Origin of the sequence: Azospirillum sp. A23 (assembly GCF_042938965.1) — a bacterium.
Taxonomy (GTDB): Bacteria; Pseudomonadota; Alphaproteobacteria; order Azospirillales; family Azospirillaceae; genus Azospirillum; species Azospirillum melinis.
This window is the reverse complement of the sequence record NZ_CP170667.1, coordinates 2,671,726-2,726,521: the sequence shown is the minus strand read 5'-3', so window position 1 is coordinate 2,726,521 and position 54,796 is coordinate 2,671,726. Positions and strand designations below refer to the sequence as shown.

The window sequence follows — 54,796 nt, the reverse complement described above, 5'->3', positions numbered from 1 at the left end:
CGACACCGTGTCCTCGAACAGGATGAACAGGCCTGTGATGATGTCCTTGACCAGTGTCTGCGATCCGAAACCGATGGCCAGACCGACGACACCGGCACCGGCCAGCAGCGGCGCGATGTTGACGCCCAGCTCCGACAGGGTGATCAGCGACACCATCGTCACCAGCAGGATCAGGAAGGCGTTGCGCAGCAGCGGCAGCAGCGTGCGCATGCGGGCGCTGCGTTCGATGCGGGTGCCGTTGCGGTCGGTGGCGCGCAGGAAATGCTCGATCAGCGCGCTGACCACCTCCCAGGCGACGATGGCGCCGGCCAGCAGCAGGCCGATGGAGATGGCGCTGCCGACGATGCGGCGGCCGGCGGCCGTTTCGACCATCCCCAGCGTGTCGATGCCCCAGCCGTTCAACGCGGCGCCCAGGGCCACCAGCCAGATGATGGCCTTGCCGATGCGCTGGACGATGGGGAGATAGTGGAAGGCACGCATATGGAGCTGCGGCAGGTTGCCGGCCAGCTCGCGGTTCATGGTCAGGCCGCGGCGCAGCGTCCGGTTCAGCCCGGTCACCAGAAGCCGGGCCACCACCACCGCCACCATGGTCACCGCGGTGCCGCGGGCCAGGAATTCGAAGCCGCCATAGACGTTCAGCACCCAGACGCCCAGCGTCACCACGACATAGAGGATCGCCAGCACATGCCAGATCTCGGCGAAGCGGCGGCGCGCGGTGCGCAGGACGGCTCCCTGCCCTTCCGCCTCGCGCCGGGCGGTCGCCAGCGGGTCGCCGTCGCCCGACAGCGGATTGCCGCGCATCCAGTCGGCGACGCCGACCCGGTTCTGCAGGATCAGCGCGATCAGCATGGCGGCGATCACCACGCCCAGCAGCTTCAGCAGCGCGCCGTAGGCGCCCAGCGGCAGGCCCAGCACATAGGCCCCCTCCGCCAGGAAATAGCCGTAGACGGCGACCGCGATCAGCCGGCGCGACCAGATGTAGCAGCGCTTCGCCCCGGCCTCGCTGGTGTGGACCATGCGCAGGTTGGGGGCGTCGGGCGCGAACAGCATCCGCACCAGGATCAGCAGTGCCTGGGTGATGACGGTGGCGTTCACCACCGCCAGCGCCACCAGCCGGACGCGCGGCGCCGGTTCGGTCACCGACAGGATGGTGTAGGCGACGACGATGAAGCCGAGGATCGGCGCCAGTTCCAGCACCGCCCGGCCGAGCAGCATCGGGATGCGCAGCAGGGTGGAGCCGACATGGCGGGCGGCCATGGCATGGCGCGGCCGGCTGAGCAGCCAGCCGATGCCGCGCGCGGCCACCGCGCCGATGCCGAGGATCATCGCCAGCTGGATGGAGATCTGGACCCAGCGGTCGCGGGCGGTGTCGTCCTGCGCCTGCCGCTGCACCCAGGACAGCGCCCCCGGCAGGTCGGAGAAGACGTTGGCGACCTGCACCAGCTGGCGGCTGACCACGTCCATCCGCGCCGCCAGGAAGGCCAGCGCGCGGGCGCCGAGGGTCTGCGGCAGCGCCGACTCGCCTTCCGCCTCCTTGGCCTGGGCAAGGCCGCGCTGGGCGGTGATCAGGTTGCGCAGCTGGGTGACCAGCTGGGTGCGCGCGTCCTGGTTCTCCAGCGTGCCGACCAGTGCCTCCAGCTGCTGCACGGTCGCCTCGTCCACCACCACCGGGGCGGCGGCGGGAGCGGCGGCCCCGGCGGCCGGAGCCGGAACGGCGCCGGTGGGCGCTGCCGAGGCGGCGAGCACCGGAGCCCCCGCCCCGGCAAGCAGACCCACGAGAAGCAGGACGGCCAGGCCGCCGGACAGGAGCCGACGCCAAACGCTTGGCAGAGGGTTTGCGGCGGGCGTTGCGGACCGGATCATCGACAATTCACTCGGGTGGTCTCGGGACAGGGCGGCGATACGGGTGGGCGGCAAAAAACAGCCGGCCGGCACCCTGGCGTGGAACTGTGGCTCCAATATGCCGGGTTTCGGGAAGTTAGTTCTCCCGCTTGCGCTTGCCAACCCGACTGTCTGTTCCTTTTTTAAGCGGGACCCCTGCCGGCGGAGATGCCGGCGGAGCCGGAAGCGCTGAGTAAGGATGAGCCATGAGCGACACACCTCCCAAGCCGGATCCCAAGCCGGACGGGCGTACCGGACTGGAACCGGACAGGACGATCGGACAGGACGGCACCGTCCGCGACAAGCTGGTCGCCACCAAGGAGCAGTGGGCGCGCGATGGCCGTGCGCTCACCGGCCATGCCGCCGACCCGGCGCGCGACCGGCTGCCGCCCGGCCAGCGTCTGGTGACCGACTGGCCGGTGCTGGATCTCGGCATCACGCCGAAGGTGACGACGGCCAACTGGACGCTCGCGGTGGACGGGTTGGTGGAGACCCCGCTGTCGTGGAACTGGGGGGATTTCCAGGCGCAGCCGCAGGAGAGCTTCGTCTCCGACATCCACTGCGTCACCACCTGGTCGCGCTACGACAACCGCTGGGAGGGCGTCAGCGCCCGCCGCCTGCTGGAGCTGGCCCGGCCGAAGCCGGAGGCGCGCTTCGTCGTCTTCCATTCCTTCGACGGCTACACCACCAACGTCGCCCTGTCGGATTTCGACGACGACGGCGTGCTGCTCGCCACGACCTGGGAGGGCCAGCCGATCAGCCGCGAGCATGGCGGTCCGGTGCGGATCATCCTGCCCAAGCTGTATCTGTGGAAGAGCGCCAAGTGGGTGAAGCGGATCGAGCTGCTGGCCGGCGACCGCAAGGGCTATTGGGAGGTCCGCGGCTACAACAACCACGCCGATCCGTGGCTGGAGGAGCGCTATTCGGACTGACAAGACGGCGCCGCACTTTCACCAAAAGCCACTTTCCCCTTCCCGGCGAAACCGTTAAGGTGCGGCGCAAGTGGCCCCGTAGCTCATCAGGATAGAGCGCGAGTTTCCTAAACTTGAGGCAGCAGGTTCGAGTCCTGCCGGGGTCACCACCACCGTAAAATCATGACTCAGTGCGCGACTATGGCGCAGACCGCCGCCTTCGTCGCCTTCGCCAGATCGGCGGGCGCCAGCACGATCTGCAAGCCGCGCCGGCCGCCATTCACCACCATTTCCGGCAGCGCCTCGGCGCTCGCGTCGATGAAGGTCGGCAGCGCCTTCTTCTGGCCGAGCGGGCTGATGCCGCCAACCAGAAAACCCGTGGTCTTTTCCGCCAGCGCCGGGTCGGCCAGATCGGCCTTCTTCGCCTTGGCCGCCGCGGCGATGGCCTTCAAATCCAGCTTGGCCGCGACCGGGATGACGGCGCAGGCCAGCGCCTTGGGCTCCAGCTGGACGATCAGGGTCTTGTAGACGATGGCCGGGTCGAGGCCGAGCGATTCGGCCGCATGCAGGCCGATGGCGTCGGCCGACGGGTCGTACTCGTATTCCATCAGCCGGAAGGCGACGCCCGCCGCCTTCGCCGCATTGACCGCCGGGGTCACCTTCGCCGCCATGCTCCACACCGCTCACTGGGAAATAGCGGCGGGAGCTTGGCAGGCGGCGTTATGGGTGTAAAGCCCTGCTGACCTTACTCCAGGGCTCCGAAGTCAGGTTAACGGTACGCGACGTAAGGCCCTCTCTCCCCCGCTCACGCGCAAACGGAGTTTGCGCTGACGCGACAGGCGGACCTTCGGTCCGCCGAAAGCGGGGAGAGGGAGCGGACCCACGCCAGAGGCGTGGGGAGGGTGAGGGGGCCGGCGCGCAAAGCCCGCCGCCAAGGGGCATACTGCCCCTTGGCAATCCCCTGGCACGGGCGTTCCGCCCGCGCTGCCCCCTCACCCAACCCTCTCCCCAGGGGGGAGAGGGCTTATAGGCGCCCTTCCCGACTTCGGAGCCCTGCGGACCTCACTCCATCCCGCGCGACGACGGGTTGCCGATCATCGTCAGGAATTCGCGGCGGGTCGACGGGTCGGTGCGGAAAGCGCCCAGCATGCGGCTGGTCACCATGGTCACCCCGGTCTTGTGGATGCCGCGGGTCGTCATGCACTGGTGCTGCGCCTCGACCACCACGGCGACGCCCTCGGGCTGGAGGACCTCGTCGATGGTGTTGGCGATCTGCGCCGTCATCTTCTCCTGGATTTGCAGGCGCTTGCCATAGGCCTCGACCAGCCGCGCCAGCTTGGAGATGCCGACGACGCGGCGGCGCGGCAGGTAGGCGACATGGGCCTTGCCGATGATCGGCACCATGTGGTGCTCGCAGTAGGACTCGACCCGGATGTCGCGCAGCACGACCATCTCGTCGTAGCCGTCGGTCTCCTCGAAGGTGCGCGACAGGATCTCGACCGGATCGATGCCGTAGCCGGCGAAGAATTCCTCATAGGAGCGGACGACGCGGTCCGGCGTGCCGACCAGCCCTTCGCGCGCCGGGTCGTCGCCGGCCCAGCGGATCAGAGTGCGCACGGCCTCCTCCGCCTCGGCGCGGGACGGGCGGGCAAGGGCGTCCGGCCGGGACAGGCCGGGGCCGCGGAGCACGTTGTCGGCCGCCGGAGGCTTGGCGTGCGGGGTCTTGGTAGCCGTCACGGGAACATCCTTTCCATAACTGATAACACGCCTTGCGTGGACCATCGGCCGTGAGCCGACAGCTGTCGCGCAACACGCCCACCCTGTCTGGCGTCACTCGGGTTTGCCGTCGGTACGGAGCCGATGCCTCGGCGGATCAACGGAACGGCCCGCAAGACGAAAAGGAGATATCTAGAACGGAGTGGCGGCGCCTGCCTTCCCGTTTCCGCCCGGTTTCTGTCGCCGGACGCCATTCGGAAGACCCTAGATAGGGTCCGGCCTATGACCGTCAAGCGATGGACAAAGTACGGGCAGCCATGCGGCTTGTCAAAGCCGCGTGTTAAATTCTTCCAATAACCACACACATTCTATTGTATTATTTGCCCGCGTCCGTTTTTTGAGCCCGCTTTTTGCAGCCGGCTCGCCGGTCAGTTCAGCTGCATCGGCTGGTGCGGGCTGTCCAGCGAGAAGGCCGGGATCGTCACGTCGAAGGCGCGGCCGTCCTTGCCCTCCATGCCGTAGGTTCCGGCCATGATGCCGGACGGCGTGCCGAGCGGGGTGCCGCTGGTGTATTCGAAATGGTCGCCCGGCTCCAGCACCGGCTGTTCGCCGACGACGCCGGGCCCCCGCACCTCCTGCACGCGGCCCATGGCGTCGGTGATGCGCCAGTGGCGGGTGCGCAGTTGCACCGTCTCCTCGCCCTCATTCTCGATGCGGACATGATAGGCCCAGACGAAGCGTCCCTCCGCCGGGGAGGACTGGTCCTCGAGGAACACGGGCTGAACGGTGACGCGGATGTCGTGGGTGACGGCGGTGTACATGGTCGAGGATCCTGGCAGGCAATCCGGGCGGGCAATCCGAACAGACAGCCCGGTAAACGGCGCCGGCCGGAAAACGTCCCGGCGGCCGGGGAATCCGGATGGCCGGGCGGCTGTCGGCCACAGGATAAAGTCCCCCCTCCACACTGTCCAGACGCGCTCCGGACAATCGTGGGACACGCCCGCATTCAGGTGGATACAGTCATGCACAGCATTGGGGTCTCCACGGTCTTGCGACGGGGGGGCGACGATGATATATGCGCAAGTCCCAGCAACGGCCGAAGAGCCTTGTCCATGTCTCGTTCGCACGCCCTTCGCATCCGACGACGGAGCCTCGCACCGCGCATTGCGGTTGCGGCCGTCCTTGGGTCGCGTGCGAACGCCAAAGGCACATCGGGGACCTGACACCCCCGGCCTTCCGGCGGCGGCGCGATCCGCCCTTCAGAAGCCTTCTGAGAAGACCTTCTTCCCGCCGGGAGCCCCACCTGATGATCATCACCGTCGAAGAGCCGAAGCACGCCGCCGCCATCGAAGCCCTGCTGGACGCCTCCTTCGGTCCGGACCGCTTCAACAAGACCGCCTACCGGCTGCGCGACGGCGTCGACTCCATCCCCGCCCTGAATCTCGTCGCCATCGAGCATGACGAGCATGGGCGCGAGGTTGTGGTGGGTACCATCCGCTACTGGCCGATCCTGGTCGGCGGCGCCACCCCGTCCATCCTGCTCGGCCCCATCGCGGTCGCCGCCCACCTCCAGGGCAGCGGGCTGGGCAGCAAGATGATCCGGATGAGCCTGAACAAGGCGGTGGCGCTGGGCCACAAGTCGGTGATCCTGGTCGGCGACGCCCCCTATTACGAGCGGTTCGGCTTCTCCCGCGCCCTGACGTTGGGCATGGAGATGCCGGGTCCGGTCGACATGAGCCGGCTGCTGGGGCTGGAACTGGTCGAAGGCTCGCTGGCCGGCGCCGCCGGCATGATCGGCAAGCCCGAGCAGGCCGACGCGCAGGATGTCGCCATCGGCGAAACCTCGGTTCTCGGCCCGGTCCTCGGCCCGGTGCTGGCCACCTCCATCGATATCCCGGCGGGAGACACCCCCGTCCCTTTCAGCGCCCTGTTCAGCCGGACGGCAGCGGAGCGACTTTGGACTGACCGGGTGCGCCGGACCGACTGGTTCTGGCGCGACGGCCTCCAGGCCGGGGCGGCGTGACGGTTCCGGATCGCGGAAAGCAAAGGCTTGCAAACAGTGGGTGGGGCGAAGCGGGATTGACTCGATTCGCCCCGCACGCGATATCATCTCATCAGGAGCGACGCCGGACCGACGGCGTGCCGCGCGCCACGCAGAACCGTGAGCGCGCTATTCGTTTTTGTTCCAAGCGGAAGGGTGCGGGTTGACCAAGAAGCTGTTCATCAAGACCTGGGGCTGCCAGATGAACGTGTACGACTCCGCCCGGATGGCGGATGTCCTGGCACCGCTGGGCTACCGGCCGGTCGATGAGCCGGACGGCGCCGACATGGTGATCCTGAACACCTGCCACATCCGCGAGAAGGCCGCCGAGAAGGTCTTCTCCGAGCTGGGCCGGCTGCGACAGATGAAGGACCGCAAGGCGGAGGCCGAGGACGGCCGGATGATCCTGGCGGTCGCCGGCTGCGTCGCCCAGGCCGAGGGCGAGGAGATCGTCGCCCGCGCCCCCTTCGTCGACATGGTCTTCGGCCCGCAGACCTACCACACCCTGCCGGAGATGGTGGCGAAGGCCAGCCGTGCCGTTGGCAGCGTGCTGAACACCGATTTCCCGGCCGAATCCAAGTTCGACCTGCTGCCGGAGGAATCCGGATCCCAGGGCGTCGCCGCCTTCCTGGCGGTGCAGGAGGGCTGCGACAAGTTCTGCACCTTCTGCGTCGTGCCCTACACCCGCGGTGCGGAGTTCTCCCGCCCCGCCGGCCAGATCCTGGCCGAGGCGAAGCGGCTGGTCGCCGGCGGCACGCGCGAGATCACCCTGCTGGGCCAGAACGTCAACGCCTGGCACGGCGACGGGCCGGACGGCGCGACCTGGGGCCTCGGCCGGCTGATCCGCGAGCTGGCGGAGATCGACGGGCTGGCGCGCATCCGCTACACCACCTCGCACCCGCGCGACATGGCCGACGACCTGATCCGCGCCCATGCCGAGGTGCCGCAGCTGATGCCCTACCTGCATCTGCCGGTGCAGGCCGGGTCGGACCGCGTCCTGGCGGCGATGAACCGCAAGCACAGCGCCGACGACTACCGCCGTCTGGTCGACCGGCTGCGCGACGCCAAGCCCGATCTGGCGATGTCCGGCGACTTCATCGTCGGCTTCCCCGGCGAGACGGACGCCGATTTCGCCCAGACGCTGAAGCTGGTCACCGAGATCGGCTATGCCCAGGCCTATTCCTTCAAATACAGCTCGCGCCCCGGCACCCCGGCCGCGGTCGAGGGCGCCCAGCTGCCGGAAGAGGTGAAGGAGGCGCGGCTGGAGGCGCTGCGCCAGCTGCTGGACGCCCAGCAGATCGCCTTCAACCATGGCTTCGTCGGCCGCAGCGTGCCCGTCCTGTTCGACCGCGTCGGCCGCCGCGACGGCCAGCTGCTGGGCCGCAGCCCGTGGATGCAGTCGGTCCATGCCGAGGCGGACGAACGGCTGCTCGGCCGCATCGTCGAGGTGCGGGTCGACGCCGCGCGGGCCAACAGCCTCGCCGGCACCGTGGTGACCGGCGAATATGTCACCGCCTCTCCCTTCCAGCCTGCCGTAACCTTGGAGGCCAGCGCTTGAACGGTCTGCCCGAACGGCGCATCGACGTTCAATTCGATGACAACCGTCTTCTGCCGATGCTGTACGGGGAGCATGACCGCCACCTCGCCCGCATCGAATCGCTTCTCGGCGTGTCGCTGATCTCCCGCGGCAACACCCTGACCATCTCCGGCCCGTCCGAAGCCGCCGAAACGGCGCGGACGGCGCTGAACGGCCTGTATGGCCGGCTGACCCGCGGCCAGACCATCGACGGCGGCGAGGTCGACGGCGCCGTCCGCATGGCGACCGCCGAGGCCGGCTTCGCCGGAGTCGCTGCCGCCAGCGAGGAGCCGCGCGCGCCCGGCCCGCAGGCCACCATCACCCGCGCCGAGATCGCGCTGCGCACCCGCCGCCGTGGTCCGATCACGCCCCGCACCCCGACCCAGGCCGCCTATCTCCAGGCCCTGGCGGAGAGCGAGCTGGTCTTCGGCCTCGGCCCGGCCGGCACCGGCAAGACCTATCTGGCGGTGGCGCAGGCGGTAGCGCTGCTGACCACCGGTCAGGTCGACCGCATCGTGTTGTCGCGCCCGGCGGTCGAGGCCGGCGAGCGGCTGGGCTTCCTGCCCGGCGACCTGAAGGAAAAGGTCGATCCTTACCTGCGCCCGCTCTACGACGCGCTGCACGACATGCTGCCGGCCGAGCAGGTCAAGAAGCGGCTGGAGTCCGGCGAGATCGAGATCGCGCCGCTGGCCTTCATGCGCGGCCGGACGCTGGGCAACGCCTTCGTCATCCTGGACGAGGCGCAGAACACCACGCCGATGCAGATGAAGATGTTCCTCACCCGGCTGGGCGAGGGCGGGCGGATGGTGGTGACCGGCGACATCTCGCAGATCGATTTGCCGACCGGCACCCGGTCGGGCCTGCGCGACGCGCTGGACATCCTGGGCGGGGTGGAGGGCGTGCGCTTCGTCCGCTTCACCGACGCCGACGTGGTCCGCCACCCGATGGTGGCCCGCATCATCCGCGCCTACGATCAGGCCGATGCCCGCGAGGCGGAGCGCAGGCAGGCCCGCCGCGCCAACGCCGCGCCGGCCGGTTCCGCAGCCGAAACGACCGGCAGAGATGCAGGGATCGTTGGAGAACCGCAATGACCACCGCGGTCGATATCGCTGTTTCACGTGAAGCCGGCGACTGGGCCGAGGATGCCGAGTGGCTGGCCGAGCGCGCCGCGCTCGCCGCCCTGGGCGCCGCCTATGACGACGAGGAAGGCCCGGCCGAGCTGTCGGTCGTGCTGGCCGACGACAAACTGGTCCACCGGCTGAACCGCGAGTATCGCGGCAAGGACAAGCCGACCAACGTCCTGTCCTTCGCCCTGACCGAGGCGGAGGAACCGGAGGCGCAGGAGGGCGTGCCGGTGATGCTGGGCGACGTCATCCTCGCCTATGAAACGGTTGCACGCGAAGCCGCCGAACAGCGGAAAAGCTTGCAGGACCACATGACTCACCTTGTGATGCATGGTGTTCTGCATCTGCTGGGGTATGATCACGAGACGGACGACGAGGCCGAGGAGATGGAGGCGCTGGAAACCCGGTTGCTCGCCACGCTCGGAATCGCCGATCCTTACGCCGCCAACCACCAACCGCCGGACCGATGAGCGATATATCCGACAGTCGCACGCCCCGTGATGACAACGGGGCCGAAGACCATTCCCTGGGCCACCTGTTCAAGGGGTGGCTCCGCACCGTCTGGGGCGGCCGCGAGGACACATCCCTGCGCGGCACCATCGAAGAGCTGATCTCCGGCCTGGACGATGCGGCCAGCGAGGACGGCGAGGATTCGCTGGGCACCGGCGAGCGGGCGCTGCTGACCAACATCCTGAAGCTGCGCGACCGCACCGTCGCCGACGTCATGGTGCCGCGCGCCGACATCATCGCCGTCGACATCGACACCCCCTTCCCAGCATTGGTCCAGCGCGTCGCCGAGGAAGGCCATTCCCGCCTGCCGGTGTTCCGCGAGACGCTCGACGACGTGGTCGGCATCATCCACATCAAGGATGTGATGACCCTGATGGCCAGACAGGCCGTCTCCGCCGAGGGCCTGCGCCAGAAACCCGACCTGAGCGGCATCATCCGCGAGGCGAAGATCGTCGCCCCCTCCATGCATGTGCTCGACCTGCTGGTGCAGATGCGCCAGACCCGCCAGCACATGGCCCTGGTGGTGGACGAGTTCGGCGGCATCGACGGCCTCGTCACCATCGAGGATCTGGTCGAGGAGATCGTCGGCGAGATCGAGGACGAGCATGACGAGGCCGCGGCCCCGCGGCTGGTAGAACGTCCCGACGGCAGCCTGATCGCCGACGCCCGCCTGCCCATCGAGGATTTCGAGGTCCGGGTCGGCCCGGTGCTGACCGAGGAGGAGCGCGAGGACATCGACACGCTCGGCGGTCTGGTCGTCTCCATCGCCGGCCGCGTGCCGGGGCTGGGCGAACGGCTGGTCCACCCGTCGGGCCTGGAGTTCGAGATCGTCGACGCCGATTCCCGCCGCCTGAAGCGCCTGCGCGTCCACAATGTCCCGGCGAACAGCGTGGAGCTGGCGGAGACGGCCTGACGACTGGGTGGGGCCGGCCTCCCCACCCCCACAACACAGCCCCGCCCACAAGAACCTTGGCACCCCTGCACGGCGGCATTACCTATGGCGCCGCCCGCACCTATGGCGCCGCCCTCTGTCGCTGCCGGAGTTTTGCCTTGACCGCCACCGACACCCTGCCCGTCCCGGCCAAGCTGGGCCGCGTTTCCACGCGGCTGGCCGCCCTGACCGGCTGGCGCCGGCTGGCCGCCGCGATGCTGCTGGGTGGACTGGCGACGCTGGCGCTGCCGCCGGCCAACCTGATGCCGGTCGTGCTGGTGGCCTTTCCCGGCCTGATCTGGCTGCTGGACGGGGCGGAGACCAAAAAGGCCGCCTTCGCCGTCGGCTGGTTCTTCGGCTTCGGCCACCACCTGCTTGGGCTCTACTGGATCAGCGCCGCGTTGTTCACCGACATCGAACGCTTCTGGTGGGCGCTGCCGCTGTCGGCGGTCGGCCTGCCGGTCGTGCTGGCGATGTTCAGCGGCGGCGCCACCCTGACCTTCCAGCTGCTGCGCCGGCGCGGCTTCGGCGCCGGGCTCGGGCGCCCGCTGCTGTTCGCCGCCTGCTGGTGCCTGTGGGAATGGCTGCGCGGCCACGTCTTCACCGGCTTTCCCTGGAACCTGATCGGCTATGGCTGGGTCGGGGTGCTGCCGGTTCTGCAGACCGCCTCGCTGATCGGCATCTATGGCCTGACGCTGGTGACGGTGCTGGTGGCGTCGCTGCCGGCCGCCCTGCCCGACCGCGACACCACGCCCGGCCGGGCCCGCGCCGCCGTCGCCGCCGGTCTGGCGCTGCTGGCGGTCCTCGGCGGCTGGGGGGCATGGCGGCTCGCCGGTGCGGCCGACGAGCCGGTGCCGGGTATCCGGCTGCGGCTGGTCCAGGCGGCGATCGACCAGCGGCTGAAATGGGCGCCCGGCGAACGGGTGCAGAATTTCCAGAGCCATCTCGCTTTGTCCGCCGCCGCCCCGGCCGATCCCTCCACCCCGCCGCCCAACGTCATCATCTGGCCGGAAACCGCCGTGCCGTTCTTCATCGAGGATGATGCGCGGGTGCGGCAGGCCCTGGCCTCGGTCACGCCGTCCGGCGGGCTGCTGATCACCGGAGCCCCGCGCACGACGGTGGATGCCGACGGCGAGCGCCGCTATTTCAACGGCATGGTGGCGGTGGACGGCAGCGGTGCCGCGGTCGCCGACTACGACAAGTTCCATCTCGTCCCCTTCGGCGAATATATGCCGCTGCGGCAATGGCTGCCGGTCGGCGCCATCGCCGGCAACGGGGCGGAGTTCTCCGCCGGTCCCGGCCCGCGCACCCTGCATCTGGGCGACCGCGTGGCGGGCCTGCCGCCTTTCAGCCCGCTGATCTGCTACGAGAGCATCTTCCCCGGCGCGGTGGTTGATACCGCCGACCGGCCGCAATGGCTGCTGAACCTGACCAACGACGCCTGGTACGGCCGCACCGCCGGTCCGCACCAGCATTTCGCCATCAATCAGGTGCGTGCCGTCGAGGAAGGACTGCCGCTCGTACGGGTGGCGAATACGGGTATATCCGGGGTGGTGGATTCCTACGGTCGTGTGCGACAATTGCTCGGTCTGGGTGAGCGTGGCTTCATCGATACCACGTTACCGAAAGCGCCGGTTGGCGTCACAGCCTATGCCCGCATGGGCGACTGGATTTTCGGCATAGTGCTTCTAGGCTGTTTCATGGCGGCCTTGGCCTCGCGATATCACCGGTGACGCTGCAATACGGGCATTCTGCCCACCACAGGCAGAACAAATTCGTGTAACCGGCATGACCGGAGCGGGCTTGACTGCATACGTGGATATGTCGTAACTAGGTTGCACAACCGTTACAGGGATAAACGAGATGCAGACTGAAACTGGAGCGCCGCGCGGGCGCCGTGCGGGTGCGGGCCGTCCGAAGACCGGAAAGCCGAATCCCATCGATGTCCATGTCGGATCCCGCGTCCGTCTCCGCCGCACCCTTCTCGGCATGAGCCAGGAAAAGTTGGGCGAGGCCATCGGTCTGACCTTCCAGCAGGTGCAGAAGTACGAGCGCGGCGCCAACCGCATCGGCGCATCGCGTCTGTTCGATCTCAGCCGCGTGCTGGACGTGCCGGTTTCCTTCTTCTTCGACGACATGCCGGCCGACGCGGCCTCGGCCCGCGTCGATGACGACGACGAGGCGGGTGGCTCGGAAGAGCGGTCGGCCAGCACCTACGAGCCCGATCCGATGGCCAAGCGCGAGACGCTGGAACTGGTCCGCGCCTATTACAAGATCAGCGATCCGTCGGTGCGCAAGCGCCTGTTCGAGCTGACCAAGGCAGTTGCCAGCGCCGCCGTGGCCGAAGCCGCGGAATAACTTGCGGCGGTGATTTGCGGCGGCAATCGGGGGCGTTGAGCTCCCGGCAGCAACTCCTGCCGGTTGTCTGCGGCCTGAGATACCCACCGAACGGGGAAGATGCGGCGCGACCGTATCCACCCCCTTCGTGTGGTGCCTGCGATGATAGGACCAAGGCCTTACCGCTGGTAGGCTTCTTGACCCCGGCCTGAAACCTTGTCAAAACCGGATTTGGATCGGTGTCTGCGGCCGCTGTACCGGTCTGCCGTTTCGGCTCATGAAATAGCGTGCCGCCGAATGCCGAGGTTTCCCGTGGCAAAGTTGAACTACGTCTTCACCAGCGAGTCCGTGTCGGAGGGTCATCCCGACAAGGTCTGCGACCGCATTTCCGACGCCATCGTCGATCTCTACCTCTCGCACGACCCGCAGGCCCGCGTGGCCGTGGAGACGCTGGCGACCACCAACCAGGTGGTGCTGGCCGGCGAGGTTCGCGGCCCCGCCAGCATCGAGGCCGACCAGCTGGTCGCAGCCGCCCGTGCCGCGGTGAAGGACATCGGCTACGAGCAGGACGGCTTCCACTGGGAGAAGATGGACGTCAAGTGCTTCGTCCATTCCCAGTCCGCCGACATCGCGGTCGGCGTCGACGCCGCGGGCAACAAGGACGAGGGTGCCGGCGACCAGGGCATCATGTTCGGCTATGCCTGCCGCGAGACCCCGGCCCTGATGCCGGCGCCGATCTACTACAGCCACGCCATCCTGAAGTCGCTGGCCGAGGCGCGCCATTCCGGCGCCGCCCCGCAGCTGGGCCCGGACGCCAAGAGCCAGGTCACCCTGCAGTACATCGACGGCCGCCCGACCCGCGCCACCGCCATCGTGCTGTCGACCCAGCATGCCGAGGGGCTGGACCAGGACGCGGTGCGCGAGATCGTCCTGCCGCACATCGTCAACTGCCTGCCGGAAGGCTGGATGTGCGAGGCGAAGAACCTGTACGTCAACCCGACCGGCCGCTTCGTCATCGGCGGTCCGGACGGTGACGCCGGCCTGACCGGCCGCAAGATCATCGTCGACACCTACGGCGGTGCGGCCCCGCACGGCGGCGGCGCCTTCTCCGGCAAGGACCCGACCAAGGTCGACCGCTCGGCCGCCTACGCCGCCCGCTACCTCGCCAAGAACGTCGTCGCGGCGGAACTGGCGGACAAGTGCACGATCCAGGTCTCCTACGCCATCGGCGTGTCGAAGCCGCTGTCGGTCTATGTCGACACCCACGGCACCGGCAACGTCGACGAGGACCGTCTGTCCGACATCCTCCAGCAGCTGGTCGACCTGTCCCCGCGCGGCATCCGCACGCATCTGGGCCTGAACAAGCCGATATACGCCCGCACCGCCGCCTACGGCCATTTCGGCCGCGAGCCCGAGGTGGACGGCGGCTTCTCGTGGGAGAAGACCGATCTGGTCGAGGCCCTGCGCGGCGCCTTCTGACCGCCCCGACCGGCGGATCACCAGATCTGAAAAAGGCGGCGGGGGCTGGAAACGGCCTCCGCCGCCCTTTTTTGTAAGCCCTTTTCCTGCCGATGCCGCTCTTCGAACCGCATCGGCCGCCATGACCGACAGCCCATGACCGACAGCAAAACCGACCGACCGACCGAAGATGCTCCGCAGACCGAAACCGGAAACCGGCTGTTCGGCCGGCGCAAGGGCCGTCCCCTGCGCAAGCGCCGGACAAGCCTGATCGAGGATCTGCTGCCGCGGCTCCAGATCCCGACGCCGAAATCCGGCGACAGCCTGGACCCTGCCAGCCTGTTCGACACGCCGAAACGCGAGGTCTGGCTGGAGGTCGGCTTCGGCATGGGCCATCACCTCGCCTGGCAGGCCAGGCACAACCCGGATGTCGGCATCGTCGGCGCCGAGCCCTTCCTCAACGGCATCGCCGGCCTCTTGGGGATGATCGACGACGACGATCTCAGCAACGTGCGCATCCATCCCGACGATGCCCGGCCGCTGCTGGACGCCCTGCCCGACGCCTCGGTCGGCCGCGCCTTCGTGCTGTTCGCCGACCCCTGGCCGAAGAAGCGCCATGCCGACCGCCGCTTCATCGGGCCGGAGAACCTGCCGCGGCTGGCCCGCGTGCTGAAGGACGGCGCCGAGCTGCGTCTGGCCAGCGACGACATGGGCCTGGTGCGCTGGATGCTTGAACATACGGTCAAGCATCCCGATTTCGAATGGACGGCACGCCGCCCGTCCGACTGGCGCATCCGCCCCGACGACTGGCCGGCGACGCGCTATGAGGAGAAGGCGATCGCTGCCGGGCGCAAGCCGGTCTTCATGCGCTTCGTCCGCCGCCCGCGGGGGTGACGCATACCCGTTCCGCTTGAGAATCCGGGCCGCCACGACGATCGGTCCCGAAAAGGCTTGCGGCATCGGTCGGAATGACTATATTCAGCCTCTGAGAACCCATACGGATCGGCGGCCCGGGCAACCGGGCCGGCGAGACGCTTTGCGGGTGGGCTTTTGCCCACTTATTTTTTTATGAGCGTGTGGAAACACGCGCTTGTTGAACCTTCTGTTGTGGAAACCTCGTCCGGTTCGATCCCGGCCGCAGGCTTTGGGTCAGGTGGAATGGACGCTACAGGTCGCATCGAACAGATCATCACGCCGTCGGTCGAAGCCATGGGCTATGAGGTCGTGCGCGTTCAGATCTCCGGCGGCCAGCGGGCAATTCTCCAGATCATGGCGGAGCGCGCCGACGGCGCGCCCATGACTGTCGAGGACTGCGCCGACATCAGCCGCTCCGTTTCGGCCCTGCTGGACGTGGAAGACCCGATCCGCGAGGCCTACACGCTGGAAGTCAGCTCGCCCGGCATCGACCGGCCGCTGACCCGGCTCAAGGATTTCGAGCGCTTCGCCGGCTTCGAAGCCCGGCTGGAAAGCCGCATGGCCATCGATGGCCGCAAGCGTTTCAAGGGCATGCTGAAGGGCGTCGAGGACGGCCTCGTGTGCGTCGACACCGAACAGGGACCCGCCCGGCTGGAGTTCGACAACATCCTGCGCGCCAAGCTGGTGCTGACGGACGAGCTGATCCGCGCCAGCCAGGAACAGCAGGAGGGCCTGGAGCACTGACGGCCCGGTCCGCCAGGACGATAGCCGCCAGGACCCCCGCCCCAGGTTGTGTCCCCCGCCCCGCCGACCCGACCGGACATCACGCAAGACCGGCACCACACAAGACCGATTCAGGAAGTGTAACGGATGGAACTGCTGCAAGTCGCTGACGCGGTCGCCCGCGAAAAGAACATCGACCGGGACGAAGTCCTGGAGGCGATGGAGCAGGCGATTCAGAAGGCCGGCCGCTCCAAGTACGGCCATGAGCACGACATCCGCGCCCGCATCGACCGCAAGACCGGCGACATCCATCTGACCCGCCACCTCGAAGTGGTCGAGACGGTGGAGAACGAGGCGACGCAGGTCACCCTGCCCTACGCCCAGAAGCGCAAGGCCGGCGCCAAGCTCGGCGATTTCCTGGTCGACCCGCTGCCGCCGATCGATTTCGGCCGCATCGCCGCCCAGACCGCCAAGCAGGTGATCGTGCAGAAGGTGCGCGACGCCGAGCGCAAGCGCCAGTTCAACGAGTACAAGGACCGCAACGGCGAGATCGTCAACGGTCTGGTCAAGCGCGTCGAATACGGCAACGTCACCGTCGACCTGGGCCGCGCCGAAGCGATCCTGCGCCGCGACGAGCTGCTGCCGCGCGAGCATTTCAAGAACGGCGACCGCGTGCGCGCCTACATCTTCGACGTCCGCGAGGAACCGCGCGGACCGCAGATCTTCCTGTCGCGCACGCACCCGATGTTCATGGCGAAGCTGTTCGCCCAGGAAGTGCCGGAAATCTACGACGGCATCATCGAGATCAAGGCGGTCGCCCGTGACCCGGGTTCGCGCGCCAAGATCGCGGTGCTGAGCCACGACAGCTCCATCGACCCGGTCGGCGCCTGCGTCGGCATGCGCGGCAGCCGCGTCCAGGCGGTCGTCGGCGAGCTGCAGGGCGAGAAGATCGACATCATCCCGTGGAACGGCGAGGCGCCGACCTTCGTTGTCAACGCGCTCGCCCCGGCCGAGGTCGCCAAGGTCGTGCTCGACGACGACAACCACCGCATCGAGGTGGTGGTGCCCGACGACCAGCTGTCGCTGGCGATCGGCCGCCGCGGCCAGAACGTGCGCCTCGCCTCGATGCTGACCGGCTGGGACATCGACATCCTGACCGAACAGGAAGAGTCGGAGCGCCGGTCGGAGGAAATCCACAACCGCTCCGCCCTGTTCATGCAGGCGCTGGACGTCGACGACGTGATCGCCCACCTGCTGGTCGCCGAAGGCTTCACCTCGGTCGAGGAAATCGCCTATGTCGAGACCGAGGAGCTGGCCGAGATCGAAGGGTTCGACGAGTCGGTCGCCGACGAGCTGAAGCAGCGCGCGCTGGCTTTCCTGGAAGTCCGGGACGAGCAGGCCAACGAGCGCCGGCTGGAGCTGGGCGTCGAGGACATCATCGCCGAGCTGACCGGCTTCAGCGCCACGCAGCTGGTGAAGTTGGGCGAGAACGGCGTCAAGACGCTGGACGACCTGGCCGATCTGGCCGGTGACGAGCTGGTCGAGATCCTGGGCAAGGACGGCGCCAAGGACGCCCCTTCGGAAGAGGAGGCGAACGCGATCATCATGGCCGCGCGCGCCCACTGGTTCGAGGGTGAGGGCGAGGACGGCGCCGCCGTGGCTCCCGCCGCCGACGGCGCTGCCGGGGGTTCGGCCGCTGGTTCGGCCGATGGCCAGGGCGCGCAGGCCTGACCGGCAGCAATGCCGGTTGGAACTGCGCCCGAGAGGAACGATTATTCGGGACCGCGCGAGCGGATGACGATCGGATGACCGAACGGAACGACGAACGGACACCGACCGCCACCGCGGATGCGGTGCCGGACCAGGATTTGGCACAGGACGACGGTGCCGGTACGGACCGCCTGCCGGCCGACGACGAGAAGGGGCCTCTGCGCCGCTGCATCGCGTCGGGCACGGTGGGGCCGAAGGAGAGCATGATCCGCTTCGTGATCGGCCCCGACGGCGAGGTGGTTCCGGACCTGGAGGAACGTCTGCCCGGCCGCGGCCTTTGGGTCACGGCCGACCGGGATGCCCTGGCGAAAGCCATGGGTAAATCCGTTTTCGCCAAAGCGGCCCGCCGGGCGGTGAAAGTACCGCCCGATCTGGCCGAGAGGCTGGAACGGCTGCTGGAGCGGCGCTGTCTGCACGCGTTGGGCCTTGCCCGCCGTGCCGGCCACGTTCTGGCGGGATACGAGAAGGTGCGCGAGGCGTTGAGGGCCAACCAGGTCGGCCGTGCGGGTCCCCCGCCGGCCCTGCTGGTCGAAGCCGCGGACGGCTCGCTGGACCAGCGCGGCAAGGTGACGGCGCTCGCGCCGTCGCTGCCGGTGATCGACCTCTTCCAGTCCCCGGCCTTGGCCGCGGCGCTGGGACGCGATCACGCGGTGCACGCCGTGGTGGCGCGGGGCAGGCTGGCCGCAGGGCTGGCCCGCGATGCGGCACGCCTGAGGGGGCTGAAAGGTCCCCAGGGGCAGCTGGGCTCGACAGGTCCCGAAGGGGACCGGGACGCGCACCGGGAATCTGATAAGGGCTTGGGAGTCGGCGATACGGCCGGCCGGCCTGCGATGTAACGTCTGACCATTCGGGAACCGATGACCGACAGCAACGACCAGGACCAGAAAAAAGTCTTGCACCTAACCGGCGCCAGCAAAGGAAAGCTGGAGTCGAAGAAGCCGGTCGAGACCCAGGTCCGGCAGAGCTTCTCCCATGGCCGGTCAAAAGCGGTGACCGTAGAGGTCAAGCGCAAGCGTCATGTTGAAAAGGGCGCCGTGCCCGGCGTTGCCGACGGCGGCGCCGCTGCGCGTCAAGCTGCCCAGGGCCTGCCCATGCGCGGCGCACAGGGCCAGCGCCCCCGTGGCGGCGGTGCCCCTGCCGGGCGCCAGCTGACCCGCGAGGAGCTGGAATCCCGCCTGCGTGCGCTTCGTGGCGCCGCCGCGTTCGAAGAGCAGCGCCGGATCGACGCCGAAGAGGAAGTGGCCCGGGCCGAAGCCCGCGCCGCCGAGGCCGAAGCCCGCGCCGCCCAGGCCGCCGAGGATGAGGCCGCCGCTCCGGCCGCCCCCTCCGAAGCCGCTGCTCCGGCCGCCGCCGCCGCCCCGTCCGACGCTTCGGCGCCGGCCGCGCCGGAAATGCCGCCGATCATCCTGGATGCCGAGACCTTGCGCCAGCGCGAGCTGGACGAGATGCGCGCCATCCAGGAGGAGGATCGGAAGATCGCCGCCGAGGCCGAACGCCGCCGCAAGGAGGAAGAGGCCAAGCGCAAGGAAGCCGAGGACGCCAAGCGTCGCGACGCCGAGCCGGCTCCGCGCCGCGACGGCGCCCGCGATGGCGCCCGCGACGGTGCGGGCCGTGACGGCGCGCGTCCGGCCGGTGCCCGGCCGGCCGGCGACCAGCGCCCCGGCGGCGCGACCGCCCGTCCCGCCGCCGACGCCGCTCCCGGCCGCACCCCGCCGGGCGTCGGCGCCCCGCCGGCCCGCGCCGAGGAAGAGGACGACAACCGCCGCAAGGGTGGTCGTGGCGGCGCCCCGGCCAAAGCCGCGCCGGCCCGTCCGGCCGCCAAGGCTCCCGCCGGCGCCGACCGCCGCAAGGGCACCAAGCTGACCGTCTCGCAGGCGCTCAGCGACGACGGCAGCGACCGCACCCGGTCGCTGGCCGCGGTGCGCCGTGCCCGCGAACGTGAACGCCTGCGCCAGATGAGCCGTCAGGAGACCGCCAAGGTCACCCGCGACGTCGTCCTGCCGGAGGTCATCACCGTCCAGGAGCTGGCCAACCGCATGGCCGAGCGTGGCGCCGACGTCATCAAGGCGCTGATGCGCATGGGCGTGATGGCGACCATCAACCAGACCATCGACGCCGACACCGCCGAGCTGCTGATCACCGAGTTCGGCCACCGCGTCCGCCGCGTGTCGGAGTCCGACGTCGAGATCGGCCTGCGTGCCACCGAGGAAGAGGGCGCCGTCCTGGTGCCGCGTCCGCCGGTCGTCACCATCATGGGCCACGTCGACCACGGCAAGACCTCGCTGCTCGACGCGCTGCGCCAGACCGACGTGGTGTCGGGCGAGGCCGGCGGCATCACCCAGCACATCGGCGCCTATCAGGTGCAGCTGGAGTCGGGTGCGAAGATCACCTTCATCGACACGCCGGGTCACGCCGCCTTCACCGAGATGCGTGCCCGCGGCGCCAACGTCACCGACGTGGTCGTGCTGGTGGTCGCCGCCAACGACGGCGTCATGCCGCAGACGATCGAGGCCATCCGCCACGCCAAGGCGGCCAAGGTTCCGATCATCGTCGCCATCAACAAGTGCGACCTGCCCGATGCCAAGCCGGAGCGCGTCCGCCAGGAACTGCTCCAGCACGAGCTGGTGGTCGAGGAGATGGGCGGCGACGTGCTCGACGTCGAAGTGTCGGCCAAGGCCAAGCGCAACCTGAGCAAGCTCGAGGAGGCCATCCTCCTCCAGGCCGAAATCCTGGAGCTGCGGGCCAACCCCGAGCGCGCCGCCGAAGGCGTCGTCATCGAGGCGAAGCTGGAGCGTGGCCGCGGTTCGGTCGCCACCGTGCTGGTCCAGCGCGGCACGCTGAAGGTCGGCGACGTGTTCGTCACCGGTGCCGAGTGGGGCCGCGTCCGCGCCCTGATCAACGACCGTGGCCAGAACGTCAACGAGGCGGCCCCGGCCGTCCCGGTCGAGGTTCTGGGCCTGAACGGCACGCCGATGGCCGGCGACGACTTCTCCGTCGTCGAGTCCGAGGCCCGTGCCCGCGAGATCGCCGAGTTCCGCCAGCGCAAGAAGCGCGAAGCGGCGGTGGCGGCCTCGGCCCGCGGTTCGCTGCAGGACATGTTCAGCCGCATCCAGGCCGGCGAGGCCAAGGAACTGCCGGTCGTCATCAAGGGCGACGTGCAGGGCTCGATCGAAGCCATCGCCAGCTCGCTGGAGAAGCTCACGGCCGAGAACACCGAGGTCAAGGTCCGCGTCCTGCACAACTCGGTCGGTGCGATCAACGAGTCCGACATCACGCTGGCCAATGCGTCCAACGCGATGATCATCGGCTTCAACGTCCGTGCCAACCCGCAGGCCCGCGACCTCGCCAAGCGCGACGGCGTCGAAATCCGCTACTACTCGATCATCTACAACGTGATCGACGACGTGAAGGCGGCGCTGACCGGTCTCCTGTCTCCGACGCTGCGGGAACGCTTCATCGGCTACGCGACCATCCGCGAGGTGTTCAACATCACGAAGGTCGGCAAGGTCGCCGGTTGCATGGTCACGCAGGGCACCGTCAAGCGCGGCGCCGGCGTCCGCCTGCTGCGCGACAACGTCGTCATTCACGAAGGCACGCTCAAGACGCTCAAGCGCTTCAAGGACGAAGTCAAGGAAGTGCGCGAGGGTTACGAGTGCGGCATGGCCTTCGAGAACTACGACAACATCCAGGCCGGCGATCAGATCGAAGCCTTCGAGATCGACGAAATCGCTCGCGAGCTTTGACCTCTTCGGTTCACCCGATCCTTACCGGCGCCTGCCGGGATGGATCGGGTGGCCTTTTTCGCTTTGAAGGGCGCGGGATCTGTCCTGCGCCCTGTTCCTATATTGGGGTGATCGCCACCGCCCTTCCCCTGCCCGGCGGGCAGCGGTCGGGGTGGGAGACCAAGCAACTCCCTTGGCGGCCTCCTTTTTGTGTGTGATCGGCCGGAGAGCTGAAGCAGCCCGGCCCAGTGACATCGACGAAAGACACGTACCATGGCCAGCAAGAAGCGCGGCGCGTTCATCGCCGGCAAGCCCCCGTCCCAACGGCAACTGCGCGTCGGCGAGGAGGTGCGCCACGCCCTTGCCGACCTGTTCCGCCGCGGGGACTTCCACGATCCGGAACTGGCCTCGCTGAACGTCACGGTCACCGAGGTGCGGATCAGCCCCGACCTGTCCAACGCCACCGTCTTCTATGCGACGCTGGGCGGCGAGCGGATGGAGGAGGCCCAGGTCGCCCTGAAACGGGCCGCCGCCTTCCTGCGCGGGCAGGTCGCCCGCATGGTCAACCTGCGCCACGCCCCGACGCTGAGCTTCGAGGGCGACACCTCATTCGACTACGCCCACCGCATCGACAGCATCCTGCACAGCCCGGAGGTCGCCCGCGACCTGAGCGGCCATCCGCTCGGCCGCGTCAATGGCGACGACGACCATGACGAGGATGAGGACGAGGACGATTCCTGGGACGAGGATGAGGACGGCGAGGACGAGGACCCCGACGCGGCGGACGACGAACTGGACGGGGACGACCCCGACAGCGATGACTCGGGCGACGACCGCGCCATGCTCGACGACGAGGACAAGAGCGGGGAAAAGGGCGGCCGTCGTGGCTCGTAAGCGCAAGGGCACGCCGATCCATGGCTGGGTGGTGCTGGACAAGCCGGAAGGCATGACCTCCACCCAGGCGCTGTCGAAGGTGCGCCGCCTGCTGAACGCCGAGAAGGCCGGGCATGGCGGCACGCTGGACCCGCTGGCGACCGGCATCCTGCCGATCGCGCTGGGCGAGGCGACCAAGACCGTGTCCTATGCCATGGACGGTGCCAAGACCTATCGCTTCTCCATCCGCTGGGGCGAGCGTACCAGCACCGACGACCGCGAGGGCGAGGTGATCGCCCGCTCGGACCACCGTCCGTCAACCGACGAAATCCGCGCCGCCCTGCCCGCCTTCCTGGGCGAGATCCAGCAGGTCCCGCCGCAATTCTGCGCCATCAAGATCGACGGCGAGCGCGCCTACGACATCGCGCGCGAAGGCGATGCGGTCGATCTGGCCGCCCGCACCGTGCGCGTCGACCGCTTCGAGCTGGTCGAGGAACATGATGCCGACCATGCGGTGTTCGAGGTCGATTGCGGCAAGGGCACCTATGTCCGCTCGCTGGCGCGCGACCTGTCGGAGGCGCTCGGCACGGTCGGCCATGTCGGGCTTCTGCGCCGCCTGCGCGTCGGCTCCTTCACGCTGGACCGGGCGATTTCCCTGGACGAACTGGCCGCCATGGAGCAAGGTGCGGCCGTCGAACGACTTCTGTTGCCGATCGAGACCGCGCTGGACGACATCCCGGCGCTGGCCCTGACGGAAGCGGAAGCGCACCGACTGAGGCACGGCCAGACGGTCGCTCTCCTCACCCGGCAGGATCGTGAACGCCTGATGGCGATTCAGGGTGCTGACGGTGGGGATGGCACCGTCATTGCGCTTTTCGGCGGAACGCCGGTGGCGTTGGCCCGTGTCGAGGGGGCGGAGGTCCGTCCGGTGCGCGTGCTCAACCTCACGTGATTTAGGAGACCCCGATGTCGATTACGCCCGAGCGCAAGCAAGAGCTGATCAAGGAATTTTCCCGCGGCACCAACGACACCGGTTCGCCCGAGGTCCAGGTGTCGATCCTGACGGAGCGCATCAGCAACCTGACGGATCACCTGAAGGGCCACAAGAAGGACTTCCACTCCCGCCGTGGTCTGCTGGTGATGGTCGGTCAGCGCCGCCGTCTGCTCGACTACCTGAAGAAGAAGGATCAGTCGCGCTACGCCGCTCTGATCGAGCGTCTGGGCCTGCGCCGCTAAGCTGCGCCGTCCCGCTGACGGGTTCGGGTTCCCCTGGCCGGCCACCGGCCGGGGGTTTCCCACCGGAACAGCGGAACAAGGCAAGTCTTCGTTCACCTGTACCGTTCCGGAACACCTCATTGGTTATTGGCAATAGAAACTCGATCTTGAGCGTTTCGTGATGGACAGGCCGGCCCGTTTATTCGGGGACCGGCCTTTTTTGCATCCGCAGCGCCTCTACCTCGATTGATTTGGTCCTGTTGTCGAACACCGTATCTCCAGTTTTCTCGCGGGGTCCTACGACCGATGGCCCCGGCCTTGGGCGGCAATCCGGCCGTTCCAGGGTGTCGGATGGAAGGAAAGAATCCATGTTTACTGTTCATCGCAAGGAAATCGAGTGGGGCGGCCGCAAGCTGGTCCTGGAAACGGGCAAGATCGCCCGTCAGGCCAACGGCGCGGTTCTGGTCACCTATGGTGACACCACCGTCCTGTGCACCGCCGTCGCCGCCAAGGCGCCGAAGCCGGGCATCGATTTCTTCCCGCTGACTGTCAATTACCAGGAAAAGGCGTTCGCGGCCGGCAAGATCCCCGGCGGCTTCTTCAAGCGCGAAGGCCGTCCGACCGAGAAGGAAACGCTGGTCAGCCGCCTGATCGACCGTCCGATCCGTCCGCTGTTCGCCGATGGCTTCCGCAACGAGACGCAGGTCGTCTGCACCGTGCTGAGCCACGATCTGGAGAACGATCCGGACATCGTCGCGATGGTCGGCGCCTCGGCCGCGCTGACGATCTCCGGCATCCCGTTCCTGGGTCCGATCGCCGCTGCCCGCGTCGGCTACAAGAACGGCCAGTACATTCTGAACCCGACCCGGGACGAGGTCGGCGACAGCGATCTGGATCTGGTCGTCGCCGGCACCGTCGAAGGCGTGCTGATGGTCGAATCGGAAGCCAAGGAGCTGACCGAAGAGGTCATGCTGGGCGCCGTCATGTTCGGCCACACCAACTTCCAGCCGGTGATCAACCTGATCATCGACCTCGCCGAGGAAGCGGCCAAGGAGCCGTGGGACCTGCCGGAGCCGGCCTACGACCGCAAGGCCCTGAAGGCCCGCCTGCGCGAGACCGTCGGCGCCGCCGTCGAGGCCGCCTATACCGAGACGGTCAAGCAGTCGCGTTACGAGAAGGTCGGCGCCGCCAAAGCGAAGGCGCTCGAGACGCTGGCCGAGGAATTCGACGCCCAGTCGATCGGGTTCGAGTTCAAGGAGCTGGAGGCCGACATCCTGCGCGGCGCCGTCCTGAAGACCGGCCGCCGCATCGACGGCCGCGACACCAAGACCGTGCGCCCGATCGTGTCGGAAGTCGGCGTGCTGCCGCGCGCCCACGGCTCGGCCCTGTTCACCCGCGGCGAGACCCAGGCGCTGGTCGTCACCACGCTGGGCACCAGCCAGGACGAGCAGATCATCGACGCGCTCGAGGGCGAGTACCGCGAGCACTTCATGCTGCACTACAACTTCCCCCCGTATTCGGTGGGTGAAGCCGGCCGCATGGGCAGCCCGGGCCGCCGCGAGATCGGCCACGGCAAGCTGGCGTGGCGCGCCATCCACCCGCTGCTGCCGAAGAAGGAAGACTTCCCCTACACGCTGCGCGTCGTGTCGGAAGTCACGGAGTCCAACGGCTCCTCCTCGATGGCCACCGTCTGCGGCACCTCGCTGTCGCTGATGGACGCCGGCGCGCCGCTGATCCGTCCGGTCGCCGGCATCGCCATGGGCCTGATCAAGGAAGACCACGGCTTCGCCGTCCTGTCGGACATCCTGGGTGACGAAGATCACCTCGGCGACATGGACTTCAAGGTCGCCGGCACCGAGGTCGGCGTCACCGCGCTGCAGATGGACATCAAGATCACCTCGATCACCGAGGAGATCATGAAGATCGCGCTGGGCCAGGCCAAGGACGGCCGCCTGCACATCCTGGGCGAGATGTCGAAGGCGCTGACCGGCGCCCGCGAAGGCGTCAACGAGAACGCCCCGCGCATCACCGTGATCAACATCCCGAAGGAGAAGATCCGCGACGTGATCGGCTCCGGCGGCAAGGTGATCCGCGAGATCGTCGAGCAGACCGGCGCCAAGATCGACATCGAGGACGACGGCACCGTCAAGGTCTCGGCCGTCGACCAGAAGAAGTCGGACGCCGCCATCGAGTGGATCAAGGGCATCGTCGCCGAGCCGGAGATGAACGTCGTCTACACCGGCAAGGTGGTGAAGGTCGTCGATTTCGGCGCCTTCGTGAACTTCCTGGGCTCGCGCGACGGCCTCGTCCACATCTCCGAACTGGCGCAGCAGCGCGTCGGCAAGGTGTCGGACGTCGTGTCGCAGGGTGACTCGGTGAAGGTCAAGGTCATCGGCTTCGACGACCGCGGCAAGGTCAAGCTGTCGATGAAGCAAGTCGACCAGGCCACCGGCGAGGACCTGACCAAGAAGGCGGAGTGATCCGTCGATAAGGTTCGGGAACACCGGGCAACCGCCCGGTGACTCCTGCCATAACAAAGGGCGCTTCCCACCGGGGAGCGCCCTTTGTCATTATGGGTGTCATTATGGCTACCCCTTCCCTTTGTCGCAGTTCCCGATGTCCCGCGCCGAACGTCTTCTCGATCTGATGCAGGTTCTGCGGCGGCATCGCCAGCCGGTCAGCGGCAAGTCGCTTGCCGGCGAGCTGGGGGTCAGCCTGCGCACGCTCTATCGCGACATCGCCACGCTCCAGGCGCAGGGCGCGATGATCGAGGGCGAGCCGGGGGTCGGCTATCTGCTGCGCGCCGGCTTCCTGCTGCCGCCGCTGATGTTCACCGAGGAGGAGGTCGAGGCGCTGGTGCTGGGGTCGCGCTGGGTGGTGGAGCGCGGCGACAGCCGGCTGGGCGGAGCGGCGCGCAACGCGCTCGCCAAGATCGCGGCGGTGCTGCCGCCGGACAAGCGCGAGGGGCTGGACGGCTCCACCCTGCTGGTCGGGCCGGGCGTGCCCATCGCCGGAGGCGATAACGATCTTTCGGCGGGAGATGCCGAGCTGGCGACCATACGCGGCGCGATCCGCGGGGAGCGCAAGCTGGAGATCGCCTACCGCGACCGCGACGGGTCGGAGAGCCGGCGTATCGTCTGGCCCTTCGCGCTGGGCTTCTTCGACCGGGTGCGGGTGATGGTGGCGTGGTGCGAGCTGCGCCAGTCCTTCCGCCATTTCCGCACCGACCGCATCCTGGCGCTGACCGCCAGCGAGGCCCGCTATCCCCGCCGCCGGCAGGCGATGCTGAAGGAGTGGCGCACGGCGGAGGGCATCCCGCAAAAGGGATGACTGGGGCTGACACCATGCTGACGGAAACTGTCAGCATTCCCGCCTAGTCTTGGCTTTGCCGGTGAGGGCGCTCAACAAACCGCCCCGCCCCAATCCTTCAAGACCGGAGCCGACCATGACCGCGACCCAGACCGCTGCCGCCGCCCTCGCCCTCGATTTCGTCCTGCTTTATGTCGACAGTCCGGCCGCCAGCGCCGCCTTCTATGCCGACCTGCTGGGCCGGCCGCCGGTGGAGGCCTCGCCCACCTTCGCCATGTTCAAGGCGGGGAACGGGCTGATGCTGGGCCTGTGGTCGCGCCACACGGTGGAGCCGGCGGCGACCGCGCCCGGCGGCGGGGAGATCGCCTTCACGGTCGCCGACGAGGCCGCGGTGCGCGACCTGCACGCCGACTGGAGCGGCCGCGGCCTGACCATCCTGCAACCGCCGACCGCGATGGATTTCGGTCATACCTTCGTTGCACAGGACCCGGACGGCCATCGCCTGCGCGTGTTCGCACCCAACCGGGGTGAGGAAGCCCAGTCCGAACAGGTGCGGTCGTGAGCGGCGGCAGCGAGCGCACTGGCGCCCCGTTCGCAGCCTGGATCGCGGTCGCCAGCGCCGAGCATGTCCGGCGCGGACGGTCCGGCGGCTTCATGCAGGTCTGCCACGGCAAGGCCGCCCCGCTGCGGCGGATCCAGGCGGACGACCGGGTGGTGTATTATTCCCCCACCGACAGGTTCGGGGCGGCGGACGGGCTGAAGTCCTTCACCGCCATCGGCACGATCCTGCCGGGCGAGCCCTACCGGTTCGACATGGGCGGCGGCTTCATTCCCTTCCGCCGCGACGTGTCCTGGTGGCCGGCGGAGGAGGCGCCGATCCAGCCGTTGCTGGACCGGCTGGAGCTGACCGCCGGGGTGCGGAACTGGGGTTATCCCTTCCGCTTCGGCCTGCTGCCGGTCAGCCTGCGCGACTTCGACCTGATCGCGGAGGCGATGCGGGTGGCGGCGCAGAAGGCGATGGCGGCCTGATCGGGGAAAAATCACCGGCGCGCGGGGGATGAAAAGCCCCGTCTCCGGCGTCCCACACCGGGGAATAGGGGCGCCGCCGGAGGTCCGGGGCGCCTCATACCTTGGTGTCAGAGTACGAACGAATGGCGGATCGGCCTGACCGAGATCAAGGCGAAACCCCTCGCAGTCCGCCATACATGCGCTTATATCGTCCGCAAGCCTGACCAAGGTCATCCCGTACCGGGGCCATCGTTCCATGCATCGTTTCGCCAACCCCGCCCGCTTCCTGCGCCTGTCGGCTCTGCTGTTGCCGTGGTGCGCCGGGGCGACCGTGATCCTGACGATCCTCGGTCTGTGGTTCAGCCTGTTCAGCTCGCCGCCCGACTATCAGCAGGGCGAGACGGTGCGGATCATGTACATCCATGTTCCCGCCGCCTGGATGAGCCTGTTCGTCTACACCAACATGGCCATCGCCGCGGCTTGCGGCCTGGTGTGGAAGCACCCGCTGGCCGACCTGTTCGCCAAGGCCGCCGCCCCCATCGGCGCCGGCTTCACCTTCGTCTGCCTGGTGACCGGGTCGCTGTGGGGCGCGCCGATGTGGGGAACCTGGTGGGTGTGGGACGCCCGGCTGACCAGCGTGCTGATCCTGTTCTTCCTCTATCTCGGCTACATGGCCCTGGTGAACGCCTTCGACGATCCGCAGCGCGGCATGAAGGCGGGCAACGTCCTGCTGCTGGTCGGCATCGTCAATGTGCCGATCATCAAGTTCTCGGTCGACTGGTGGAACACGCTGCACCAGCCGGCCAGCGTCGTGCGCATGGGCGGCCCCAGCATCGACCCCAGCATGCTGACGCCGCTGCTGGTGATGGCCGGCGCCTTCACCGCCTATTTCCTGTCGGTCGTGCTGCTGCGCGTGCGCACCGAGATCGCCCAGCGCAAGATCCAGACGCTGCGGCTGGCGGTTGCCGGCGGGCCTGCCGGTGGAGTTGCCGGTGGAGTTGCCGGCGAGGGCGGCGTGACGGACGGGATGCGGGGGTAAGGACGATGACCGAATTTCTCCATATGGGCGGGTATGCCGCCTATGTCTGGCCGGCCTACGGCATCGCCACCATCGTCCTGCTGGGGCTGCTGGTCGCCACCTGGAAGGGGCTGCGCGACGCCGAGGCGACGCTGAAGGCGCTGGAAAGCGCCCGGCCCCCCCGCCGCCGCACCCGCAACGGCTCCAACAGCACTGGCCGGAAAGCGGCCGATCAGACCGCCGGAACGCCGGCGGAAGCGAGCGAAGGATGACCCGCAAGAAACGCCGCCTCTACATGCTGGGCCTCGCCCTTCTCGGGCTGGGTTCGGCGACCGCCCTGGCGCTGACCGCCTTCCAGGACAACATCGTCTTCTTCTACAGCCCGAGCCAGCTGCAGACGCAGCAGGTCGGCGAGCGCAATTTCCGTCTGGGCGGGCTGGTCGAGGAAGGCAGCGTCCAGAAGCAGCCGGACGGCGTCACCACCGCCTTCCGCGTCACCGACACCGCCCACACGGTGAGCGTCCGCTACCGCGGCCAGCTGCCCGACCTGTTCCGCGAGGGCCAGGGGGTGGTGGCGGAGGGCCGGATGACCGGCGGCGTCTTCGTCGCGCGCGAGGTGCTGGCCAAGCATGACGAGAACTACATGCCGCCCGAGGTGTCGGAGGCCTTGAAGCAGGCCGGCGTCTACAAAAACCCGGCGGAGTCCGCGACGAAGACGGCGAAGAAGGAGTAGCGGACCCGTGATCCCCGAACTCGGCCATTACGCGCTGGTGCTGGCGCTGTTCGTGGCGCTGGTGCAGTCGGTGCCGCCGCTGGTCGGCGCCGCCACCCGCAACGGCGCCTGGATGAACGTCGCGGTGCCGGCGGCCATCGCCCAGATGCTGCTGGTGCTGCTCTCCTACGCGGCGCTGACCTGGGCGCATGTGGTGTCCGATTTCAGCGTGCTGAACGTGGTGCAGAACAGCCACTCGGCCAAGCCGATGCTCTACAAGGTGTCGGGCGTCTGGGGCAACCACGAGGGCTCGATGATGCTGTGGATCGTCATGCTGACGATCTTCGGCGCCGCCGTCGCCGTGTTCGGGCGCAACCTGCCGCCGACGTTGAAGGCACGCGTGCTGGCTGTCCAGGGGCTGATCGGGGTCGGCTTCCTGCTGTTCATCCTGATCACCTCCAACCCCTTCATCCGCGTGATTCCGGCGCCCATCGACGGCAACGACCTGAACCCGCTGTTGCAGGACCCCGGTCTCGCCTTCCACCCGCCCTTCCTCTATGCCGGCTATGTCGGCTTCTCGATGGCCTTCTCCTTCGCCGTCGCCGCCCTGATCGAGGGGCGGGTCGATCCCGCCTGGGCGCGCTGGGTGCGGCCCTGGACGCTGGCGGCGTGGTCGACCCTGACCATGGGCATCGCCATGGGCTCCTGGTGGGCCTATTACGAGCTGGGCTGGGGTGGCTGGTGGTACTGGGACCCGGTGGAGAACGCCTCCTTCATGCCCTGGCTGGCCGGCACGGCGCTGCTGCACTCCGCCATCGTGGTGGAGAAGCGCGACGCGCTGAAGAGCTGGACCATCCTGCTGGCCATCGTCACCTTCTCGCTGTCGCTGATGGGCACCTTCCTGGTGCGCTCCGGCATCCTGACCTCGGTCCATGCCTTCGCCGTCGATCCCAAGCGCGGCATCTTCATCCTGGTGCTGCTGGCGATCGCCACCGGCGGCTCGCTGCTGCTCTACAGCCTGCGGGCGCCGACGCTGAAGGCGGGCGGCCTGTTCGCACCGATCAGCCGCGAAGGGGCGCTGGTGCTGAACAATTTGCTGCTGTCCACCGCGACGGCGACGGTGTTCATCGGCACGCTCTATCCGCTGTTCCTCGACATCATGAAGCTGGGCAAGGTGTCGGTCGGCGCCCCCTTCTTCAACGCCACCTTCGTTCCGGTCGCCATCCCGATGGTGATCGCCATGGTCGTCGGCCCCTATCTGTCCTGGAAGCGGGCGGATCTGGGAGCCGCGCTGACGCGGCTGTGGGTGGCCGCCGTCGCCGTGGTGGCCGCCGTCGCCGTCACCGCCTATGTCAAGGCGGGCAGCGGTCCGCTGCTGGCACTGGTCGGCATCGGCCTTGCCGCCTGGGCCTTCGTCGGCTCGCTGGTCGAGTTCGCCGACCGCATCGCCCTGTTCCGCACCCCGTTCCGCAACAGCTGGAACCGCGCCGTGCATCTGCCGCGCAGCGCCTGGGGCATGACCATCGCCCATGCCTGCGTCGGCCTGTCGATCCTCGGCATGACCGGCACCTCGGCCTGGCAGACGGAATCGATCACGGCGATGAAGCCGGGCGACCGGGCCAGCGTCGCCGGCTACGAGTTCCAGTTCGACAGCGTCGGGCTGGTCGACGGCCCGAACTTCAAGGCGGAGCGTGGCATCTTCACGGTGACGAAGGACGGCCAGCGCGTCGCGACGCTGGAGCCGGAACGCCGCAGCTACAGCACCACCCGCATGACCACCACGGAATCGGCCATCCACACCACGGTCTTCTCCGACCTGTATGTGGCGCTGGGCGACCCGACGCAGAACGGCACCGCCTGGATCGTCCGCATCTACCACCACCCGCTGGTGCCGTGGATCTGGATCGGCGGCATCGGAATGATGCTGGGCGGGCTGGTGAGCCTGACCGACCGCCGCTTCCGCATCGGCGCGCCGGAACGCCGCCGCGCGGCCGGGAAAACCGGTGGCAAGTCGGCTCCGCTGCCGGCCGAATGAGGACAAAGACACGATGCGCCGCCTTCTGTACCTGCTGCCCTTCCTGTTGTTCATCGGGGTGGGCGTCGCCTTCTTCCTGGGGTTCGAGCGCGACCCGCGCGACATCCCGTCGGCCCTGATCGACAAGCCGGCCCCGACCTTCGACCTGCCCGCCATTCCGGGCCAGATGGTCCAGGGACAGCCGGGGGCCGGCGGCCTGTCCTCCGCCAGGCTGGCCGGCGACGTGACGCTGGTGAACGTCTTCGCCTCCTGGTGCATCCCCTGCAAGGCGGAGCATCCCGTCATCACCCGCCTGTCGCGCGAGCAGGGGGTGACGGTCTACGGCATCAACTACAAGGACAAGCCGGAGGACGCGCTGACCTGGCTGTCGCGCAACGGCAACCCCTATGCCGCCATCGGCGCCGACCAGGATGGCCGGGTGTCGATCGACTGGGGCGTCTATGGCGTGCCGGAGAGCTACCTGATCGACCGCAAGGGCCGCATCCGCTTCAAGCATGTCGGCCCGCTGACCCCGCAGGTGGTGGAGGAGCAGATCCTCCCGATGGTCAAGCATCTGAGGCAGGGCTGATGAAGCGACTCCTCCTCGCCGCCCTGCTGGCGCTGTCGACACTCTCTCCTGCCCTGGCGGTCCAGCCGGACGAGGTTCTGCCGGATCCGGCGCTGGAAAACCGCGCCCGCACCATCAGCCAGGAACTGCGCTGCCTCGTCTGCCAGAACCAGTCCATCGACGACAGCAACGCGCCGCTGGCCCGCGACCTGCGCCTCCTGGTGCGCGACCGGCTGAAGGCCGGCGACAGCGACGACAAGGTGATGGAGTACGTCACCGACCGCTACGGCGACTATGTGCTGCTGCGGCCGCCCTTCAAGGCGACCACGCTGGTGCTGTGGATCGGTCCCTTCGCCGTGCTGCTGCTGGGTGCGGCCGGCACCTTCCTGTTCCTGCGCGGGCGGCGCGGCGTTGCCGCCGGCGCCGACACCGCGCCCCTGAGCGCGGATGAGCGGCGGCGGCTGGACGCCCTGCTGCGGAAAGACGAGTGATGCTGTTCTGGATTTTCGCCGCCGTCCTGACCGCGGCCGTGCTGCTGCTGATCGTGCCGCCGCTTCTGCGCACGGCCGGATCCGGCCCCGACCGGGAGGAGTTCGACCGCGAGGTCTACCGCGACCAGCTGGACGAGCTGGAGCGCGACCGTGCGCGCGGCCTGATCAACGACGCCCAGGCCGAGGCGGCCAGGGCGGAGATCGCCCGGCGCATGCTGGCGACCGCCGAGAAGACCGTGGCGACCGGCAGCAGCGGCGGCGTCGCCCCGCGCAGTGCCCGTATTCTGGCCGTGCTGCTGGCGCTGGTGCTGCCGGTCGGCGCGCTTGCCGTCTACGGCACGGTCGGCCGCCCGGATCTGCCGGCCCAGCCGCTGGCCTCGCGCAACATCGAGCAGGAGCGCGGCGGCCCACCGAAGAGCGTTCTGGCCGCGATGGACAAGCTGAAGGCCCAGCTGGCCGAGAACCCGAGCGACATCCAGGGCTGGCTGATCCTGGGGCAAGCCTATGCCAAGATGGGCCGCAACGGCGATGCCGCCGACGCGCTGCGCCATGCCGTCGCCCTGAACAGGGACGATGTCGAGGTGCAGGGGCTGTTCGCCGAGACGCTGGTGTCCGCCAACGACGGCATGGTGCCGGAGGAGGCGGTGGCCGCCTTCGACGCCGTGCTGGCGAAGGAGCCCAAGGACCCGCGCGCCCGCTTCTTCGCCGCGCTCGCCCGCTTCCAGGCCGGCGACCAGCAGGGGGCGCTGGACCGCTGGAGCGCGCTGATGGCGGAATCCCCCGCCGATGCGCCGTGGGTGCCGGTGGTGCGCGACCAGATCCGCGAGGCCGCGGTGGCGCTGAACCTCGACCCCGCCAAGGTCACGCCGCAGCCGCTGCTGCCGGAGCAGAAGGAACAGGCGGCCCAAGGGCAGCCAGGCGGCCAGCAGGCGGCCCCGAACGCGCAGGGCAATGGGACGGCCAATGCCCAGGCCAACCCCCAGGGCAACGCGGCAGGCCAGGACGAGATGATCCGCGGCATGGTCGCCAACCTCGCCGCCCGGCTGGACGCCGACCCGTCGGACGTCGATGGCTGGCTGAAGCTCGCCCGCTCCTACGGCGTTCTGGGCGACACCGCCAAGGCGCTGGACGCCGCCCGCAAGGCGCGCGAGCGGGCGCCGGACCGCGCCGACGTGCAGGTCGCCTACGCCAACGCCGTGTTGCAGACCCAGCCGCGCAACGAGACGCCGAAGCCCCTGCCGGAAGAGGCAACCTCCGCCCTGCGGCTGGCGCTGAAGGCGGAGCCGGACAACAAGGATGCGCTGTGGCTGCTCGGCCTCGACGCCATGATGTCGGGCCGCAAGGACGAGGCCGCCGCCCATTGGGGTAATCTGATCGCCCAGTTCAAGCCGAGCGATCCGGAATACACTCTGCTGAAAGGACGTTTGGACGCGTTGAAGGCCGGCGGCTGACCCGCCGGACAACGTCCAGAACCGTATTGCGGCAAGGAGAGGCTTGGTTGCCCCACAAGATCGACAGAGACACGCGCCTGTGCATTTCGCTTTCGGGTCGCCCGAGCAACATCGGCACGCGCTTCCACAATCACCTCTATGAAGCCCTCTCGCTGAATTACGTCTACAAGGCGTTCACCACCAAGGATCTGCCGGGCGCCATCACCGGCATCCGGGCGCTGAACATCCGCGGCTGCGGCGTGTCGATGCCCTTCAAGGAAGCCTGCATCCCCTTCCTCGACGAGCTGGACCCGTCGGCCGCCGGGTTGCAGTCGGTCAACACCATCGTCAACGACACTGCCGAGGATGGCGGCAGCCGGCTGCGCGGCTACAACACCGACTATCTCGCGGTCCGCACCCTGCTGGACCGTCACGACGTCTCGCCCGCCCTGCCCTTTGCACTCCGCGGCAGCGGCGGCATGGCCCGCGCGGTCCTGTGTGCCCTGCGCGATTCCGGCTTCACCAACGGCACGCTGATCGCCCGCAACGAGGCGACCGGCCGCCGGCTCGCCGACGAGTACAGCCTGCCCTGGCAGCCGGACAGCACGGGCATCGCCGAGGGATCGCTGCTGGTCAATGTGACGCCGCTCGGCATGGCCGGCGGACCGGAGGCCAACACACTCGCCTATGAGCCGACACTGATCGAGGCGGCGGCGCAGGTGTTCGACGTCGTCGCCATGCCGGCCGAAACCCCGCTGATCCGTACCGCGCGGGAGGCCGGCAAGCCGGTGATCACCGGCGCCGAGGTGATCGCCTTGCAGGCGCTCGAACAGTTCGTGCTGTACACCGGCGTGCGTCCGACCGACGAGCAGATCGCGGCGGCGGCCGCCTGGTCGCAGGGCTGAACCGGCACATCGTTTCCCTGGCATCATTTCCCGCGCGCCCTTTTTCTTTGCAGCGCGGCAACACACATTGACAGGGGCGGGCCGACGGGCTTTATCCGTTGGCACCGCCTTTTTCTTGTCCGCAGAAGGTTCCGCGCCGATGACCCGCAGACGACTGCCCACGCCCGACGAGCGGCGCCTGTGGCGGATCGCCATGCGCGACGCCGAACCGATGCCGGGCCGCGCCGTAGAGGTGGAGGCGGAGCCGGTGGCGACCATGGCGGAACTGGTCGAGGAGCCGGTGGCGACCAGCCTCGCCCCGCCGCCGACCGCCAAGCAATTCCCCGGCCCGGCCCGGCCCTCGCGGGCGGCCCACCCGCCCCTGACGCCCGGTTCGACCGCCAACATCGACCGCCGCACCGGCGACCGGTTCCGCCGCGGCGAGCTGGAGATCGACGGCCGCATCGACCTGCACGGCATGACCCAGGCGCAGGCCCACCACGCGCTCGCCGGCTTCGTCCACCGCGCCTGGAACGAGGGGCGGCGCTGCGTGCTGGTGATCACCGGCAAGGGCAGTTTCGGCAGCCTGGGCGTGCTGCGTCAGGCGACCCCCCGCTGGCTGGCGGATCCGGGCCTGCGCCCGATGGTGCTGGCGATCCAGCCGGCCCAGCCCAAGCATGGCGGCGACGGTGCGCTGTATGTCTTGATCAAACGGCGGCGCGACCGTAAGGACTAGGTCCCAAACAGTCAGGGACTCCACATGACCCCGTTCGGCGAACGGGTCCGGTCGCTGCGCGACGCCAGGGGCGTGACGCTGAAGCAGATGGCGACCGACCTGTCCATCTCGTCCGCCTATCTGTCGGCGCTGGAACATGGCAAGCGCGGCCAGCCCTCCCCCCAGCTGGTCCGGCAGATCTGCGCCTATTTCGGCATCATCTGGGACGAGGCGGAGGAGCTGGAACGGCTGGCGGATCTGTCCCACCCACGCGTGACGGTGGACACCTCCGGCCTGAGCGCGCGGGCGACGGAACTCGCCAACCTTCTGTCGGAACGGATCGGCGATCTGGACGAGGACGGGATCGCGGCGATCCTGGCGATCCTCGACGCCGTGCCGCCGAAGAAGGGGGCACGGCGCCGGGTGGGGATGCGCCGGAGGTAGAGGCTACCGGCGCCGGGCGGTATCAGGCCTTGCCGAGCATCCGCCCCAGGTCGCGGCCGGCGAACAGGTGGATGTGCAGGTGGGGTACTTCCTGATGCGCGGCCTCGCCGCAGTTGGACAGGATGCGGTAGCCGGGACCGTCGGCGCCGACCATGCGGGCGACCTCGCCCACCGCGCGGAACAGGCCGGCGATCTCCGCCTCCGACGCCTTGGCGGTGAAGTCGTCCATGTCGGTGTAGGCGCCCTTCGGGATCACCAGCACATGGGTCGGGGTCTGCGGCTCGATGTCGTGGAATGCCAGCGCGTGTTCGGTCTCATGCACTTTCTTGCACGGGATTTCGCCGCGCAGGATGCGGGCGAACACATTGTTGGCGTCATAGCTCTTGGCCATCGCATGCGTCCTCTTGCTGGGGAGTCCCGGATCAAGCCCTGCTCAGGCCTTGCGGGACTTCTTCTCGTCGATGCCGCTGGTGCCCTCGCGCTGGGCAAGCTTGCTCCAGACCTCCGCCGGGTCCAGCCCGAGATCGGCCCACAGCACCAGCAGGTGATAGAGCAGGTCGGCGGATTCCGCCGCCAGCGCCGCCTTGTCGCCGCGTACGGCCTCCAGGATGGCCTCCACCGCCTCCTCGCCCACCTTCTGGGCGATCTTGGCGGTGCCGCGGCTGTAGAGCTTGGCAGTGTAGGAGGTTTCCGGATCCGCCCCCTTGCGCGCCTGCACGGTGACGAACAGGCGGTCGAGCACCTCGGCTCCGAATGGGGCACCTAGCGGGGCCGGCACCTTCTCGGTGGCCTTTTCGACAGCCTTCTCGCCGGCTTTTTCTGCGGCCTTCTTGTCACCCATTCGTCGTCTCCAGCGCCTTGGCCGGGCGCACCGGGATGCCGGCGGCGTTCAGCGCGGCCTTGGCCTGACCGATGGTGTAGGTGCCGAAATGGAAGATCGAGGCGGCGAGCACCGCGGTGGCGTGCCCTTCGCGGATGCCCTCCACCAGATGGTCGAGGGTGCCGACGCCGCCCGACGCGATCACCGGGACGCGGATGCTGTCCGCCACCGTGCGCGTCAGCTCCAGGTCGAAGCCGCTCTTGGTGCCGTCACGGTCCATCGAGGTCAGCAGGATTTCGCCGGCTCCCAGCGATTCCATCCGCTTGGCCCACTCCACCGCGTCGATGCCGGTGGCGTTGCGGCCGCCATGGGTGAAGACCTCCCACTTGCCGGGAGCCACCTTCTTGGCGTCGATGGCGACGACGATGCACTGGGCACCGAACTTCTCGGCCCCCTCGCGCACGAATTCCGGACGGTGGATCGCCGCGGTGTTGATCGACACCTTGTCGGCGCCGGCCAGCAGCAGCTTGCGGATGTCGTCCACCGTGCGCACGCCGCCGCCGACGGTCAGCGGCATGAAGACCTGCTCCGCCGTCCGCCGCACCACGTCGAAGATGGTGTCGCGGTTCTCGTGGCTGGCGGTGATGTCGAGGAAGGTCAGCTCGTCGGCCCCCTCGCGGTCATAGACGCGGGCCTGCTCCACCGGATCGCCGGCATCGACCAGATCGACGAAATTGACCCCCTTCACCACCCGGCCGTCCTTGACGTCCAGGCAGGGGATGACACGCATCTTCAGCATCAGTCGGCGTCCTCGACGGCGGGGGCGGACAAGAGGGCGAGCGCCTCCTTGGGATCGATCCGGCCATCGTACAGCGCCCGGCCGCAGATCACGCCCTCGATCCCGGTGTCCTCCTCGACCTTCAGCGCCTTCAAATCCTCGATGGACGAGACACCGCCGGACGCGATGACCGGTGTGGTCAGGTGGAAGGCGAGGTCGGAGGTGGATTCGACGTTGACGCCGCCCATGGCGCCATCGCGGTTGATGTCGGTGTAGATGATGGCGGCGACGCCGCAATCCTCGAACTTCAGCGCCAGATCCAGCGCCTTGATGTCGGAGGTCTCGGCCCAGCCGGCCACGGCGACATAGCCTTCACGCGCGTCGATCCCCACGGCGATCTTGCCCGGGAACTCGCGGCAAGCCGCCTTCACCAGCTCCGGATCGCGCAGCGCCACAGTGCCCAGGATGACGCGGCTGATGCCCTTCTCCAGCCACATGCCGATGGTGTTCAGGTCGCGGATGCCGCCGCCGAGCTGCACCGGAATGGTGACCGACTTCAGGATGCTCTCGACCGCCGCACCGTTCACCGGCTTGCCTTCGAAGGCGCCGTTGAGGTCGACCAGATGCAGCCATTCGAAACCCTGGCTCTGGAACAGGCGGGCCTGTTCGCCGGGATCGGTGTTGAAGACCGTGGCCTGGCTCATCTCGCCGCGCAGCAGGCGGACGCAGGCACCGTCCTTGAGGTCGATGGCGGGGTAGATGATCATCGCGGGCGTCTTCCTATGGCGTGGCTGGCGGTTGTCAGGCGGGCGGTCATCAGGCCGGCGGCTGTTGCGCAGGCTCGAGATCCTTGCAGTAGTAATGTCCGGCGAGCGGCTTGCCCTGCACCAGCGCGTAGAAGGGGTGGGTGCCCCAGCGCTTGAAGCCGAGCGATTCATAAAGCGCGATGGCCGCATCCTGCGTCACGCGGACATCGAGGTTCAGCACCTTGAAGCCGACGGCGCGCGCCTCTTCCAGCACCGCCACGGTCAGGCGGCGGGCAAGGCCGTGTCCGCGCGCCCAGGGGGCGACGAAGCTGGTGGTCAGCTGGGCGGCGTGGGCCTGGGCCTCGTTGTTGCGCGGCGGCTTGACCAGCTGGGCGGATCCGGCCACCACCCCGTCCAGGCGGGCGACGAACATCACCCGTTCCGGCACCACCAGAACGCCCTTCCAATAGCGTTCCATCACATCGCGCGGCGGCGGCTCGACCCAGCCGAAGCCGCCGCCGGCACGGATGGCGTCGTCGGCGGCGTCGCACAGGTCGTGCAGGTCGGCGGTCTTCAGCGCATCGACCTTGTCGATGGCGATCTCGGCCATCTCGTCAGACCTTCCAGCGCAGGAAATTGGCGATCAGCGCCAGGCCGGTCGCCTGGCTCTTCTCCGGATGGAACTGGGTGCCGACCAGATTGTCGCGCCCGACCACCGCGGCGAAGGGCCCGCCATAGTCCGCGGACGCGATCAGCGTGTCGGGATCGGCGAGCTTGAACTGGTAGGAATGGACGAAATACGCGTGGCTGCCTTCCGGCAGGCCGGCCAGAACCGGGTGCGGGTGGCGGATGTTCAGCTCGTTCCAGCCCATGTGCGGGATCTTCAGGGCCGGATCGGTCGGCTCCAGCTTCGCCACCTCGCCCGGGATCCAGCCCAGCCCCTCGGTCACGCCATATTCGCGGCCGCGCTCCGCCATCAGCTGCATGCCGACGCAGATGCCGAGGAACGGCCGGCCGCGGCGGTGCACCACCTCTTCCAGCGCCTCCAGCATGCCCGGCACTTCCGACAGGCCGCGCTTGCAATCGGCGAAGGCGCCGACGCCGGGCAGCACCACGCGGTCGGCCCGGCGGACGGCATCGGCGTCGGAGGTGACGAGGACAGTGTAGGACGCATCGGCTTCGCCGGCCGCGCGCTCGATCGCCTTGGCGGCGGAGCGCAGGTTGCCGGAGCCGTAATCGATCAGCGCGACCGTTTCCATGAACGTGACAAACCTTCCGATAGGACGGCGGAGGGGGATGGTTGGACCGCGGTCCCCGCCGTCAGAGCGATCCGCCGAGCGTGCCCTTGGTGGAGGGCACCGCATCGCGCTTGCGCGGGTCGATCTCCACCCCGGCGCGCAGCGCGCGGGCAAGCGCCTTGTAGCAGCTTTCCACGATGTGGTGGTTGTTCTCGCCATACAGGTTTTCGACGTGCAGCGTCACGCCGGCGGCCATGGCGAAGGCCTGGAACCACTCGCGGAACAGCTCGGTGTCGAAATCGCCGATCTTGTCGCGGGTGAAATTCACCTTCCAGATCAGGTAGGGCCGGTTGGAGAAGTCCAGCGCCACCCGCGTCAGCGTCTCGTCCATCGGGACATAGGAATGGCCATAGCGCTGGATGCCCTTGCGGTCGCCCAGCGCCTTCGCCACCGCCATGCCGATGGCGATGCCGGTGTCCTCGGTCGTGTGGTGATAGTCGATGTGCAGGTCGCCGTCGGCCAGGACCGTCAGGTCCATCAGGCTGTGGCGCGACAGCTGTTCCAGCATATGGTCGAGGAAGCCGACCCCCGTCTTGACGTCGTAGACGCCGGTGCCGTCAAGGTTCAGCGCGACCCGGATCCGGGTCTCCGTGGTGTTCCGCTCGATCGAGGCGCGGCGGCCGCCATTGATGGGGGTCTGGTCCATGGCGGTTTTGTAGCAGGAAGCATCCCTGCGCGCCAGCATCCGGCACGATTGATGCGCGGCCTGTCCATTCCGACGATTGTCCTACGGACGTGTGCAGGGTAGAGTTCTATACACTTCCTGCGTGCATATCCGCTTATGACCGACCATCCGCGCTTTTTCGCCGCAGTCCTGATCCTCCTCGGCCTGCTGCCGGCCGGATGCGCCGGCCTGTCCCCGCCCCCGCCGGTCGCCAGAACGGCGCCGCCGATGGCCGCCGGAACCACGGCGCCCTTCCGCTTCGGCGAGCTGACCATCGGGTCGATGCGGCGCGGGATGCAGATCGGCCGCTATGTCTGGGGCATCGACTGCGCCCCGCCCTATGACGACGTCTATTGGACCAGCGGCGTCAACATGCGGCGCGGCTCCACCTTCGACGAGCGCTTCGCCGAGGCGATGACCGCCGCCGGTTTCGATGTGGTCGGCCGGCCCGGCGGTCCCGACAACCCCGACGGCAACCGCAGCCGCGCCCGCTTCACCGTGCAGGGCGACCTGCGCGACGTGCAGCTGGAATTGTGCCACCGCACCAACTGGCTGACCGGCAGCAGCAAGGGCAGTTCCGGCACCGGCAGCGTCAAGGTGGAATGGACGGTCTACGACGCGCGTGGCGGCGGGCTGGTGCACCGCGTGGTCACCACCGGCGCCATTGCCCAGGAAAGCGGCGTGCCGCAAGGCGACACCCTGCTGGTCGAGGAGGCCTTCGCCGCCGCGGTCGAGGCGCTCGCCGCCGACGGCGGCTTCCGCGCCCTGCTGTCGGGCGGTGCCCTGCCCCAGTCTCGGCCCCAATCCCAGCCGCCGCCGTCGGCTCCGCCGGCCCTGTTTCCCGTGACGGCGCCGGCCGGATCCGGCCCCACCCCGCTGACGCCGGACGCCGCCGCCCCTGCCCCGGCTGTGGGGTCCGAAGCGTACCGTCCAGGCCGCCTGCTGCTGCGGACCGGGGCCGGATCCGGCCGGCCCGCATCGGCGAGACGGCCGGTCGGCCGGTCGCATGGGCTGGTGATCGGCGAGACCGATGCGGCCGGCGAGGTGCAGGCGGTGCTGCTGGCCCCGCTGCCGGGATCCGACCCCACCGTCACCGTCCGGCCCGCCCGTGGGGTGGAACTGACCGGCTGGGTGGTCGGGCGCGACCCTGTCAGCGGCTTCGCCCTGGTGCGGGTGCCGGCCCGGCTGCCCGCCCTGCCCGTCCGCACCGCGGCCCTGCGCGTCAGCGAGCCGGTGCGGGCGATCTCCGGCGGACGGGGACGGGAGGTCGCCGGCATCGTCGGCAGGCTGCCTGCCGACGATGCCGGCGGTGCCGCCACACTGATCCAGGCGGATCTGGGCTCGGCCGCCGTGCTGACCGCGGTGACCGAGGCGGGCGACCCGCTGCTGGACGGCAGCGGCGCGCTGGTCGGGATCGCGCCCTCCGCCGGCCGTTCCATCTCCACCCCTGCCGGTCTGGTCGAGTTCCTGGCGCTCGGTCCGCTGCTCGACCGGCTGGGGGCGGATCCGGCCGGTCCGCCGCCGTCCGCCGCTCCACCCAAACCGGGCAAAGCGCGCCGGAACGGCCCGGTCGAGTCCCTGTGGGAAGAGGACACATCGGATGGCGATATGCTTGACGGGGACATTGCCCCTCCCACATAGACCGGATGCCCTGCCGCCACGACTTGCAAGGTCCATGCGCCTGCGACGGCGCCCCGGATCCGGGGCAGCGGGGACGTTTCCCATTCTCCAGCGTGGTTCCCGCATGACCTATCCAGCGTCCAATCCTCACGATCCCATCCAGTGGCACGGCACGACGATCCTGTCGGTGCGCAAGAACGGGCAGGTGGTGATCGCCGGCGACGGGCAGGTCTCGGTCGGCCCGACGGTGATGAAGGCCAACGCGCGCAAGGTCCGCTGGCTGGCCGGCGGCACGGTGATGGCGGGCTTCGCCGGCGCCACCGCCGATGCGATGACCCTGTTCGAACGGCTGGAAGGCAAGCTGGAGCAGTATCCCGGCCAGCTGACCCGCGCCTGCGTCGAGATGGCCAAGGACTGGCGCACCGACCGCTATCTGCGCCGCCTGGAAGCGATGATGGCGGTGGCCGACAAGAGCGTCAGTCTCGTGCTGACCGGCAACGGCGATGTGCTGGAGCCGGAGGACGGGCTGATCGGCATCGGCTCCGGCGGCTCCTACGCCCTGTCGGCGGCGCGTGCGCTGATCGACATCGACGGGATGGATGCGGAAGCCGTGGCGCGCAAGGCGATGAAGATCGCCGCCGGCATCTGCGTCTACACCAACGAAAACGTCACCCTGGAAAAGCTGTGAGCGCCATGACGACTCAATCCGCTTCCGTCTCTGCCGACACCGCCGCCTTCAGCCCGCGCGAGATCGTTTCCGAACTCGACCGCTACATCGTCGGCCAGAACGAGGCCAAGCGCGCGGTCGCCATCGCGCTGCGCAACCGCTGGCGCCGGCAGCAGCTGCCCGAGGGCCTGCGGGAAGAGGTGCTGCCGAAGAACATCCTGATGATCGGTCCGACCGGTGTCGGCAAGACCGAGATCGCCCGCCGCCTCGCCCGGCTGGCCCAGGCTCCCTTCCTCAAGGTGGAAGCGACCAAGTTCACCGAGGTCGGCTATGTCGGGCGCGATGTCGAGCAGATCGTCCGCGATTTGGTGGAGGCCGCCATCGGCCTGACCCGCGAGCGGCTGCGCAAGGAGGTCGCCGCCAAGGCCGAACTGCGGGCGGAGGAGCGGGTGCTCGACGCGCTGTGCGGCGACAGCGCCAGTGCCGAGACGCGCGCCAAGTTCCGCAAGATGCTGCGCGAGGGCACGCTGAACGACAAGGAGATCGAAATCCAGGTCGCCGACACCGCTGCGCCGGCCGGCATGCCGACCTTCGACATCCCCGGCATGCCGGGCTCCCAGATGGGCATGCTGAACCTGAACGACATGTTCGGCAAGATGATGGGCGGCCGCACCAAGACCCGCCGCATGTCGGTGGCCGAAAGCCACACGGTGCTGATGGCGGAAGAGTCCGACAAGCTGCTGGACCAGGAAAAGGTGGTGGCGGAGGCGATCCGCGCGGTCGAGCAGAACGGCATCGTCTTCCTGGACGAGATCGACAAGATCTCCGCCCGCTCCGAAGCCCGCGGCGCCGACGTCAGCCGCGAAGGCGTTCAGCGCGACCTGCTGCCGCTGATCGAGGGCACGACGGTGTCGACCAAGCACGGTCCGGTGAAGACCGACCATATCCTGTTCATCGCGTCGGGCGCCTTCCACGTCGCCAAGCCGTCGGACCTGCTGCCGGAACTGCAAGGCCGCCTGCCGATCCGCGTCGAGCTGAAGGCGCTGAGCCAGGACGACTTCAAGCGCATCCTGACCGAGCCGGAAGCCAGCCTGATCCGCCAGTACAAGGCACTGATGAAGACCGAGGAGGTCGATCTGGTCTTCACCGACGACAGCATCGACGAGCTGGCCCGGCTGGCGGCGGAGATCAACAGCTCCGTTGAGAACATCGGCGCGCGGCGCCTGCACACGGTGCTGGAGCGCCTGCTGGAGGAGATCAGCTTCGCTGCCAGCGACCGCGCCGGCGAGACGGTCACCATCGACGCCGCCCTGGTGCGGGAACGGGTCGGCGGGCTGGCGAAGAATGCGGACCTGTCGAAGTTCATTCTGTGACGGCATGGGGGGCGCCCGAGCGGGCGCCCCTCTGCTTCACGTGAAACATTGCGCAGGGATTGCCCTGCCCGCCCCCTAGCCTCCTGCCGCCACCTTCACACTTTTCGGCAGCAGCAGCACATAGCTCCCCCGGCTCTTCATCAGTCCGGCCCTGTGCTCCGCCTCCGGACCATGGCCCCAGAAGACGTCGCCGCGCACCGGCCCGCGGATCGCTCCGCCGGTGTCCTGGGCGACCAGCAACCGTTGCAGCCGCTGTCCGGCATCGACCGGATCCTCGGCATCCAGCCACACCGGAACGCCATAGGGCATGAACTTCGAGTCGACCGCCAGGCTGCGGCCGGGCGTCAGCGCCACGCCCTGGGCGCCGTTCGGGCCGTCGCCGGTCAGCGTCTGGAAGAAGACGTAGGACGGGTTGACGTTCATCACCGCCGCGGCCTGGTCGGGATGCGCCAGCAGCCAGTCACGGATGGTCTGGAGCGAGACCTCCTCGCGCTTCAGCGCGCCGCGGTCGATCAGCTCCTTGCCGATGGCGACGTATTTGTGGCCGTTCTGGGCGGCGTAGCCCACACGCGCCTCGGTTCCGTCGGCGAGCCGGATCCGGCCCGACCCCTGGATTTGCAGGAAGAAGGCGCCGATCGGGTCCTTCACCCACACCAGTTCCAGCCCCTTGCCCTTCAGCGATCCGGCGACGATGGCGGCGCGATCCTCGTAAGGCTTCAACTTGCCGTCGACCACGCGGCCGGCGGTGCGCTCCCCCTTCCAGCGGTCGGAGAAGTCGCCGAGATCGACCATCACCAGATCGGGCGGCCGGCGGTAGAGCGGAACCGGATAGGCCGGATCCGAGCGCAGGCTGCCCTCCAGCTCGGCTTCGTAATAGCCGGTGAACAGACCCTCGCGGCTGCCGTTGTTGCCGGCGGCGTAGGGGGTGAAGTTCGTTTCGAAGAAGGCGCGGGCGGCCGCATCGTCGCCGGGCGGCAGATCCGCCAGACGGGCGCAGGGGCCCTGCCAGTCGCCGATGGTCCCGGCCACCCCGTTCGGCCCAACCGTCCGGTCGGCCGGCAGGCTCCGGAAGCGGGCGCAGGACCGGGCGAGTGCCGGCACCGCCTGCGCCACCGGATCGCTGCGCCAGCCCGGCAGATCGGCGAAGGACAGCGGCGTCAGGGTCAGGGCGTCGGGCGGCGGCTTGATCTCTTCCTTGGGAGCGCAGGCCGAAAACAGCAACGCCACCGCCCCGAAGAGGGCGATGGCGCTGAAACCGGTACGGTGACGATGTGTCATTGCTGGTGGTCGTTCCTCACTGGACCGGGCGCACCTCGACCAGCGCCCAGTTCGGATCGCGGGAGCGGAGGTTGCGGGCGAAGGTCCAGACGTCGGTGTTCTCCACCAGCGCCTTGGGATCGCCATCGACGATGGCACCGTTGCGGTCGCGCACCACATTCACCTGATCGGAGACCAGACGCACGGTGACGCGGGCGGTGCGGCCGGCATCCAGCTTCGCCTCCACCACCTCGGCCTCGCGGACCTGCTCGATGCGGGCTTCATGCTGCTCGCCGGCGGCCTGACGGTCGCGGATGACCTGGGCGAAGCTGTCATAGACGTCGTCGGCCAGCAGCGGGCGCAGCGTCGCGGTGTCGCCGCGGGCGAAGGCATCGACGATCATGGCGAAGGCCGCCTTGGAGCCTTCCAGGAAATGCTTCTCGTCGAAGTTGGGATCGGCGGCGCGGATCTGGTCGATGGACGCGGCCAGCGACAGCGGCTCGTCCGACACCACGACATCGGCACCCGGTGCGACATCCGGTCGCGCCCGGCTGCGCTCCGGCAGGGGCACCACATTGTCCGGCTTCGCAGCACCCGGAGCGGAGGTGAAGGGGTTGGAACGCTGCCGCTCCTCCCCCGTCCGGCGGCCGAGGACGCTGCGCAGCCGATAGACGAGGAAGGCCGCGATCATCGCGAAGATCACGATCTCGATGAACACGAACCCGTCTCCCATCATCTGTTCCTTCCAATACGATTTGTCGTGAGCATTGTGCTGCGGCGAAATCGCCGGCGGATCCGGCCCGCCTCTGGACCTTGCGGCCGGTCGGCATTACGTGTTGCTTGCCCGCCAGTAATTGCCGATTGAACCGCCAATTGGATGAGGCCGGCGGTCTTTCGACCGGACGACCTATCCAAACCTAGATAGGGGCAGCGAGCCCGAAGAGCAAGGACACCATGAATCCCCTGTTGTTGCTCCTTCTTCTGCCGATCCTGGAGATCGTCGGATTCATCCAGGTCGGCGATTGGATCGGCGCCGGGCCGACCATCGGGCTGCTGGCCCTGTCGGCGGTGGTGGGCATGCTGATCGTCCGTCACCAGGGGCTGGCCTCGCTGAGCAAGGCCCAGGCGGCGGCGGCGCGTGGCGAGGCGCCCATCGGCACCGTGCTCGACGGCTTCTGCGCCGTGCTGGCCGGCATCCTGCTGATCATCCCCGGCTTTCTGAGCGACATCTTCGGCATCCTGTTGCTGATCCGGCCGCTGCGCCGGGGCATCGGCCGCTGGCTGTTCAGCCGGATCGGCGCCGGGATGCCGGTCTTCACCACCACCGGCCGGGGCGGCCTTGGGGGCGGCTTCGGAGCGGGCGGCTTCGGTCCCGGTTTCGGGGCTGGCGCCGGCGGCCCCACCACTGGCGACCAGGGGTTTGGCAATAGGGATTTCGGCGGTGCCGAATTCGGCACCGGCGGTCCGCGCCGCGGCGACGATCCCTTCCGCCCCACCCCCGGCGTGCCCGGCGTGATCGACGGGGATTTCCGCGACGTCACCCCGGAGGACAGGAACGGCGAGGATCGCGACGCGCCGCGGCTGACCGATTCCCAATGGGGCAAGCAGCGTCCGGATGAGCGGCGCTGAGCCGCCGGCCGGTGGCCGGTTTCCGGTCGGCGGTTTCCGTTGGCAGGACGGCCGATCCATGATAGCCAGCCCTTTGGGCGAAGGCACAACCGTCGCGAACCAAACCCTGTCACCTCACATCCGGGTCGGCCTGCGACCCCTGCCCCCCGTCCATACCGGGACCGGGGATGGAACGCGGGCCGGCGATTAGGAGTCCGTTATGTCCGATCAGATGAGCAACGGCGCCGAGCAGCAGCAGACGTCTTCGCTGCCGATGCATGTCCTCGCGCAGTATGTGAAGGACTTCTCCTTCGAAAACCCCAACGCCCCGCAGAGCCTGCTGCCGAACCAGCCGCAGCCGCAGGTCAACATCGGCGTCGACGTCCAGGGCCAGAAGGTCGGCGACGACATTTACGAGCTGACGCTGAACCTGCGGTGCGAAGCCCGCCAGGGCGAGACCGTCGCCTTCCTGGTCGAGCTGGCCTATGGCGCGCTGTTCCAGTTCCCCGGCCTGCCGGAAGAGCATCACCGCCCGGTCCTGATGATCGAAGGCGCCCGGATGATCTTCCCGTTCGCCCGCGCCATCGTTTCCAGCGCGACCCGCGAAGGCGGCTTCCCGCCGCTGATGATCAACCCGATCGACTTCGCCGAGCTGTACCACCGCCAGTCGGCCCAGCAGGCCGAACAGCCGCAGCAGCCGCCCTTCTGATCCCGGTCAGGGATCGGCCGAAGGGACCGAGTTGAGTTGAAAAAGAGAAAGGGCGGGTGACCGGAAGGTCCCCGCCCTTTTTCTGTGCCGCGACAGATGGCCGCCCCCTCCGCAGAGGAGAGGGCGGATCCGGCACGACCTTACTGGTTCATGCTTTCGAAGAACTCGTTGTTTGACTTGGTGTGCTTCAGCTTGTCGACCAGGAAGTCCACCGCGTCGGTCACGCCCATCGGCATCAGGATGCGGCGCAGGATCCACATCTTCGACATGGTGCCCTTGTCGACCAGCAGCTCCTCCTTGCGGGTGCCCGACTTGGAGATGTCGATGGCCGGGAAGGTGCGCTTGTCGGAGAGCTTGCGGTCCAGCACGATTTCCGAGTTGCCGGTGCCCTTGAACTCTTCGAAGATCACCTCGTCCATGCGGCTGCCGGTGTCGATCAGCGCGGTGGCGATGATGGTCAGCGACCCGCCCTCTTCCACATTGCGGGCGGCACCGAAGAAGCGCTTGGGCCGTTGCAGGGCGTTGGCGTCGACGCCGCCGGTCAGCACCTTGCCCGAGCTTGGCACGACGGTGTTGTAGGCGCGGGCCAGACGGGTGATGCTGTCCAGCAGGATGACCACGTCGCGCTTGTGCTCGACCAGGCGCTTGGCCTTCTCGATCACCATTTCCGCGACCTGGACGTGGCGGGTGGCCGGTTCGTCGAAGGTGGAGCTGATGACCTCGCCGCGGACCGAGCGGGCCATGTCCGTCACTTCTTCCGGACGCTCGTCGATCAGGAGGACGATCAGATAGGCTTCGGGGTGGTTGGTGGCGATCGAGTGGGCGATGTTCTGCAGCATCACCGTCTTGCCGGTGCGCGGCGGCGCCACGATCAGCCCGCGCTGCCCCTTGCCGAGCGGCGCCACCAGGTCGACGATGCGGCCGGTGAGGTTCTTCTTGGTGGGGTCCTCGACCTCCATCCGGATGCGTTCTTCCGGATAGAGCGGCGTCAGGTTGTCGAAGTTGATGCGGTGACGGACCTTGTCGGGCGCGTCGAAATTGATGGTGTTGACCTTCAGCAGGGCGAAATAGCGCTCACCGTCCTTGGGCGAGCGGATCTGCCCTTCCACCGTGTCACCGGTGCGCAGGCCGAAGCGGCGCACCTGGCTGGGGCTGACGTAAATATCGTCGGGACCCGGCAGATAATTGGCTTCCGGCGAACGCAGGAAGCCGAACCCGTCCTGCAGCACCTCCAGCACGCCGTCGCCGAAGATCGGAATGTCGTTTTCGGCCAGCTGCTTCAGGATCGCGAACATCATGTCCTGCTTGCGCAGCGTGCTCGCATTCTCGATCTGCAGCTCCTCCGCGAACGCCAGCAGTTCGGCGGGGCTTTTGCACTTCAGCTCTTGGAGATGCATCGGATTGCCTGTGAAATCGTCATGCGGGGGAATGGCCTTGGAGGTGGGGAGTGCCGGAATGTCCGGCCGACGGCGGCTGGGGGCGGCGGACGCCGCAACGCGGTCGCGTCGGGTGGGCAGCGGGTGGCGCTTCGGCGAAGGCGCGCCAGGGCGTCCGGAAAATGGCCGCACGGGAGCGATTCGCCAGCCACCAGGCCCGGCTCAAGATCAGAGCGTCGGATCGGCAGATGTGGGCGTGGGAGACCGCGGGGCGAAAACCCCGTGGTCCTGACATGGTTATCGGATCGGCGGACGCAAGTCAAACGAAAGCGAAACCGGCAAAGGTCGCGGATTCCGCTTTTTCCGGGAGATGGAAGACCGGCGATTCACCTGCCCACCGGTCAGAAGGGCTTCACGATGACGAAGATGACGATGCCGATCATCAGCAGCGTCGGCACCTCGTTGGCGATGCGGAAGAAGCGCTGCGGCCGCGTGTTGCGGTCCTCGGCGAAGTCCCGGCGCCAGCGGGCCATCATCATGTGGCTGGCGGTCAGCAGCAGGACGAACAGCAGCTTGGCGTGCAGCCAGCCCTGCTTCATCCATTCCGGCGTCAGCAGGATCATGGCGATGCCGAACACGTACGCCGCGATCATCGCCGGGTTCATGATGGCGCGCAGCAGGCGGCGTTCCATCACCTTGAAGGTCTCCGACGCCTCGGATCCGGCCTGCACCTGGCAGTGGTAGACGAACAGGCGCGGCAGATAGAGCAGCCCCGCCATCCAGGCGATGATGCTGATGACGTGCAGCGCCTTGATCCATTCGTACAGCACCGGGCGTGTCCCCTTTTTCTTTACTGTTCAGCCGTTGCGGTTCAGCCCCGCGCCTGCGGGCAGCCGGAGAAGTTGGACGGGCAGATCCGGTCGCCCTTCTGCGAGCAGATCGCCGCCTTGCCCGCGACCGTCTGCCGCACCAGCCGGGCCAGCCCGTCGATGAAGCCGGGATGCACACCCACCGTCGGCACGCGGGTGAAGTGCGGCACTCCCGCCTCCTTGGCGAGGTGACGGTATTCGACCTCGATCTCCACCAGAGTCTCGGAATGCTCCGACACGAAGGCCATCGGCACCACCAGGATCGGCACACCGTCCTGTCCGGCGCGGCGGATCTCGACGTCGGTGCTGGGACCGATCCACTCCATCGGGCCGACGCGGCTCTGGTAGCAGTTGATCCAGTCCAGATCGTCGATGCCCAGCGCCGCGGCGATGGATTCGGCCGTCCGCTCGCACTGCCACTGATAGGGGTCGCCGGAGGCCACCACCTTCTTCGGCAGCCCATGGGCGGAGAACAGGACGCGCGGCTTGCCGTGGGCCTTGGCGGCCTCGTAGAGCGGGCGGATCAGGTCCGCCGTGCCGTCGATGAAGCCGGCCTGGGTCGGGTAGCAGCACAGCAGCTTCGTCGGCGCCGTCAGCCCGACGGTGCTGGCCGCCTCATGCCACGCCTTGGCGCTCGACGCCGTGGTGGTGGTCGAGAATTGCGGATAGAGCGGCAGCAGCACGACCAGATCCGGGCCGTAGGCCTTTACCTTTGCTGCCGTCTCGGCGCTCATCGGATGCCAGTAGCGCATGGCGATGAAGACCTTGGTCTCCGTCCCTGCCCCGTCAGCGGCCGGATCTGCCCCCGGATCCGTCAGGGCGTTCTCCAGCGCCGCCGCCTGGGCTTCCGTATTCTCCAGCAGCGGCGACTTGCCGCCGATCTGGGCGTAGATCGCCGTCGCCGGCTTCGCCCGCCGTCCGCTGATCAGGCTGGCGATCACGAAGCGGAACGGGTTCGGCAGCCGGATGATGGCCGGATCGGCGAACAGGTTGAACAGGAAGGGCCGCACCGCCTCCGGCGCGTCCGGACCGCCGAGGTTGAACAGCACGACGGCGACGCGGCGCGGCCGGCTCCCAGAAATTCGGTCGCCGGGGCCGGCAGGGGTCGAGGCGGAGGTCTGGGGGAATGGCTGGCTCATGGTGCCCGCTAAACTGGAGCGTTGCAGCCGCTCTGTCCAGACCCCCGCCGTCGCTTTTTCAGCCGCTTGGCACCGATGGCCTCAGCCCTGCCCCGGCCACTCCCGCAGGATACGCGTCAGCGCCTCCACATGGGCCGGCGGGGTCGACTGGATGACGCCATGGCCCAGGTTGAACACGAAGGGTCCACCGGCCAACGCCGCCAGGACGTCGTGGGTCGCCGTCTCCAGTGCCTTGCCGCCGGCCGCCAGCATGATCGGATCGAGGTTTCCCTGCACCGGCAGCCGCGTCTGGAGGGTCTGCGCCGCCCACACCGGCGGAACGGTGGTGTCGAGCCCGACGGCGTCCACGCCGGACCCGGCGACATATTCCTCATAGGCGTGGCCGGCGCCGCGCGGGAAACCGATGACCGGCGTGTTCGGGTGCTTCGCCTTCACCAGTGCGACGATCCGCCGCGTCGGCTCGATCACCCAGCGGCGGAACTCGGCCACCGGCAGCACGCCGGCCCAGCTGTCGAACAGCTGCACCGTCTCGGCCCCGGCCTCGATCTGGCGGCAGAGATAATCGGCGGTCACCTCGACGATCAGGTCGATCAGCTGGCCGAAGCCGACAGGATCGCCGTAGGCCCAGCGCTTGACGTGGGCATACTCCTTGGAGCCGGCCCCTTCGACCATGTAGCAGGCGATGGTCCAGGGAGCCCCGGCAAAGCCGATCAGCGTCGTCTCTGCGGGGATCGCGGTGGAGAGCCGGCGCACCGTCTCGTAGACCGGCGCCAGCGTCTCGTGGAAGCGGTCACGCGACAGGCGCTTCAGGTCCTCGACGCTGCGGACCGGATCCAGCTTCGGCCCCTCCCCTTCCAGATAGGCCAGCGGCTGCCCCAGGGCATGCGGCACCACCAGGATGTCGGAGAACAGAATCGCCGCGTCCATGCCGTAGCGGCGCAGCGGCTGCAAGGTGACCTCGACCGCGAAGTCGGGATTGTAGCAGAGGTCGAGGAAGCTGCCGGCCTTGGCCCGCAGTTCGCGATACTCCGGCAGATAGCGTCCGGCCTGACGCATCAGCCAGAAGGGCGGGCGCGGCCGCACCTCTCCCGCCAGGGCGGCGAGCATCGGCTTCAGGGCAGGCTTGGAAGCCCGATTCTGGACGTCGGAGCTGGTGGCGGACAAGACGGTGCGTTCCCCTGACATGCGAATCCGAATGATCCCCCGCGATTCCGGCGCCGATTCCGCGCCAGAATCCGGGACGGGTTTATCCCCTCTTCTTCACTATATTTTTTAAAGGGAGAAAGGAAGAGGATGAGGTGGATGGCTGTGGATAACGGTGATCCCCGATTCTGGAGAATCTGTCCACAGATCCGGGGGCTTGTGCGGGCATGTGTGCGGATCTGTGGACGATTCGGAGCACTACCGCAGGAAACGGCGGAAATGCTATAGCTGGACGAGCGGGAGTCCCGTGGATAACCGGGCGGACGGGGCCGGATCTTCCCAGCTTCCGAAGCGGTCGGCGGAGTTGTTCCGCGCTTGGCCGTATCGGGGAGGAGGAGTCCCCCAGCCGGGACGAAACGACGGTGAATCCGGTTGTCCACAGATCTGGGCCGGATTCTCCACAGAATGTTGGGGACGGATGAAAGAGTTCCACCTACATCTCGTATCCGATGCGACGGGCGAGACGATCAACAGCGTGGCGCGCGCCTGCGTCATCCAGTTCGACGACGTGCGGCCGATCGAACATTTCTGGAATCTGGTGCGGACCGACCGCCAGCTCGACCTCGTGCTGGAGGGAATCCGGGACAACCACGGGCTGGTGATGTTCACGCTGGTCGACGAGACGCTGCGCCGCCGGCTCCAGGATTTCTGCCGCGAGATGCAGGTGCCCTGCATCCCCGTGCTCGATCCGCTGATCAACGCGCTCGCCGCCTTCCTGGGCGTGGAATCGCAGCGCCAGCCCGGCCGCCAGCACGTCCTCGACGCCGAATATTTCAGCCGCATCGACGCCGTCGATTTTGCCCTGTCCCATGACGACGGCCAGTCGAACTGGGACCTGCACGAGGCCGACGTGGTGCTGATCGGCGTGTCGCGCAGCTCCAAGACGCCGACCTGCATCTATCTGGCCAACCGCGGAATCAAGGCGGCCAACATCCCGCTGGTGCCGGGCAGCCCGTTGCCGGCTGAGCTGGACCTGCTGACCCGGCCGCTGATCGTCGGCCTGACCAAGGACCCCGACCGGCTGGTGCAGATTCGCCGCAACCGGCTGAAGCTGCTGAACCAGGGCGAGGGCTCCAGCTATGCCGATCCCGAGCTGGTCCGTGCCGAAGTGCAGGAGGCGCGGCGGCTGTTCAGCCGGCGCGGCTGGCCGGTGATCGACGTGTCGCGCCGCTCCATCGAGGAGACCGCGGCCGAGATCATGATGCTGCTCGCCCGCCGACAGAGCGGCAATTTCAGCCCGGAAGGGAAGAAGACGTGAGCGCGGCTCCGAAGCTCGTCCTGGCGTCCGGCTCGCGCACGCGGGCGGCGATGCTGGAACAGGCCGGCGTGCCCGCCATCCTCGACAGGCCGCTGGTCGACGAGGACGAGGTGAAGGCCGCCGGCCGGGCCGAGGGCGTTCCCGCCGACGCCGTTGCCGAAGCCCTGGCCGAATTGAAGGCCCAGCGCATCACCCGCCGCCATCCGGGCGCGCTGGTGGTCGGCGCCGACCAGATGCTGGACTGCGAAGGGCGCTGGTTCGACAAGCCGGCCGACCGGGCCACGGCACGCGCCCAGCTGCTCGACCTGCGCGGCAAGACCCACCAGCTGGTCAGCTGCGCCGTGGTCGTGCGCGACGGCGAGCGGATGTGGCACAAGACCGACAGCGCCCGCCTGACCATGCGCAATTTCAGCGAAGCCTTCCTCGACGATTACCTTGATCGCGTCGGCGACAACGTGCTGCACTCGGTCGGCGCCTATCAGCTGGAAGGGCTGGGGGCGCAGCTGTTCCACCGGGTCGAGGGCGACTTCTTCACCATCCTCGGGCTGCCGCTTCTGCCGCTGCTCGGCTTTCTGCGCGTGCATGGAGTGGGCAGGGAATGACGGCGGATTCTTCGGGCAGTGCCGGGGTGATCAGCGGCGGTACGATCAGCGGCAAGGCGAAGATCGCCGGCGTGATGGGCTGGCCCATCGGCCATTCGCGCTCGCCCCGGCTGCATGGCTTCTGGCTGCGGCAGTATGGAATTGACGGCGCCTATGTGCCGCTGGCGGTGGCGCCGGAGCGTGCCGAGCAGGCGATCCGCGCCCTGCCCGCCCTGGGATTCCGCGGCTGCAACGTCACCGTCCCGCTGAAGGAGATCGCCTTCCGCACCGTCGACCGGCTGGACGGGACGGCGCGGCGGATGGGAGCCGTCAACACCATCGTGGTGGGCGATGACGGCGCGCTGGAAGGCGGCAACACCGACGGCTTCGGCTTCATCGAGAATCTGCGCGCCGAACAGCCGGACTGGACGGCGGAGCGCGGCCCGGCGGTGGTGATCGGTGCCGGCGGGGCCGCCCGCGCCGTGGTGGTCGCCCTGCTCGACGCCGGGGCGCCGGAGGTCCGTCTGGTCAACC

56 protein-coding genes and 1 tRNA gene (2 of these 57 running past the window's edge) are annotated in these 54,796 nt (G+C 68.4%); 40 read left to right on the top strand and 17 right to left on the bottom strand.

The features are described 5' to 3' along the window. Positions 1-1,746, bottom strand: partial view of a mechanosensitive ion channel domain-containing protein gene (locus ABNQ40_RS30350; protein WP_391348325.1) — the 5' portion only. 504 nt of this gene lie to the left of the window's left edge; only the first 1,746 of its 2,250 coding nucleotides appear in the window; the start codon lies at positions 1,744-1,746; the stop codon falls past the left edge of the window. A gap of 341 nt (positions 1,747-2,087) precedes the next feature. Here ABNQ40_RS30350 and ABNQ40_RS30345 point away from each other — a divergent pair, with 341 nt between their 5' ends. Continuing rightward, the gene (locus tag ABNQ40_RS30345) at positions 2,088-2,813 is read left to right on the top strand and encodes a sulfite oxidase-like oxidoreductase (protein WP_391348322.1); all 726 of its coding nucleotides are present in this window, start codon (positions 2,088-2,090) and stop codon (positions 2,811-2,813) included. Between the two features lie 72 nt (positions 2,814-2,885). After that, positions 2,886-2,962 (top strand) — tRNA-Arg (locus ABNQ40_RS30340). 18 nt (positions 2,963-2,980) lie between these two features. Here the strand turns inward: ABNQ40_RS30340 and ybaK are convergent. The 3 genes from ybaK to apaG form a co-directional block, all read right to left on the bottom strand. Beyond that, positions 2,981-3,463, bottom strand: a complete 483-nt coding sequence (ybaK, locus tag ABNQ40_RS30335) for a Cys-tRNA(Pro) deacylase (RefSeq protein WP_193548476.1) — start codon at positions 3,461-3,463, stop codon at positions 2,981-2,983. A gap of 391 nt (positions 3,464-3,854) precedes the next feature. Beyond that, positions 3,855-4,529, bottom strand: a complete 675-nt coding sequence (folE, locus tag ABNQ40_RS30330; RefSeq protein ID WP_377808314.1) for a GTP cyclohydrolase I FolE — start codon at positions 4,527-4,529, stop codon at positions 3,855-3,857. A 407-nt stretch (positions 4,530-4,936) separates the two neighbouring features. After that, positions 4,937-5,329, bottom strand: coding sequence for a Co2+/Mg2+ efflux protein ApaG (gene apaG, locus ABNQ40_RS30325; RefSeq protein WP_109052213.1), 393 nt, complete (start codon positions 5,327-5,329; stop codon positions 4,937-4,939). A 485-nt stretch (positions 5,330-5,814) separates the two neighbouring features. On the opposite strand from apaG, the gene ABNQ40_RS30320 reads away from it, so the two are divergent. From ABNQ40_RS30320 to ABNQ40_RS30175, 30 genes are all read left to right on the top strand, one after another. Beyond that, entirely contained in the window at positions 5,815-6,531 is a 717-nt protein-coding gene (locus tag ABNQ40_RS30320) for a GNAT family N-acetyltransferase (protein WP_391348319.1), read from the top strand. A 181-nt stretch (positions 6,532-6,712) separates the two neighbouring features. Continuing rightward, positions 6,713-8,107: a tRNA (N6-isopentenyl adenosine(37)-C2)-methylthiotransferase MiaB gene (gene miaB, locus ABNQ40_RS30315; protein ID WP_391348316.1), complete on the top strand. Its 1,395-nt coding sequence runs from the start codon at positions 6,713-6,715 to the stop codon at positions 8,105-8,107. Then, the gene (locus ABNQ40_RS30310) at positions 8,104-9,216 is read left to right on the top strand and encodes a PhoH family protein (RefSeq protein ID WP_391348312.1); all 1,113 of its coding nucleotides are present in this window, start codon (positions 8,104-8,106) and stop codon (positions 9,214-9,216) included. Before miaB ends, ABNQ40_RS30310 begins: the two co-directional genes overlap by 4 nt. Next, positions 9,213-9,719 (top strand): rRNA maturation RNase YbeY, encoded by a 507-nt coding sequence (gene ybeY, locus ABNQ40_RS30305; protein WP_109052217.1) that lies wholly within the window; start codon positions 9,213-9,215, stop codon positions 9,717-9,719. Before ABNQ40_RS30310 ends, ybeY begins: the two co-directional genes overlap by 4 nt. Beyond that, on the top strand, positions 9,716-10,672 hold the full coding sequence (locus ABNQ40_RS30300; protein ID WP_109052218.1) for a hemolysin family protein: 957 nt from the start codon (positions 9,716-9,718) through the stop codon (positions 10,670-10,672). Before ybeY ends, ABNQ40_RS30300 begins: the two co-directional genes overlap by 4 nt. A gap of 137 nt (positions 10,673-10,809) precedes the next feature. After that, complete coding sequence (gene lnt, locus ABNQ40_RS30295; RefSeq protein ID WP_109052219.1) at positions 10,810-12,423, top strand: apolipoprotein N-acyltransferase; 1,614 nt, start codon at positions 10,810-10,812, stop codon at positions 12,421-12,423. A gap of 130 nt (positions 12,424-12,553) precedes the next feature. Then, complete coding sequence (locus tag ABNQ40_RS30290) at positions 12,554-13,048, top strand: helix-turn-helix domain-containing protein (RefSeq protein ID WP_109052220.1); 495 nt, start codon at positions 12,554-12,556, stop codon at positions 13,046-13,048. 276 nt (positions 13,049-13,324) lie between these two features. Then, positions 13,325-14,506 (top strand): methionine adenosyltransferase, encoded by a 1,182-nt coding sequence (metK, locus tag ABNQ40_RS30285; RefSeq protein ID WP_377808306.1) that lies wholly within the window; start codon positions 13,325-13,327, stop codon positions 14,504-14,506. A gap of 135 nt (positions 14,507-14,641) precedes the next feature. Beyond that, positions 14,642-15,379, top strand: a complete 738-nt coding sequence (locus ABNQ40_RS30280; protein WP_109052222.1) for a tRNA (guanosine(46)-N(7))-methyltransferase TrmB — start codon at positions 14,642-14,644, stop codon at positions 15,377-15,379. A 264-nt stretch (positions 15,380-15,643) separates the two neighbouring features. Continuing rightward, complete coding sequence (gene rimP / locus ABNQ40_RS30275) at positions 15,644-16,144, top strand: ribosome maturation factor RimP (RefSeq protein ID WP_109052223.1); 501 nt, start codon at positions 15,644-15,646, stop codon at positions 16,142-16,144. Positions 16,145-16,270: 126 nt separating this feature from the next. Beyond that, the gene (gene nusA, locus ABNQ40_RS30270; RefSeq protein WP_391348308.1) at positions 16,271-17,854 is read left to right on the top strand and encodes a transcription termination factor NusA; all 1,584 of its coding nucleotides are present in this window, start codon (positions 16,271-16,273) and stop codon (positions 17,852-17,854) included. A 74-nt stretch (positions 17,855-17,928) separates the two neighbouring features. Continuing rightward, positions 17,929-18,729 carry an RNA-binding protein gene (locus tag ABNQ40_RS30265; protein WP_109052225.1) on the top strand — a complete coding sequence of 267 codons (801 nt, stop codon included), beginning with the start codon at positions 17,929-17,931 and terminating at the stop codon, positions 18,727-18,729. A 21-nt stretch (positions 18,730-18,750) separates the two neighbouring features. Next, positions 18,751-21,636, top strand: coding sequence for a translation initiation factor IF-2 (gene infB / locus ABNQ40_RS30260; protein ID WP_391348305.1), 2,886 nt, complete (start codon positions 18,751-18,753; stop codon positions 21,634-21,636). A 252-nt stretch (positions 21,637-21,888) separates the two neighbouring features. Then, positions 21,889-22,509 (top strand): 30S ribosome-binding factor RbfA, encoded by a 621-nt coding sequence (gene rbfA / locus ABNQ40_RS30255; protein ID WP_109052227.1) that lies wholly within the window; start codon positions 21,889-21,891, stop codon positions 22,507-22,509. Beyond that, positions 22,499-23,440, top strand: coding sequence for a tRNA pseudouridine(55) synthase TruB (gene truB / locus ABNQ40_RS30250; protein WP_391348302.1), 942 nt, complete (start codon positions 22,499-22,501; stop codon positions 23,438-23,440). Before rbfA ends, truB begins: the two co-directional genes overlap by 11 nt. 14 nt (positions 23,441-23,454) lie before the next feature. Continuing rightward, complete coding sequence (gene rpsO, locus ABNQ40_RS30245) at positions 23,455-23,724, top strand: 30S ribosomal protein S15 (RefSeq protein ID WP_063635662.1); 270 nt, start codon at positions 23,455-23,457, stop codon at positions 23,722-23,724. A gap of 347 nt (positions 23,725-24,071) precedes the next feature. Further along, the gene (pnp, locus tag ABNQ40_RS30240) at positions 24,072-26,183 is read left to right on the top strand and encodes a polyribonucleotide nucleotidyltransferase (protein WP_109052229.1); all 2,112 of its coding nucleotides are present in this window, start codon (positions 24,072-24,074) and stop codon (positions 26,181-26,183) included. 136 nt (positions 26,184-26,319) lie between these two features. Further along, a complete protein-coding gene (locus tag ABNQ40_RS30235; protein WP_109052230.1) occupies positions 26,320-27,033 on the top strand; it encodes a YafY family protein in 714 nt (237 codons plus the stop codon). Between the two features lie 115 nt (positions 27,034-27,148). Continuing rightward, the gene (locus ABNQ40_RS30230; protein WP_109052231.1) at positions 27,149-27,574 is read left to right on the top strand and encodes a VOC family protein; all 426 of its coding nucleotides are present in this window, start codon (positions 27,149-27,151) and stop codon (positions 27,572-27,574) included. After that, a complete protein-coding gene (locus ABNQ40_RS30225; protein WP_109052232.1) occupies positions 27,571-28,041 on the top strand; it encodes an EVE domain-containing protein in 471 nt (156 codons plus the stop codon). Before ABNQ40_RS30230 ends, ABNQ40_RS30225 begins: the two co-directional genes overlap by 4 nt. Positions 28,042-28,276: 235 nt before the next feature. Beyond that, the gene (locus ABNQ40_RS30220) at positions 28,277-29,059 is read left to right on the top strand and encodes a heme ABC transporter permease (protein WP_247880115.1); all 783 of its coding nucleotides are present in this window, start codon (positions 28,277-28,279) and stop codon (positions 29,057-29,059) included. Between the two features lie 5 nt (positions 29,060-29,064). Beyond that, positions 29,065-29,310, top strand: coding sequence for a heme exporter protein CcmD (ccmD, locus tag ABNQ40_RS30215; protein WP_109052233.1), 246 nt, complete (start codon positions 29,065-29,067; stop codon positions 29,308-29,310). Then, positions 29,307-29,771 carry a cytochrome c maturation protein CcmE gene (ccmE, locus tag ABNQ40_RS30210; RefSeq protein WP_109052234.1) on the top strand — a complete coding sequence of 155 codons (465 nt, stop codon included), beginning with the start codon at positions 29,307-29,309 and terminating at the stop codon, positions 29,769-29,771. The genes ccmD and ccmE overlap by 4 nt, the downstream gene beginning before the upstream one ends. A gap of 7 nt (positions 29,772-29,778) precedes the next feature. After that, the gene (locus ABNQ40_RS30205) at positions 29,779-31,785 is read left to right on the top strand and encodes a heme lyase CcmF/NrfE family subunit (protein ID WP_109052235.1); all 2,007 of its coding nucleotides are present in this window, start codon (positions 29,779-29,781) and stop codon (positions 31,783-31,785) included. Between the two features lie 13 nt (positions 31,786-31,798). Beyond that, on the top strand, positions 31,799-32,353 hold the full coding sequence (locus tag ABNQ40_RS30200) for a DsbE family thiol:disulfide interchange protein (RefSeq protein ID WP_109052236.1): 555 nt from the start codon (positions 31,799-31,801) through the stop codon (positions 32,351-32,353). Next, complete coding sequence (locus ABNQ40_RS30195; protein ID WP_109052237.1) at positions 32,353-32,823, top strand: cytochrome c-type biogenesis protein; 471 nt, start codon at positions 32,353-32,355, stop codon at positions 32,821-32,823. The genes ABNQ40_RS30200 and ABNQ40_RS30195 overlap by 1 nt, the downstream gene beginning before the upstream one ends. Beyond that, positions 32,823-34,274, top strand: a complete 1,452-nt coding sequence (gene ccmI / locus ABNQ40_RS30190; RefSeq protein WP_109052238.1) for a c-type cytochrome biogenesis protein CcmI — start codon at positions 32,823-32,825, stop codon at positions 34,272-34,274. The genes ABNQ40_RS30195 and ccmI overlap by 1 nt, the downstream gene beginning before the upstream one ends. A 47-nt stretch (positions 34,275-34,321) precedes the next feature. Beyond that, positions 34,322-35,158: a shikimate 5-dehydrogenase gene (locus tag ABNQ40_RS30185; protein WP_109052239.1), complete on the top strand. Its 837-nt coding sequence runs from the start codon at positions 34,322-34,324 to the stop codon at positions 35,156-35,158. 139 nt (positions 35,159-35,297) lie between these two features. Then, positions 35,298-35,873 carry a Smr/MutS family protein gene (locus tag ABNQ40_RS30180; protein WP_109052240.1) on the top strand — a complete coding sequence of 192 codons (576 nt, stop codon included), beginning with the start codon at positions 35,298-35,300 and terminating at the stop codon, positions 35,871-35,873. 24 nt (positions 35,874-35,897) lie between these two features. Further along, a complete protein-coding gene (locus tag ABNQ40_RS30175) occupies positions 35,898-36,296 on the top strand; it encodes a helix-turn-helix transcriptional regulator (protein WP_109052241.1) in 399 nt (132 codons plus the stop codon). Between the two features lie 22 nt (positions 36,297-36,318). Here ABNQ40_RS30175 and ABNQ40_RS30170 read toward each other — a convergent pair whose 3' ends face one another. From ABNQ40_RS30170 to hisB, 7 genes are all read right to left on the bottom strand, one after another. Beyond that, positions 36,319-36,687, bottom strand: coding sequence for a histidine triad nucleotide-binding protein (locus ABNQ40_RS30170; RefSeq protein WP_109052242.1), 369 nt, complete (start codon positions 36,685-36,687; stop codon positions 36,319-36,321). Positions 36,688-36,729: 42 nt separating this feature from the next. Further along, complete coding sequence (locus tag ABNQ40_RS30165) at positions 36,730-37,137, bottom strand: phosphoribosyl-ATP diphosphatase (protein WP_247880117.1); 408 nt, start codon at positions 37,135-37,137, stop codon at positions 36,730-36,732. Then, positions 37,130-37,915, bottom strand: coding sequence for an imidazole glycerol phosphate synthase subunit HisF (hisF, locus tag ABNQ40_RS30160; protein WP_109052243.1), 786 nt, complete (start codon positions 37,913-37,915; stop codon positions 37,130-37,132). The genes ABNQ40_RS30165 and hisF overlap by 8 nt, the downstream gene beginning before the upstream one ends. Continuing rightward, positions 37,915-38,661, bottom strand: a complete 747-nt coding sequence (hisA, locus tag ABNQ40_RS30155) for a 1-(5-phosphoribosyl)-5-[(5-phosphoribosylamino)methylideneamino]imidazole-4-carboxamide isomerase (RefSeq protein WP_109052244.1) — start codon at positions 38,659-38,661, stop codon at positions 37,915-37,917. Before hisA ends, hisF begins: the two co-directional genes overlap by 1 nt. A gap of 49 nt (positions 38,662-38,710) precedes the next feature. Then, entirely contained in the window at positions 38,711-39,250 is a 540-nt protein-coding gene (locus ABNQ40_RS30150) for a GNAT family N-acetyltransferase (RefSeq protein ID WP_109052245.1), read from the bottom strand. 4 nt (positions 39,251-39,254) lie between these two features. Then, positions 39,255-39,899, bottom strand: coding sequence for an imidazole glycerol phosphate synthase subunit HisH (gene hisH / locus ABNQ40_RS30145; RefSeq protein ID WP_109052246.1), 645 nt, complete (start codon positions 39,897-39,899; stop codon positions 39,255-39,257). Positions 39,900-39,960: 61 nt separating this feature from the next. Then, positions 39,961-40,584 (bottom strand): imidazoleglycerol-phosphate dehydratase HisB, encoded by a 624-nt coding sequence (gene hisB / locus ABNQ40_RS30140; protein ID WP_044550958.1) that lies wholly within the window; start codon positions 40,582-40,584, stop codon positions 39,961-39,963. A gap of 135 nt (positions 40,585-40,719) precedes the next feature. Between hisB and ABNQ40_RS30135 the strand changes: the two genes are divergently transcribed. The 3 genes from ABNQ40_RS30135 (at position 40,720) to hslU (ending at position 44,262) form a co-directional block, all read left to right on the top strand. Then, positions 40,720-42,243 (top strand): S1C family serine protease, encoded by a 1,524-nt coding sequence (locus tag ABNQ40_RS30135; RefSeq protein ID WP_109052247.1) that lies wholly within the window; start codon positions 40,720-40,722, stop codon positions 42,241-42,243. Positions 42,244-42,346: 103 nt separating this feature from the next. Continuing rightward, complete coding sequence (hslV, locus tag ABNQ40_RS30130; protein ID WP_098740902.1) at positions 42,347-42,910, top strand: ATP-dependent protease subunit HslV; 564 nt, start codon at positions 42,347-42,349, stop codon at positions 42,908-42,910. A 5-nt stretch (positions 42,911-42,915) separates the two neighbouring features. Beyond that, positions 42,916-44,262, top strand: a complete 1,347-nt coding sequence (hslU, locus tag ABNQ40_RS30125; RefSeq protein ID WP_109052248.1) for an ATP-dependent protease ATPase subunit HslU — start codon at positions 42,916-42,918, stop codon at positions 44,260-44,262. 75 nt (positions 44,263-44,337) lie between these two features. Here the strand turns inward: hslU and ABNQ40_RS30120 are convergent, their stop codons facing one another. Both ABNQ40_RS30120 and ABNQ40_RS30115 read right to left on the bottom strand, forming a co-directional pair. After that, on the bottom strand, positions 44,338-45,540 hold the full coding sequence (locus ABNQ40_RS30120) for a murein transglycosylase A (protein WP_109052249.1): 1,203 nt from the start codon (positions 45,538-45,540) through the stop codon (positions 44,338-44,340). A gap of 16 nt (positions 45,541-45,556) precedes the next feature. Beyond that, positions 45,557-46,252 (bottom strand): Tim44/TimA family putative adaptor protein, encoded by a 696-nt coding sequence (locus ABNQ40_RS30115; protein WP_109491210.1) that lies wholly within the window; start codon positions 46,250-46,252, stop codon positions 45,557-45,559. A 221-nt stretch (positions 46,253-46,473) separates the two neighbouring features. On the opposite strand from ABNQ40_RS30115, the gene ABNQ40_RS30110 reads away from it, so the two are divergent. Then, complete coding sequence (locus ABNQ40_RS30110) at positions 46,474-47,148, top strand: FxsA family protein (RefSeq protein WP_391348289.1); 675 nt, start codon at positions 46,474-46,476, stop codon at positions 47,146-47,148. Between the two features lie 199 nt (positions 47,149-47,347). Further along, positions 47,348-47,836, top strand: a complete 489-nt coding sequence (gene secB, locus ABNQ40_RS30105; protein WP_109052251.1) for a protein-export chaperone SecB — start codon at positions 47,348-47,350, stop codon at positions 47,834-47,836. 140 nt (positions 47,837-47,976) lie between these two features. Here secB and rho read toward each other — a convergent pair whose 3' ends face one another. From rho to hemE, 4 genes are all read right to left on the bottom strand, one after another. Beyond that, on the bottom strand, positions 47,977-49,233 hold the full coding sequence (rho, locus tag ABNQ40_RS30100; RefSeq protein ID WP_109052252.1) for a transcription termination factor Rho: 1,257 nt from the start codon (positions 49,231-49,233) through the stop codon (positions 47,977-47,979). Positions 49,234-49,613: 380 nt separating this feature from the next. Further along, on the bottom strand, positions 49,614-50,042 hold the full coding sequence (hemJ, locus tag ABNQ40_RS30095) for a protoporphyrinogen oxidase HemJ (RefSeq protein WP_109052253.1): 429 nt from the start codon (positions 50,040-50,042) through the stop codon (positions 49,614-49,616). A 41-nt stretch (positions 50,043-50,083) separates the two neighbouring features. Beyond that, entirely contained in the window at positions 50,084-51,220 is a 1,137-nt protein-coding gene (hemH, locus tag ABNQ40_RS30090; RefSeq protein WP_109052254.1) for a ferrochelatase, read from the bottom strand. Positions 51,221-51,301: 81 nt separating this feature from the next. Continuing rightward, on the bottom strand, positions 51,302-52,327 hold the full coding sequence (hemE, locus tag ABNQ40_RS30085; protein WP_109491211.1) for a uroporphyrinogen decarboxylase: 1,026 nt from the start codon (positions 52,325-52,327) through the stop codon (positions 51,302-51,304). A 514-nt stretch (positions 52,328-52,841) separates the two neighbouring features. On the opposite strand from hemE, the gene ABNQ40_RS30080 reads away from it, so the two are divergent. The 3 genes in view from ABNQ40_RS30080 to ABNQ40_RS30070 are tightly spaced (each overlapping or abutting the next) and all read left to right on the top strand, a layout consistent with a single transcriptional unit that may run on beyond the window. After that, on the top strand, positions 52,842-53,681 hold the full coding sequence (locus ABNQ40_RS30080; protein ID WP_109052255.1) for a pyruvate, water dikinase regulatory protein: 840 nt from the start codon (positions 52,842-52,844) through the stop codon (positions 53,679-53,681). Beyond that, positions 53,678-54,283 carry a nucleoside triphosphate pyrophosphatase gene (locus ABNQ40_RS30075; protein ID WP_109052256.1) on the top strand — a complete coding sequence of 202 codons (606 nt, stop codon included), beginning with the start codon at positions 53,678-53,680 and terminating at the stop codon, positions 54,281-54,283. Before ABNQ40_RS30080 ends, ABNQ40_RS30075 begins: the two co-directional genes overlap by 4 nt. Further along, a protein-coding gene (locus ABNQ40_RS30070) for a shikimate dehydrogenase (RefSeq protein WP_109052257.1) crosses the window boundary here: on the top strand, positions 54,280-54,796 show its 5' portion. The gene runs 410 nt beyond the window's last position; only the first 517 of its 927 coding nucleotides appear in the window; it begins with the start codon at positions 54,280-54,282; the stop codon falls past the right edge of the window. Before ABNQ40_RS30075 ends, ABNQ40_RS30070 begins: the two co-directional genes overlap by 4 nt.

Excerpts from the sequence above, each read along its gene's own strand:
- ABNQ40_RS30175 (WP_109052241.1), top strand. The coding sequence starts at position 35,898 with ATGACCCCGTTCGGCGAACGGGTCCGGTCGCTGCGCGACGCCAGGGGC.
- hisH (WP_109052246.1), bottom strand. The coding sequence starts at position 39,899 with ATGGAAACGGTCGCGCTGATCGATTACGGCTCCGGCAACCTGCGCTCC.
- secB (WP_109052251.1), top strand. The coding sequence starts at position 47,348 with ATGTCCGATCAGATGAGCAACGGCGCCGAGCAGCAGCAGACGTCTTCG.
- ccmI (WP_109052238.1), top strand. The coding sequence starts at position 32,823 with ATGCTGTTCTGGATTTTCGCCGCCGTCCTGACCGCGGCCGTGCTGCTG.
- hisA (WP_109052244.1), bottom strand. The coding sequence starts at position 38,661 with ATGATCATCTACCCCGCCATCGACCTCAAGGACGGTGCCTGCGTCCGC.
- ABNQ40_RS30280 (WP_109052222.1), top strand. The coding sequence starts at position 14,642 with ATGACCGACAGCAAAACCGACCGACCGACCGAAGATGCTCCGCAGACC.
- ABNQ40_RS30080 (WP_109052255.1), top strand. The coding sequence starts at position 52,842 with ATGAAAGAGTTCCACCTACATCTCGTATCCGATGCGACGGGCGAGACG.
- ABNQ40_RS30345 (WP_391348322.1), top strand. The coding sequence starts at position 2,088 with ATGAGCGACACACCTCCCAAGCCGGATCCCAAGCCGGACGGGCGTACC.
- ABNQ40_RS30235 (WP_109052230.1), top strand. The coding sequence starts at position 26,320 with ATGTCCCGCGCCGAACGTCTTCTCGATCTGATGCAGGTTCTGCGGCGG.
- ybeY (WP_109052217.1), top strand. The coding sequence starts at position 9,213 with ATGACCACCGCGGTCGATATCGCTGTTTCACGTGAAGCCGGCGACTGG.
- ABNQ40_RS30180 (WP_109052240.1), top strand. The coding sequence starts at position 35,298 with ATGACCCGCAGACGACTGCCCACGCCCGACGAGCGGCGCCTGTGGCGG.
- ccmE (WP_109052234.1), top strand. The coding sequence starts at position 29,307 with ATGACCCGCAAGAAACGCCGCCTCTACATGCTGGGCCTCGCCCTTCTC.
- ABNQ40_RS30300 (WP_109052218.1), top strand. The coding sequence starts at position 9,716 with ATGAGCGATATATCCGACAGTCGCACGCCCCGTGATGACAACGGGGCC.
- ABNQ40_RS30230 (WP_109052231.1), top strand. The coding sequence starts at position 27,149 with ATGACCGCGACCCAGACCGCTGCCGCCGCCCTCGCCCTCGATTTCGTC.
- hemE (WP_109491211.1), bottom strand. The coding sequence starts at position 52,327 with ATGCTCGCCGCCCTGGCGGGAGAGGTGCGGCCGCGCCCGCCCTTCTGG.
- hisF (WP_109052243.1), bottom strand. The coding sequence starts at position 37,915 with ATGCTGAAGATGCGTGTCATCCCCTGCCTGGACGTCAAGGACGGCCGG.
- ABNQ40_RS30165 (WP_247880117.1), bottom strand. The coding sequence starts at position 37,137 with ATGGGTGACAAGAAGGCCGCAGAAAAAGCCGGCGAGAAGGCTGTCGAA.
- ccmD (WP_109052233.1), top strand. The coding sequence starts at position 29,065 with ATGACCGAATTTCTCCATATGGGCGGGTATGCCGCCTATGTCTGGCCG.
- ABNQ40_RS30320 (WP_391348319.1), top strand. The coding sequence starts at position 5,815 with ATGATCATCACCGTCGAAGAGCCGAAGCACGCCGCCGCCATCGAAGCC.
- rimP (WP_109052223.1), top strand. The coding sequence starts at position 15,644 with ATGGACGCTACAGGTCGCATCGAACAGATCATCACGCCGTCGGTCGAA.
- nusA (WP_391348308.1), top strand. The coding sequence starts at position 16,271 with ATGGAACTGCTGCAAGTCGCTGACGCGGTCGCCCGCGAAAAGAACATC.
- pnp (WP_109052229.1), top strand. The coding sequence starts at position 24,072 with ATGTTTACTGTTCATCGCAAGGAAATCGAGTGGGGCGGCCGCAAGCTG.
- hslU (WP_109052248.1), top strand. The coding sequence starts at position 42,916 with ATGACGACTCAATCCGCTTCCGTCTCTGCCGACACCGCCGCCTTCAGC.
- rpsO (WP_063635662.1), top strand. The coding sequence starts at position 23,455 with ATGTCGATTACGCCCGAGCGCAAGCAAGAGCTGATCAAGGAATTTTCC.
- metK (WP_377808306.1), top strand. The coding sequence starts at position 13,325 with ATGCCGAGGTTTCCCGTGGCAAAGTTGAACTACGTCTTCACCAGCGAG.
- ABNQ40_RS30195 (WP_109052237.1), top strand. The coding sequence starts at position 32,353 with ATGAAGCGACTCCTCCTCGCCGCCCTGCTGGCGCTGTCGACACTCTCT.
- rbfA (WP_109052227.1), top strand. The coding sequence starts at position 21,889 with ATGGCCAGCAAGAAGCGCGGCGCGTTCATCGCCGGCAAGCCCCCGTCC.
- rho (WP_109052252.1), bottom strand. The coding sequence starts at position 49,233 with ATGCATCTCCAAGAGCTGAAGTGCAAAAGCCCCGCCGAACTGCTGGCG.
- infB (WP_391348305.1), top strand. The coding sequence starts at position 18,751 with ATGACCGACAGCAACGACCAGGACCAGAAAAAAGTCTTGCACCTAACC.
- hslV (WP_098740902.1), top strand. The coding sequence starts at position 42,347 with ATGACCTATCCAGCGTCCAATCCTCACGATCCCATCCAGTGGCACGGC.
- ABNQ40_RS30265 (WP_109052225.1), top strand. The coding sequence starts at position 17,929 with ATGACCGAACGGAACGACGAACGGACACCGACCGCCACCGCGGATGCG.
- apaG (WP_109052213.1), bottom strand. The coding sequence starts at position 5,329 with ATGTACACCGCCGTCACCCACGACATCCGCGTCACCGTTCAGCCCGTG.
- ABNQ40_RS30150 (WP_109052245.1), bottom strand. The coding sequence starts at position 39,250 with ATGGCCGAGATCGCCATCGACAAGGTCGATGCGCTGAAGACCGCCGAC.
- hisB (WP_044550958.1), bottom strand. The coding sequence starts at position 40,584 with ATGGACCAGACCCCCATCAATGGCGGCCGCCGCGCCTCGATCGAGCGG.
- ABNQ40_RS30220 (WP_247880115.1), top strand. The coding sequence starts at position 28,277 with ATGCATCGTTTCGCCAACCCCGCCCGCTTCCTGCGCCTGTCGGCTCTG.
- ABNQ40_RS30120 (WP_109052249.1), bottom strand. The coding sequence starts at position 45,540 with ATGACACATCGTCACCGTACCGGTTTCAGCGCCATCGCCCTCTTCGGG.
- ABNQ40_RS30170 (WP_109052242.1), bottom strand. The coding sequence starts at position 36,687 with ATGGCCAAGAGCTATGACGCCAACAATGTGTTCGCCCGCATCCTGCGC.
- ABNQ40_RS30290 (WP_109052220.1), top strand. The coding sequence starts at position 12,554 with ATGCAGACTGAAACTGGAGCGCCGCGCGGGCGCCGTGCGGGTGCGGGC.
- hemH (WP_109052254.1), bottom strand. The coding sequence starts at position 51,220 with ATGAGCCAGCCATTCCCCCAGACCTCCGCCTCGACCCCTGCCGGCCCC.
- ABNQ40_RS30135 (WP_109052247.1), top strand. The coding sequence starts at position 40,720 with ATGACCGACCATCCGCGCTTTTTCGCCGCAGTCCTGATCCTCCTCGGC.
- ABNQ40_RS30110 (WP_391348289.1), top strand. The coding sequence starts at position 46,474 with ATGAATCCCCTGTTGTTGCTCCTTCTTCTGCCGATCCTGGAGATCGTC.
- ABNQ40_RS30200 (WP_109052236.1), top strand. The coding sequence starts at position 31,799 with ATGCGCCGCCTTCTGTACCTGCTGCCCTTCCTGTTGTTCATCGGGGTG.
- ABNQ40_RS30115 (WP_109491210.1), bottom strand. The coding sequence starts at position 46,252 with ATGGGAGACGGGTTCGTGTTCATCGAGATCGTGATCTTCGCGATGATC.
- ybaK (WP_193548476.1), bottom strand. The coding sequence starts at position 3,463 with ATGGCGGCGAAGGTGACCCCGGCGGTCAATGCGGCGAAGGCGGCGGGC.